The following is a 56509-nucleotide window of genomic DNA, read 5'->3' on the forward strand; positions in this document are numbered from 1 at the left end:
CCGGCATCCGTTCGTCTGGGGCCGGCGGCGCCGGCACCAGCCACGACGCCAGCCCGGGATCGCTCTGCCGCCAAAAGCAGCCTGACTTGCCGGATGAACCACTAAGGGTGTCTGGAGGAAGGTTATCGAAGCGATTAACGCTGGGGCCGTCAAGTAGATGGCTTCTCAGCACTTGCCGCGACCCGCTTCATCGCATCCTCAAACCGCTTTTCAGCCTCGGTGGGGTTTAGTTCGCCAGCGTCGATTAGCTCTTGAACGGCATTTCGGAACCGCTCCGACTGCTCCTCCGGGCTTTCCTGCTTTTGCTTTTTTGGCATCAGACACGAGCCGTTTGATAGGTGAGACGCTTGCCACGCACACCGAGCAGGGCAATGTCAGCCCGTTCGGAGTCGCCAATGCCAAGCGCAACACGGTTGCTGTAGCGGAAATCAAACTCGGCCAGATAACGGTGGAGGTGCTGCTTCTCGCAATGCTGATAGATGCCCTTCATCCCGCGCTTGAAGATGGAGAAGAAGCCTTCGACGGTATTAGTATGGGCGTCGTCGCGGACGTATTCGCCACGGCTGTGGAACACGGTTTGATGTTCCGCGAACTCGCGCCCGATGGGCCAATACCAGCGGCCTTCGTCGGTCATGAAACGGGCCTCCTTGGCGACGTTCTCCTGCACGATGGGCTTGAGGGTCGCGGTATCGACGTGGTCCACGACGAAGGAACGGGCTTGTCCGCTCTCGCGGTCCACGAGGCTCAGAACCTTCAACTTGTGCTGGAACGCGCGGCGGACTTCCTTGCCGGGCTCGCGGCCGATGAAGGTCTCGTCAGCCTCAACGGCCCCGCCGCCCGACCCGAAGTCGAACCGGGCGTCACTCCGCATGGCTTCACGGATGCGGTGCGACATGAACCAAGCGGTCTTGAGGGTCACGCCAAGAATGCGATGCAGCTGATTGGAGCTGATGCCCTTCTTAGACCCGCACATCAGGTAGAAGGCTTGGAGCCACTGATGCAGCGGGACGTGGCTGGACTCGAAAACGGTCCCGATCTTGACGGTGAACTGCTTGCGGCAAGCGTAGCACTTGTGGACGCCGATCCGGGTGGCCTTGCCGCCCATCTTGCCGACGCGCTTGGTCTCGCCGCAATGCGGGCAGACCGCGCCGTTCGGCCAGAGCCGGGCTTCCACAAAGGCGTAGGCGGCTTCTTCGTTGTGGAAGTGGGGGCGGACAGATGCGAGGCCATGGCAAGTTCTCCTTGCCATTCAATCTAGTGCATCAGGTTGGGTTTGGCAAGTATAACATCGCCTAACCTTTACCTGCCAATGATAAGGGACAGTGTCGAACAACGGAGAACGGGAATGCGAATCCTGCTCGTAGAAGACGATCCGGCCACCTCACGCAGCATCGAGCTGATGCTGACCCATGCCAACCTCAACGTCTTTGCGACGGACCTGGGGGAGGAAGGGATCGATCTCGCGAAGCTTTACGACTACGACTTGATCCTTCTCGATCTCAACCTGCCCGACATGCCGGGGCATGAGGTCCTGCGCCAGTTGCGCCAAGCCAAGATCACGACCCCGATCCTGATCCTCTCGGGCGAGGACGCGACCGAGAGCAAGCTCAAGAGCTTCGGCTTCGGCGCCGACGACTACCTCACCAAGCCTTTCCACCGGGAGGAGCTGGTCGCCCGCATCCACGCGATCATCCGCCGTTCCAAGGGTCATTCCCAGTCGGTGATCCGCACGGGCCGCATCACGGTGAACCTCGACACCAAGACCGTCGACGTCGCCGGCAAGCCGGTCCACCTGACGGGCAAGGAATACCAGATCCTGGAGCTCCTCTCGCTGCGCAAGGGAACGACGCTGACCAAGGAGATGTTCCTGAACCACCTCTACGGCGGCATGGACGAACCCGAGCTCAAGATCATCGACGTGTTCATCTGCAAGCTCCGCAAGAAGCTCGCCAACGCCAACAGCGGCGACAGCCACATCGAGACCGTCTGGGGCCGCGGCTATGTCTACCGCGATCCGGAGCCCGTGATGCTGGATGAGGAGCGGATCGCCGTGGGCGCCTGATCACGGTTCGACCAGCACCCGCGCCCCTGGCTCTGGCCGTGTGAGGCGCCGCAGCGGCATGGTCCTCGTGCCGTTCAGGGTCAGCAAGGCCCCGCAGGTTTGACCTGCCCACGTCTGGACCGCGCCGGGGCCGATCCCTATCACTCGGGGTGTCAGGCCGGGGGAGCATGGAATGGATGGGCGCAGGACGGACATCGCGGGCATGGTCTCGGATTCGGCCGACCTCGCCGTCGAGGTGCTGACCGAGGGCGACGCGCAGGCGGAGCTCGCACGGCTGGCTACGATCCTCGAGGCTGCGAACGAGGCCTACCACACCCAGGACGCGCCATTCCTCTCGGACGCGGAATACGACGCGCTCAAGATCCGCAACGCCGCGATCGAGGCCCGCTTCCCGGGGTTGAAGCGCTCCGACAGCCCCACCGAGAAGGTCGGCTCGGCGCCTGCCGAGGGCTTCGGCAAGGTGGTCCATCGCGTCCCGATGCTGAGCCTTGCCAACGAGTTCTCGGCCGAGGGCATCCATGAGTTCGATGCCCGCATCCGCCGCTACCTGAACCTCGACGCCGAGGCACCTCTGGCCTATGTCGCGGAGCCCAAGATCGACGGCCTCTCGCTTTCCCTTCGCTATGAAGGGGGACGCCTTGTCCAGGCTGCCACGCGCGGGGACGGCGAGGTGGGCGAGAACGTGACCGCGAACGCGCTGACCGTGGACGACATCCCCAGCCGGCTTCGCGGCCAAGCTCCGCAGGTGCTCGAGGTGCGGGGTGAGGTCTACATGACCCATGCCGACTTCGCCGCACTCAACGCCCGCACGGCCCTGAACGGCGGCCGGGTCTTCGCCAACCCCCGCAATGCCGCGGCCGGGTCGCTCCGCCAGCTCGATCCGAAGATCACCGCGAGCCGCCCGCTGCGCTTCTTCGCCTATGCCTGGGGGGAGATGACGGAGCCTCTCTCCGACACGCAGTGGGGCTCGCTTCAGCGCCTGAAGGCATTCGGCTTCCAGGTGAACTCGCTCGCTCGCCTCTGCGACGGACCTCTTGCGCTTCTCGCGACCTACGACGAGATCGAGTCCCAGCGAGCGACGCTCGGCTATGACATCGACGGCGTCGTCTATAAGGTGAACGACCTCGGCCTTCAGCGCCGCCTGGGCTTCAGGTCGACGACCCCGCGCTGGGCCGTCGCCCACAAGTTCTCGGCCGAGCGTGCCTGGACGCGGCTTCTCGCCATCGAGGTGAACGTCGGACGCACGGGTGCCCTTGCTCCGCTGGCCAAGCTCCAGCCCGTCACGGTCGGCGGCGTGGTCGTTTCCAACGCGACCCTCCACAACGAGGACTACATTGCCGGCCGCTCCGCCGCGACGGGGGAGGCGATACGGGGCGGCCGTGATCTTCGTGTCGGCGACTGGGTCGAGGTGCGGCGCGCAGGCGACGTGATCCCGCAGATCGTGGACGTGGACCTATCCAAGCGCCCCGAGGGGGCGGAGCGCTACCAGTTCCCGACGACCTGTCCCCAATGCGGCTCGGCCGCGATCCGAGAGGCCGGGGATGCCGTACGGCGCTGCACGGGTGGGATGGCCTGTCCGGCGCAGGCCATCGAGAAGCTTAAGCACTTCGTGTCCCGTAACGCCTTCGACATTGAGGGGTTGGGCGCCAAGCAGATCGAACTCTTCTTCAACGATCCGCTCCTTCCAATCCGCGAGCCTGCCGACATCTTCACCATGGAGGAGCGGGACCGCCGCAACCCCGAGCGGCTCCAGGACCGCCTTGGCTATGGCCCCGTCAGCGCGAACAAGCTGTTCCGTGCCATCGACCACAGGCGGACGGTCCAACTTGCCCGTCTCATCCTCGCCTTGGGCATCCGGCACCTGGGCGAGTCGGGCTCGGCGCTTCTGGCCTCCCACTATGGTTCCTGGCCTGCGTTCGAGGGCGCGATGACGGCCGCCAGCGTAGGCGAAGGCCCCGAATGGGAGGAGCTGAACGCGATCGACGGTGTGGGCAAGGTTCTTGCCACCTCTGTCGTCACCGCCTTCCACCAAGAGGCCGAGCGAGCAGCCATCGACCGCCTGATCCCTCACCTGACCATCGAGAACCCGCAACCCAGGGCGGTCGAGAGCCCCGTCACCGGCAAGACCGTCGTCTTCACCGGCACCCTGGAGCGCATGACCCGCGCCGAGGCCAAGGCGCGGGCCGAGGCGCTGGGCGCCAAGGTGGCCGGCTCCGTCTCGGCCAGGACCGACCTCCTCGTCGCTGGACCGGGAGCCGGTTCCAAGGCCCGGGAAGCGGAGCGCCTGGGCGTCAGGGTCATCGACGAAGGGGAGTGGCTGTCCCTGATCGAGGCCACATGAACGGGCGATCCTCGGGCCGGCCCGAGGCCCTGTGGCCACTGTTCGGCACGCTGACCGGCCTCAAGGGCGTGGGTCCGAAGACCGCGCAGGTGCTGGAACAATCCGGGGTCGAGCGTCCGCGCGACCTTCTCTTCACGTTGCCGCAGGCTGGGGTGGATCGTCGCCTGCGGCAGAGCATCCGCGAGGTGACGCTGCCCGCAACCCTGACCGTCTCGGTGAAGGTGGAAAGGCACCGGCCGCCGCCGGCCAAGGGCAAGCCGCACATCGTCACCGTCTCGGACGCGCAGACCACGTTCCAGATCGTCTTCTTCCATGCCCCCGCCGACTGGCCCGCCCGTGCGCTGCCGCTGGGCAGCCGCCGGATCGTCTCCGGCAAGGTCGAGCTCTATGACGGGATCGGCCGCATGGCGCATCCCGACTACATCCTGCCCGAGGAGGAAGCGGGCCAGATCCCGGCCTTCGAGCCGGTCTATCCGCTGGTCGGCGGGGTGACCCAGAAAACCATGGGCAAGGCCGTGCGAGGGGCGCTGGCCCTCGCACCCGCGCTGCCGGAGTGGATTGATCCGGGGCTGGCCGCGAAGGAAGCCTTTCCACCTTGGCGCGAGGCGCTGGCCCAAGCCCATGCGCCCAAGGAGTCGGCCGACCTGCTGGCCGATGCCCCCTCGCGGAAGCGGCTTGCCTACGACGAGTTCCTGGCCCACCAACTGACGCTCGCTTTGGCCCGGGCGACCGCCAGGCGATCGCGGGGGAGGGAAACCCAGGGGGACGGACGGCTCCAACAGCGGGCACTGGAGGCGCTGCCCTACAGGCCGACGAACGCCCAGCTCCGCGCCGTGTCCGAGATCGCGGGCGACATGGCCGCGCCGCGCCGGATGAACCGGCTGCTGCAGGGTGACGTGGGCTCGGGCAAGACGCTGGTCGCGCTCTTGGCCCTGCTGATCGCGGTGGAGGCGGGTGGGCAGGGCGCGTTGATGGCCCCGACGGGCATCCTCGCGCAGCAGCATTTCGAGGGGTTGCGGCCGCTCGCGGAACAGGCCGGCGTGGTGATCGAGCTCTTCACCGGCCGCGACAAGGGGACGGAGCGGGCGGCCAAGCTCGCGGCACTGGCCGAGGGCCGCATCCACATCGTCGTCGGCACCCATGCGCTGTTCCAGCGGGACGTGGAGTTTCGGGACCTCCGTCTTGCCGTGGTGGACGAGCAGCACCGTTTCGGCGTGGCGCAGCGGATGGAGCTCGGCGCCAAGGGGGCGATGGCGGACGTCCTCGTGATGACCGCGACGCCGATCCCCCGGAGCCTCGCGCTGGCGCAGTATGGCGACATGGACGTCTCGATCCTCGACGAGAAGCCGCCGGGGCGGAAGCCGGTGACCACCGTCCTCGCCTCGACGGAGAGGCTGGACGAGGTCGTCGCCCGGCTTCGCAACGCGATCGCCGAGGGGCGGCAGGCCTACTGGGTCTGCCCCCTCGTCGAGGAGTCCGAGGCCAGCGACCTCACGGCGGCCGAGGAGCGGTTCCGCCAGCTTCGCGCGGTGTTCGGGGACAAGGTGGGCCTGGTACATGGCCGTCTCCTGCCCGCCGAGAAGGATGCGGCGATGCAGGCCTTCGTGGAGGGCTGGACCTCGCTGCTCGTGGCGACCACGGTGATCGAGGTCGGGGTCAACGTCCCGAACGCGTCGATCATGGTCATCGAGCGGGCCGAGACCTTCGGTCTCGCGCAGCTCCACCAGCTTCGGGGTCGCGTGGGGCGCGGGTCGGCGCAGTCGACCTGCGTCCTCCTCTATGAGCCGCCCTTGGGCGAGACTGCGCGACGGCGCCTGACACTCCTGCGCGAGAGCGAGGACGGATTTCGGATCGCCGAGGAGGACCTTGCGATTCGCGGGGCCGGCGACGTGATCGGGACCGCGCAGTCGGGCCTGCCCCGCTTCCGAATCGCCGACCTGGAGCGGCAGGCGGGCCTGATGCAGGTGGCCCAGAGCGATGCGCGCAAGCTCCTGGCCGATGACCCCCGGCTGGAACCCCCACGGGGGCAGGCGGCCCGGCTGCTTCTCTGGCTCATGGAGCAGGACAAGGCAATTCGGCTGATCGGCGTGGGCTGACGGCTGCAGGTCGTTCGGGTCGTGCATCTTTCCTCCTCCTTTCCAGTGCTGTGGGGTGATCTCCGGCCAAGCAGTACGTGGTGCTGCCACGCCAGCGAGCGTGGCAGGACGGACCCTGGCCGACTGATGTTCTCATAAAGTTCTTTACAGGCGGTTAACGGGATGAGAACATTCTGGCAACGAATCTGGTTGGCAGGAGGACAGGATGGACGACCATGACGATCTCACCCCGACCCTCGATTGGGAAATCCTGTCGGATGCCGTGGGCGCGCTAGCCCTCGGCGTGCTGTTCCTGGCCGCACTCGCGCTGCCGCATCTTTTCTGAGTCCGCCGCGTCCCCACGCCGGCGCCGCATCCTGTGTCTGGCCGATCTGCCCTTCGGCCTTGCGGCGACCGGGTCCCGCGTGGGGGTGCTTCACTGGCCGCCGCGAGTCCCTAGCGACTCCCGGCGGCTTTTTCTGGCCGCCTTGCGCCTGCTCCAGCGCCTCGAGCGTCGCCTCGAAGGCCAGCATGATCGAGCCATGCCGGTTCGGATGGTCGCGCGCGGGGATCAGGACGCCCAATTCCTGGAACGGCGCACCCGGCGCATCGCCTCCCTCCCGCAGCATCCGCCAGAGCGCGTCGCGCCCGGCCCGCACCTCCTCGGGTGTCAGGCCCACGACGGCCGAGCCCACCACCGACGCCGCCGCCTGGCCGAGCGCGCAGGCGCGCACCTCCTGGGCGAAGTCGGCGATGCGCCCGTCCTGAAGCATCAGCTCGACGCCGACGGTCGAGCCGCAGAGCGGCGCCCGCTTCTTCGCGGCGCCATGCGGCGCGGGAAGCCGCCCAAGACGCGGGATGTCCGAAGCCAGCGCCAGGATGCGCGTGGAATAGAGTTGCAGGAGATCCTGGTCCGACATCGTTTGCCCTCGGGGTTGGTGACGCCTAGATAGGCGCGACCCGCTGCCTTGCCAAAGGAATTCGCCGTGAGCTTCGACCCTGCGACACTGACGTTCAACGAGGCAGGCCTGATACCCGCCATCGCGCAGGACCACGCCACGGGCGAGGTGCTGATGCTGGCCTGGATGAACGCCGAGTCCGTGGCGCGGACGCTCGCCACGGGGCGCGTCACCTACTGGTCGCGCTCGCGCCAGGCCTTCTGGGCCAAGGGCGAGACGAGCGGGCACGTGCAGGAGCTCGTGGGCCTGCACGTGGACTGCGACCGTGACACGCTGCTTCTGAAGGTGAGGCAGACCGGACCGGCCTGTCACACGGGCGCGCGGAGCTGCTTCTTCACCAAGGTCGAGGAGGGCGAGGAGGTCGTGACGGCGTAGGCTGCCTCGGTTCTCGTGCCGCCTGTCGCTGCTACCGAATGGTGCGGGCGATCTGGCTCGGACGCTGAGCCTGCGTTGCCGGACACCGCCATCGGCCGGCGTTCCAGGTGTCGCTCGCGCCTACAGCCCGACCATTCGCCGTATGTCCTGTGGCATGGCCCCTTCCTCCCGAAAGCGCCGGATCGCCTTGGCGTCCTCGCGCTTCGCGAGCCGCCGACCGGTCTCGTCGCGGACAAGGCGGTGGTGGTGGTAGGTCGGCGTGGGAAGTCCGAGGAGGCTCTGGAGGAGGACATGGATCGGAGTGGCCTCGGCCAGGTCCTCTCCCCGCGTGACCACCGTGATCCCCTGGGCGGCGTCGTCGACCACGACGGAAAGGTGGTAGGAGGTCCCGAAGTCCCTGCGGGCGAGCACGACATCGCCGACCTCTCGAACCATCCTCTCCGGATCCACCCCTTGCGACCCGGCGCCGTCCCGGTCTCCTCGAAGGTCAGGTGCGGCACCTCCGCCAAGGCGCGTGCCATGTCGAGCCGGAGCGCCTCGCCGTCCGGCAGTGGTCCGGTCCGCGGTCTGTGTCGGCAGGTCCCCGGATAGACGATGCCGTCCGGCCCGACGAGCGGTGCGCCCCCTTCCTGCGGCGCCGTCGCTGCCTCGAGGATGTCCCGGCGCTGGCAGGTGCACGGGTAAAGGAGCCCGCGCGACCAGAGCTGCCCAAGCGTCTCGCGGTAGACCGGCAGACGCTCGGATTGCCGCATCACCGGCGCGGGCCAACTCAACCCCAGCCAGTGGAGGTCGTCGTGGATCTGCCGTTCCCACTGCAGCTTGGATCGCTGCCGGTCGATGTCCTCGACGCGAAGAAGGAACTCGCCCCCGGCCGAGCGGGCGAGGTCATGGGCGACCAGCGCGGCATAGGCATGGCCCAGGTGCAGCGGCCCCGTGGGCGAGGGGGCGAAGCGGGTGCGGACGATCACTCCGCCGCTTGCGCGCTGGCCTGACCGGAGAGCCACGCCGTCCAGTCGCCCTTGGCGCGGTCCGTGTAGCCCTTGTAACGGTCGGTCCGGCCACGACGGCCGCCGCGTGCCTCGGGCAGGGGCGGGAAGAGCCCGAAGTTGACGTTCATCGGCTGGAAGGTCTTGGCGTCGGCCCCGACGGTGATGTGAGACAGCAGCGCCCCGACGGCGGTCGTCGTCGGCACGGGCGGCAGCGCCTCGCCCCGAATCTCCGCCGCGGCGAGCCGCCCGGCCAGCATCCCCATGGCTGCCGACTCGACGTAGCCTTCCACGCCCGTGATCTGCCCGGCAAAGCGAAGGTTCGGCCGCAGCTTGAGCCGCATCCGGTCATCCAGAAGCGTCGGCGAGTTGATGAAGGTGTTCCGGTGGATGCCGCCCAGGCGGGCGAAGCTCGCGCTCTCCAGGCCCGGGATCGTGCGGAAGACGGCCGTCTGCGCGCCGTACTTCATCTTCGTCTGGAAGCCCACGATGTTGTAGAGCGTCCCCAGCGCGTTGTCGCGGCGGAGCTGGACGACCGCATAGGGCTTCACGTCCCGGGCGTGGGCGTTCGTCAGCCCCACCGGCTTCATCGGCCCGAAGCGGAGCGTCTCGCGCCCGCGCTCGGCCATGACCTCGATGGGCAGGCAGCCGTCGAAGTAGCCGGCCGTCTCGCCCTCATGGAACTCGGTCTTGTCGGCGGCGAGGAGGGCGTCGATGAAGGCCTCGTACTGCTCCCGGGTCATGGGGCAGTTGATGTAGGCCGTTCGCTCCTCCTCCGTCTCGCCCTTGTCGTAGCGCGACTGGCGCCACGCGACGTCCATGTCGATCGTCTCCGCGTGGACGATGGGGGCGATGGCGTCGAAGAAGGCGAGCGACTCGGCCCCCGTGGCGACGCGGATCGACTCGGCCAGCGACCCGGAGGTGAGCGGGCCGGTGGCGACGATCCAGGTGCCGTCCTCTGGGAGCGACGCGATCTCGCCTTCGACCACCGAGATGAGCGGGTTCGCGCGGATCGCGGCGGTCACGTCGCGCGAGAACGCCTCGCGGTCCACGGCCAGGGCGCCGCCGGCTGGCAGCCGGTGCCGCCCCGCCATCTCCAAGACGAGCGAACCGGCCGCGCGCATCTCCCAATGCAGGAGCCCCACCGCGTTCCTCTCGTCGTCGTCCGAACGGAAGGAGTTGGAGCAGACCATCTCGGCCAGGTCGCCCGTCTTGTGGGCGAAAGTGCCGACCTTGGGCCGCATCTCATGGATGATGGCGGGAACGCCGAGGCGCGCGGCAGCCCAGGCCGCCTCGCACCCCCGCCATGCCGCCGCCGATGATGTGGATCGCCTGTGTCATGCCCTCGGGTCTAGGACGCCGGGGGCCGGATGGAAAGGGCAGGGCGCTCAGATCGGCGCGACCTGCCCTCTCGCGGGGTCAGAACCCCGACAGGATCTCGAACAGCCCGCGCGAGCCGAAGGTGGTGCCCTGGTCCGGCCCGATGGCGAGCTTGGCCCCGAGCGTCACGAAGGTCTCGGCGCTGTCGTCCACGCCGTCGTCGAGCCCAAGCCTCCCGACCTGGCCAAAGAGCGACGGACCGCCATCGCCGAAGCGATAGGATCCACCGATCGAAAGCCGCGCCGCGTCGGTGTCGGCGAACAGGAGGTCGGCCGAGCCGATGATCGAGATGTTGCGCGTGACGTCATAGGTGCCCTCGATGCCGGCGACCTGGCCGTCTTCGCCCTCGCCGTCCAGGAAGCCGAAATAGGCCTCGCCCCCAGCCATCCCGAAGCTGCGCCCGGCTTCGATGCCGTAGAGGTTGGCCGAGCCATCGATGCCCTCGTCGTCCACCTCGTCATGCGAGTAGAAGAGGCCCACCGTCGCGAACTCGAGGGCATCGTAGACGACGTGGATCGTCGCCGTGCGGGCACCCAGGTCGATGGTGCGCGAGTCGTGGAAGGCGAGATCGGCCTGGATGCCGAAGGCGTCGAAGACACCGAACTCCAGGCTGCCGCGATAGGTCGTCTCGCCCAGGTCCGAATCGTCGGTGTAGCCCAGGATCTCGGCCGAGACCTCCGCGCCCTTGAATTCCTGCGCCGCTGCCGCGCCCGCCGTGACGGATGCCGCCAGAACGGCGGTCCAAGCCCATGCCTTGGTCATGCTCGTGCCCTCATGCTGCGTGTCGCGGTCTTCCGCCGCGTCGCCTCCGGGCACCCTGCCGCATCACGCGGCTGCGATCAATCCCGGACGGCAGGCACGATCGTCCGCATGAGCGCAACCCGGCCGGCGACAGGACGCCGGCCGGGCCAAGGGTCAGATCGAGGCCTCGCCCTCGGACTGCTCGGCCACCTTGGCGACCGACACGACCTCCTCGCCGTCCGTGTCGAAGACGCGGACCCCGCCCGCATTGCGCGAGCGGTAGGAGATGCCCTCGACCGGCACGCGGATGGACTGGCCGCCATCGGTGACCAGCATCACTTGGTCGGACAGCTCGACCGGGAAGGCGGCGACGATGCGGCCCGTATCGCGTCCGCGCCTTTCGCTCAGGTCCATGGCGCGCACGCCCTGGCCGCCGCGCCCGCGCACCGGATAGTCGTGGGCCGAGGTGATCTTGCCCATCCCCTTGGAGGTGATCGTGAGGATCAGGTCCTCGGCGGCGGACATCTCGGCGTAACGCTCCTGGCTGATCGCGCCTGCGACCACGGCCTCGTCCTCGTCGGGGCCGCTGTCCTCCTCCGTGTCGCCCATCACGGCGCGGCGCATCTTGATGTAGGCGGCGCGCTCCTCCGGCGTGGCCTCGAAGTGGCGGATGACGGCCATGGAGACGACGTGGTCGGTCTCGTCCTGCAGCCGGATCCCCGCACGCCGGTCGAATCGCGCCCCTTGAAGACGCGCACATCGATGGTCGGGAAGCGGATCGCCCGACCGTGGTCGGTGACGAGGACCACGTCGTCCGCCTCCGAGCAGATCGCCGCGTTCACGAGCCGCACCCCTTCGGGCAGCTTCATGGCGATCTTGCCGTTGCGCTTCACGTCCACGAAGTCCGAAAGCGCGTTCCGCCGCACATCGCCCGTCGAGGTCGCGAAGGCCACCTGCAACTCGTCCCAGTGCTCCTCGGGCCGGTCCACCGGCACGATGGCGGCGATGGTCACGCCCTGCTCGATCGGCAGGAGGTTGACCAGCGCCTTGCCCTTGGCCGTCCGCCCCGCCAGCGGCAGCCGCCAGCACTTGAGCTTGTAGGCCATCCCGTCCGTCGTGAAGAACAGGAGCGGCGTGTGCGTGTTCGCCACGAAGAGCGTCGTGACGACGTCCTCCTCCTTGGTCTGCATGGACGAGAGGCCCTTGCCGCCCCGCCGCTGCGACCGGAACTCCGACAGGGCGGTGCGCTTGATGTAGCCGCCCTGGGTCACGGTCACGACCATGTCCTCGCGCTCGATCAGGTCCTCGTCCTCGAGGTCGGCGGCCCATTCCGTGATCTCGGTCCGGCGCGGCACCGCGAAGAGCGACCGCACCTCGCGCAGCTCATCCGCGATGATCCCCATGATCCGCTCACGGCTCCCGAGGATCGCGAGGTATTCCTTGATCTTCCCGGCGAGGTCCTGGAGCTCGTCCGTGACCTCCTGCACGCCGAGCTGCGTCAGCCGCTGGAGCCGCAGGTCGAGGATCGCACGGGCCTGCGCGTCGGAAAGGTTGTAGGTGCCGTCCTCGTTCATCGGGTGAAGCGGGTCGTCGATCAGCCGGATGAAGGGCGCGATCTCGTGTGCCGGCCAGCGCCGCTCCATCAGACGCTCGCGCGCCTCGGCCGCGTCGCGGGAACTGCGGATCGTCTGCACGACCTCGTCCACGTTGGACACCGCCACCGCGAGGCCGCAGAGGATATGCGCCCGCTCGCGTGCCTTGCGCAGCTCGTAGGCCGTGCGCCGCGCGACGACCTCCTCGCGGAAGTCGACGAAGGCCGTGAGGAACCCGCGCAGGGTCAGCGTCTCGGGCCGCCCGCCGTTCAGCGCCAGCATGTTGCAGCCGAACGAGGTCTGCATCGGCGTGAAGCGCCAGAGCTGGTTCAGCACCACGTCCGCCGTGGCGTCCCGCTTGAGCTCGATCACCACGCGGACGCCGTTGCGGTCGGATTCGTCCTGGACGTGGGCGATTCCCTCGATCCGCTTGTCGCGCGCGGCCTCGGCGATGCGGTCGATCATCGTGGCCTTGTTCACCTGGTAGGGAATCTCGTCCACGATGATGGCCTGGCGGCTCCCCCGCAGCTCCTCCATGTGCGTCTTGGAGCGGAGCACGACCGAGCCGCGCCCTTCCAGATAGGCCTTCCGCGCGCCCGAGCGGCCGAGCATCACCCCGCCCGTGGGGAAGTCGGGGCCGGGAACGTACTGGATCAGGTCCTCGGAGGTCAGGTCCGGGTCCTCGATCAGCGCCAGAGTCGCGTCCACGACCTCGCCGAGGTTGTGCGGCGGGATGTTGGTCGCCATGCCCACGGCGATGCCGCCCGCGCCGTTGACCAGCATATTTGGGAAGCGCGCCGGCAGCACCGTCGGCTCCCGGTCCTTGCCGTCGTAGTTGTCCTGGAACTCGACCGTGTCCTTGTCGATGTCCGCGAGCAGGAACGCCGCCGGCTTGTCCATGCGCACCTCGGTGTAGCGCATGGCAGCGGCCGGATCGCCGTCCATGGAGCCGAAGTTGCCCTGCCCGTCGAGCAGCGTCAGCGACATGGAGAAGTCCTGCGCCATCCGCACCAGCGCCTCGTAGATCGAGGAGTCGCCGTGGGGGTGATATTTCCCCATCACGTCCCCCACCGGGCGCGCGGACTTGCGGTAGGGCTTGTCGTGCGTGTTCCCGGTCTCGTCCATCGCGTAGAGGATGCGCCGCTGCACCGGCTTGAGCCCGTCGCGCAGGTCGGGAATCGCGCGCGAGACGATCACGCTCATTGCATAGTCGAGGTAGGAGGACTTCATCTCCTCCTCGATGGAGACGGTCGGCCCATGCGGCTGCCGGGCGTCCTGATCCATCTCCGGTGTGTCGGGCGTGTCCGTCATCTTTGCCTGTCCGCTCAATATCTTGTTGCCTTGGTTATATAGCCCACCGGGGCTGGGGGCCAAGGGCTGCGACCAGCGGTAGCAGCACCGATCTGCGGGTGCTAACAAATTGAGTTGATTGACAGAATGTGGAACCGTGCTCGACTTGTTCCCGTAGGGTTCATGACCTCGCGAAGGAGCGCGAACGCATGGCACGACCGACCGCCTCGGAGACCGAGTTGATGCTCAGGGGCTACGGCCTGACGACGGCCGAGTTCTATTACCGGATGCCGGATTACAGGCACGTCCTGAACAGCTTCATCTGGCAGGACTACGACCTCGCCCCCGACCACCCGCGCCTGTTCGAGTTCATCGAGTTCTGGCAGCGCGAGATCGAGGGGCCCTTGCACTCGGTGCGATTCGTGCACCGCAAGGTGATCTCGCCCGGCCACTGGACGAACGTGGTGGGCGAGTTCCGCTACCACTAGCCGGGCATCAGAGCCCGTTCGCCCGCGCCACGAAGTCGGGGAGGTGGGGCACGTAGTCCTCCGGCCCGTCGCCGCCCTGCGCCATCGCCGTCGCGAAGGAGTTCTTCGCCGCGCTCGCCATGTGGGTGCTCACCACGGCGGCGTTCGCCATCGACTCGAGGTAGCGCAGGTCCTTGTAGGCGTTCGATATCGTGAAGCGATGCGCCTCGCGGTTCCCCTCCAGCGCGTAGCCCATGAAGGTCTGGTAGAAGCCGCAGTCCATTCGCCCACCCCGGATGACGGCATCGAAGCTCTCGACCGGGATGCCCACCTTGCGCGACAGCGCCAGCGCCTCGGAGTAGAGCGCTGCGTAGCCGAGGCTCAGGAAGTTGTTGAGGAGCTTCATCCTGTGCCCGTCGCCCGGCCCGCCGACATGGACGACCCGGCCCGCGAAGCATTCGAGGATGGGCGTGATCCGCTCCAGCACCGAGGTCTCGGCGCCCACCATTAGGTCGAGGTTCCGCTCCCAGGCGTCCTTGGGCGTGCGGCCGAGCGGTGCGTCCACCAGGGTCACGCCGAGGTCCCGCAGCTCCTCGCCCAGCCGGTCGGTCACGGCAGGGTCCGAGGTGGAGCAGTCCACGATCACCATGTCCCGACGCAGCGCCGGTTTCATCGCCGCGACGACCTCGGCCACCTGCGGGGAGGCGGTCAGGCACATCAGGATCACGTCCGACGCATCGGCCAGCGCGGCGGGCGAGGGGGCCTCGGTCGCGCCCTTGGCGACGAGGTCTTCGACCGCCTCGCGCCGCCGGTGCCCCAGCACGGTCAGCGGATAGCCCTTCGTCAGGATGCCATGCGCCATCGGATGGCCCATCAGCCCCAGACCCACGAACCCGACCCGCTCCTCCATGTCGCCCTCCCTTGCAGCACGGGCACCATGTAGCGGCGCAGGAAAAGGGTCCAGCGGGCGGCGGCGTTAACCCGACCTTAACTTCGGCATGGCATACCTTCCCTCAGGCCCGCGGCCACGGGCCTAGTCGCCCATCGCCGCCAAGGGAGGGGAGAGGTGCGCCCCCTCGGCGGGCGTGGAACCCACACGCTGCCACGCCCGCCCGCAGGTTACGCGCACCGAGGGCAGGCGCCACCCCCGCTACTTCGCCCGCATCAGCATCCCGAACAGGTCGCGCGGATCGTCCGGGTCGGCGATCATGTCGAGCAGGTCGTAGAGCCCCGTCTCCTTCGCCTTCGCCCTGACATAGGTGAGCGCCGAGAAGTCCTCGATGGCGAAGCCCACCGAATCGAACAGCGTGATCTGCGCCTCGCCCGTCCGGCCCGGCTTGCGCCCCGCGACCACCTCCCAGAGCTCCGTCACCGGATGATCCGGGTCGAGCTGCTGGATCTCGCCCTCGATGCGCGTCTGCGGCGGGAACTCGACGAAGATGTCCGACCTGAGCAGGATCTCCTTCGCCAGCTCCGTCTTGCCGGGGCTGTCGCCGCCCACCGCGTTCAGATGCACCCCCGCGCCCACCATGTTGTCGGTCAGGATCGTGGCGAGCTTCTTGTCCGCTGTCGCCGTGGTGATGATCTGCGCGCCCTGGATCGCCTCCTCGGCCGTCGCGCAGTGCACCACGCGCAGCCCGGTTCCCCGGAGGTTGCGGGCGCACTTCTCGGTCGCCTTCGGGTCGATGTCCCAGAGCCGCACCTCCTCGATCCCGAGGATCGCCTTGAAGGCCACCGCCTGGAACTCGGACTGCGCGCCGTTGCCGATCACGGCCATGACCTTCGAGCCCTTGGGGGCCAGGTGCCTTGCCGCCATCGCCGACATGGCGGCGGTCCGCAGCGCCGTCAGCATCGTCATCTCGGACAGCATCACCGGATAACCCGTGTGCATGTCGGCAAGCAGCCCGAAGGCCGTCACGGTCTGAAGCCCCGCCCGCATGTTCCTGGGGTGGCCGTTCACGTACTTGAACCCGTAGGTGTCGCCATCGGCCGTCGGCATGAGCTCGATGACCCCCTCGGCCGAATGGGCCGGGATGCGCGCCGTCTTGTCGAAGCTCTCCCAGCGACGGAAGTTGCCCTCGATGACCTCGGCCAACTCTTTGAGCATGGTCTCGAGGCCCACGCGATGCACGAGGCGCATCATGTTGTCGACGCTGACGAAGGGGATCAGCGCCCGCTCCGACGGGGCGGCGTTCGTGGCGGCAATGGGTTTCTCGATGACGGCGTTCATGCAAGGCTCCTTGTAGGTCTGTCGAAAATGCGGCGTCCCAGGAGGGACGCGGTAAGGTCCACCATCAGCCCGGCGGTCTTCCCCCGCTCGTCGAGGAACGGGTTCAGCTCCACGAGGTCGAGCGAGGTGACAAGGCCGGAGTCGTAGAGCATCTCCATCACGAGATGCGCCTCGCGGAAGGTGGTGCCCCCGGGCGAGGTCGTGCCGACGGCGGGCGCGATGGAGGGGTCGAGGAAGTCAACGTCGAAGGACACGTGCAGCAGGCCCCCTGCGGCGTCCACGCGGGCCAGGAACTCGGCGAGCGGGGCCCGGATGCCGTTCTCGTCGATGGCCCGCATGTCGACGAGGTGGATGTCGGTCTCCTCCAGTGCCTCGCGCTCGGCCGGGTCCACGGACCGCAGGCCGATCATGCAGATGTTCTTGGACGGGATCGGGTTTGCCATCGGCGGGAACATCGTGAATCCCTCCCGCCCCGCGAGGTAGGCCACCGAGGTCCCGTGGAGGTTCCCGCTCTCCGTGCTGGCCAGCGTGTGGTAGTCGCTGTGAGCGTCGAGCCACAGCAGGAACAGGGGCTTGCCCTCCCGCGCCGCATGGGCCGCGACGCCGGAGACGGTCCCCATCGACAGCGCGTGGTCGCCACCCAGGAAGATCGGCATTCCCTGGCCCGCCGCCTGCTCGCCCGCGCGGGCGAGCGACGAGGTCCAACCCACCGTCTCGCCCAATGCCCAGAGCCGCGCGTCCGGCGCGATCTCGACGGCGTCGGGCACGACGTTCCCGAGGTCGGTCACCCGGTGCCCGAGCCCGGTCAGCGCCTCCGCCAGCCCGGCGACGCGGTAGGCGTCCGGGCCCATCAGGCAGCCGCGTCGCCGCTTGCCGCTGTCCACGGGGGCCCCGATCAGGATGATGTCGCGCGATTCCATGTGACTAACCTCGTGACGAAGGGTGGCAGACAGAAGGGGTGTTCCTGTGCGATAGGTATGTTGTTTACCCGAAACGGGCAGTGGACTTGGACGATCTGGACCAGAAACTCATCGGTGCGCTTCGACGGGACGGACGGGCGAGTCTGTCGGACCTTGCGCATGACCTGGGGGTCACGCGGACGACCGTCAGGTCGCGGCTCGGGCGGCTGATCGCCTCGGGGGAGGTCGCCGGCTTCACGGTGCTCACCCGAGCCGACGTGGCGACGGCGCCCGTGCGGGGTCTGATGATGCTTCAGGTGGAGGGACAAGGGACCGACCGCGTCATGGCCCGCCTCGCCGGAATCCCGGAGGTCACGGCCTACCACACGACCAACGGCACCTGGGACCTTATCGTGGAGGTCGGAACCCAGACGCTCGAACGGTTCGACGAGGTGCTCTTCGCGATCCGCCGCATCCCCGGGGTGACCCGGAGCGAGACGAACCTCCTGCTCTCGACCCGTCGCCCCGTCAGGCGGCCCGTGTGACGGACTGCCGCCCCGAGGAGGCGCGCACCGCCCGGACCCAGAGGATCACGAGAATCAGTGAAAAGATCGCGTTCCACGTAGCCATCGACAGACCCAGGAACTGCCAGGAGACCTGGTCGCACATCACGATCTGCGGCCCGTCGACCGACAGGAGGTCGGCTCCCGACATGCCGCCCAGGCCGCTTCCCGTGCAGGCCGAGGGGCCGGGCCACCAGTGTCGCTCAACCCCGGAGTGGTAGATGCCGATCCCCGCCGTCGTGGCCGCCGCGATCGCCCCGAGGGTCGGGAATACGGGCCCGCGCACGAGAAGCGCCAGGACCCCGATCGCCACGGCTGCGAAGTGCGGGTAGCGCTGCCACCAGCAGAGCTCGCACGGTGAGTATCCGAGCGCCTGGAACACGTATGCCCCCGCGAGAAGGGCCAGCGAGCCGCCGGCTGCGGCAAGGACATAGTTGGTGCGCGTCACGGCGGCCTCCAGGCTGTTGGCGCCATGTGATCCCGGCCCCCCGGGGAACGCAAGGCGGGACTCGGGACCTTTTGGCCGCTCGTGGCGTTGTGACCGCCGAAGGCATTCGCAGGAGAGTGGCCATGAGGTGGCAGGGGCGGCGCGGGAGCGGCAACATCGAGGACCGGCGCCGAATGGGATCGTCGGGCATGGCGATCGGCGGGGCCGGCGGGCTCGGCATCCTTGCCATCGTCGTGATCGGCGCGCTGTTCGGCGTCGACCTGACGCCCATGCTCGGCGGCGGCGGACAGGTCCAGACCGGCTCGGGCGAGTTGACCCAGGCGGACGAGCAGGCCGGCCAGTTCGTCTCGGTCATCCTCGCCGACACCGAGGACGTGTGGTCCAACATCTTCCAGACCAAGCTCGGCCAGACCTACGAGCCCACGACCCTGGTCCTCTTCTCGGGCGTGACGCAATCGGGCTGCGGCGGTGCCAATGCCCAGACCGGGCCGTTCTACTGCCCGGTCGACAAGAAGGTGTATCTCGACACGGACTTCTTCCAGCTCATGGACCGGCAGCTCGGCGCCGGGGGCGACTTCGCCGATGCCTATGTCGTCGCGCACGAGGTCGGCCACCACGTCCAGGACCTCCTCGGTATCCTGGACGAGGCTCAGCGTGGTGCGCAGCAGGGGGCCGACAGCGCGTCGGTCCGCACGGAGCTGCAGGCGGACTGCTTTGCCGGCGTCTGGGCCTCCTACGAGCAGCAGATGTTCGGCGCCCTCGACCAGGGCGATGTCGAGGAAGCCGTCAACGCCGCCCAGCAGATCGGCGACGACACTCTGCAACAGGAGACGCAGGGCGTGGTCGTGCCCGACAGCTTCACCCACGGCACGAGCGCCCAGCGCGTCCGCTGGTTCATGACCGGCTACCAGAGCGGCGATATCGGCGCCTGCGACACGTTCCGCGCGCGTCAGCTCTGATCCCTTTGACGGCCGCGCCTCCGCCCGCTAGACGGGCGGGGCTGGCCGGTGTGGCGGAATGGTAGACGCAGCGGATTCAAAATCCGCCGAGGCAACCCCTCGTGAAGGTTCGAGTCCTTTCACCGGCACCACTATCCCTCGAAGCGAAGGCGGCTCGGGCCGGTCGCCTTCGGATGCGCTGGCGCCCCGGACCCGATCATTCGCCAGCAGGCTTGGGTCTCGGCACCTCCGCAATTCGTCGAAGTGACCAGCTAGGGACAGTCACCGGCCTCACGCCGCCACTGGCATCTCGATCGAGCAGACAACGCCGGCGGGCGGATAGGCTATCGCCACGGAGCCGTCGAGTTGCTGCGCCAGACCCCTCTCGATCAAACGGGAGCCAAAGCCCTTCTCCTTCGGCGGTATCACCGGGGGCCCATCTTCCTCCTTCCAATCGATCCGCAGGGCTCCGCCGTCTCGCCTCCAAGAGAGGCGGACCCGGCCCCGGTCATTGGACAGCGCCCCGTATTTGGCCGCGTTCGTAGCCAACTCGTGGAACGCCATGCCGAGCGCCAGCGCCGCGTAAGGGTCGAGCCGGATCTCCGGACCCTCGACGATCAGCCGTCCCGCCGCTTCGCCGGTCGCGCGGTAGGGCTCGAGCGCCAGGTCCGCGAGCTCCTTCAGGCAGGTCCGCCCCCAGGCCTCGCGCGTCAGGAGGTCGTGCGAACGGGAGAGCGCCAGGAGCCGGGCATCGATGCCCTCGCGGACCCTCGACGGGATCTCGGACCCGCGAAGGCCCTGCCGGACGATCGACTGCACCGTGGCAAGCGTATTCTTCACCCGGTGGTTCAACTCGTTCATGAGAAGGCGCAGGCGGGCCTGGGCTTCCTTCTCGGCACGGATGTCGCGCACCTCGACGATGGTGCCGACCGCCTTGGCCGCCTGGTCGCGGATTGGGGAGGCCGTGAAGGCCACGGGGTAGAAATGGCCGTCCTTGTGGACGAAAACTTCCTCCCCGCTGGTCTGGTTGTCCTCGGGATAGGCTCGGTCGATGGGACAGTCCTGCAAGGGGAAAGGTCGCCCGTCCGGGTAACGGTGGTGGATCACGTCGTGCAGCGGACGGTCCTGCGTCTCGTCCAGCCGATACCCCGTGAGCTGCTCGGCCGCCGCGTTCATGTAGACGCAGCGCTGACGGTCATCCATCATGAAGACGGCCATCCGGGTATTGTCCAGAACCGCCGACAGGCGGAGCTCGCTGGCGATGCGGGCCTCCTCGAGGCTGCGCCGGTCATGCGTCTCGGTGTGGATGCCGACCCACTCGCAGACGCGTCCCCTCTCATCGAGCACCGGGGCGGCCTTGGAGATGAATGGACGGTAGCCGTCCGCATCGGCCCGCCAGAGACGCCCCTCGGCGCTGTAGTGCCGCCGGGTCGCCACGGCCTCGGCCCAGGACCGCCTCAGCCTCTCGCGATCATCCGGATGGATCGCGTTCGCCCAGCCGCCACCCCGGCACTCGTCCCAGCTCTGGCCGGTGTAGGCTTGCCAGTAGGGTTGCGGCTCCAGGAAGTCGCCCTTCGCGTCGGTGGTCCATGTGCAGATCGCGAGCCAGCCGACGAGCCGGGCGACGTCCGCCCGGCTATCCGATCCCGGATCGAGGGCGCGGGTGTCGAGGCCGGTGGCGTTCAGACGGCGACGCAGGCGCGCGACCTCCGCCTCCAGCTCGGCGATCCGGGCCTGGGACGTGTCGGTGAGGGGCCGCTGGACAGGGGCGGTGGTCAATGGGCTCTTCCTTGCGGTGGGGCGCGGAGCACGATCATCGTACGACACTCAACCTACAAGCGAAAAAGCCCTCTCCGTATTCACGGCGATGCGAGGCCAGACGAGGTGGCCGAGAGGCCTCAATCCCGCATCCGGCCTCCATCGTCCCAGAGCGGCGCGAGGTGGATGCGGGCGGGGCGGCGCTCTCCCAGGATCTCGACCTCGAGCGGCAGGCCGTCCACGATGCGGTCGGGGGGCAGGAAGCCCTGCGCGACCGACTGGTTGGTGAAGTGCGAGAAGCCGCCGGAGGTGCACCAGCCCACGACCTTGCCATCGAGCCAGATGGGCTCCCAGGCGACCACGTCGGCGTCACCCGCCTCCACCACCAGGCTTGCCAGGCGCCTTCCCGGGCCGGAGGCCTTCTCGGCCATGGCGGCGGCCTTGCCGATGAAGTCCGCGGGCTTGTTGTAGCGGACGAAGCGGTCGAGGCCGGTCTCGGCGGGCGTGTAGTCGGGAGAGAACTCGCGGCCCCAGCTTCCGAACCACTTGTCGAGGCGGAGCGACATCATCGCGCGCATCCCGAAGGGACGGAGGCCGAGGTCCTGCCCGGCGGCCCAGAGGATGTTCCAGAGGTGCCGCTGGCTCATGTGGTCGCAGAAGATCTCATAGCCGAGGTCGGCGGTGTAGCTCACGCGTTGCACGAGGCAGTCGGCGATGCCGACCGTCATGCGGCGGCAGTCCATGAAGCGGAGCGAGTCGACGTCGGAGCGGGTCACGCGCTTGAGGAGCTCCGACGCGTTCGGCCCGGCAATCTGGAAGCCGGTGCGGGTGTCGGAGACGTTCTCGACGCGGACGCCGGCCGTCAGGTGGCTCTCGAACCAGCGCATGTGCCAACCCTGGGCGCCGTAGCTCGCTGTGGCCATGAACTCGGTCTCGGAGAGGCAGGAGACGGTGAAGTCGCCGATGATCCTGCCGCTTTCGGCCAGCATGGGGTTCAGCGCGATCCGGCCGGGCTGGGGGATCGTGCCGGCCATGACGCGGTCGAGCCAGGCGCGGGCGTTGGGGCCGGTGATGCGGTACTTGCCGAAGTTGGAGAGCTCGTTGATGCCGACGCCGTTGCGGACCGCGAGGACCTCCTGCCGCGTCGCCTCCCAGGCGTTGGACCGCTTGAAGGTCGGCGTCTCGTAGGCGGGCTCGCCGGGGAGGGCGAAGTAGTTGACGACCTCGAGCCCGTATTGCTGGCCCCAGACGGCGTTCATGCCGCTGAAGACGTCATACATGGGCGAGGTCTTGAAGGGCCGGGCGGCGGGACGTTCCTCGTTGGGGTAGGCGACCGAGAAGCGCATCCGGTAGTTCTCGATGACCTTGGGGACCGTGTAGCCGGGCGTCGTCCAGTTGCCGAAGCGGGCCACGTCGAAGCCGCGCGGGTCGCGCTCGACCTCGCCCTCGATCATCCATTGGGCGAGACTGAGGCCCATGCCGCCGCCCTGGCTGAAGCCCGCCATCACGGCGCAGGCGGACCAGAAGTTGCGCAGGCCGGGCACGGGGCCGATCAGCGGGTTGCCGTCGGGGGCGAAGGTAAAGGGGCCGTGGATCACGCGCTTGACGCCGGCGCGTTCGAGGACCGGGAAGCGGCGGTAGGCGAAGGCGACGGAGTCCTCGATCTTGGAGAAGTCCTCGTTGAGGAGCTCGTGGCCGAAGTCCCAGGGGGTCGTGTCCACGGACCAGGGCTCGCAGGGCTTCTCGTAGAAGCCGATGCAGAGGCCGCGACCCTCCTGCCTCAGGTAGCTCTCGCCGCCGGGGTCCATGACGTGCGGGAATTCCTTGCCCTTGTCGAGGAAGGCCATGATCTCGGGCAGGTCGTCGGTGACGAGATACTGGTGCGCCATCGGGAGGAGGGGGCCGTAGGTGCCGGCCATGGCGAAGACCTCGCGCGCCCAGAGGCCGGCGGCGTTGACGACGTGCTCGGCATGGATCGTCCCTTGCTCGGTCACCACGTCCCAGGTGCCGTCGGCGCGGGGGTTCAGGCCGAGGACGCGGTTGTGGAGGACGATCTCGGCCCCGCCCATCCGGGCGGCGCGGGCGTAGGCGTGGGTGGTGCCCGAGGGGTCCAGGTGGCCGTCGAGCGGGTCGTAGAGCGCGCCGACGATGCCGTCCACGTTGACGAGGCCGTCCGTCATCTCGGCGACCTCCTCGGGGCCGAGGATGCGGGTGTCGAGGCCCATGTAGCGGTGCTTGGCGCGCTCGGCCTTGAGCATCTCGAAGCGGGCCTGGTTGTCCGCGAGGGTGATGCCGCCGACGTGGTGGAGCCCGCAGGACATCCCCGTCAGGGCCTCCAACTCCTTGTAGAGGCGGATCGTGTAGCCCTGGAGCGCCGCCATGTTGGTGTCGCCGTTCAGCGTGTGGAAGCCGCCCGCCGCGTGCCAGGTGGAGCCGGAGGTGAGCTCGGACCTCTCGATCAGCATGACGTCGGTCCAGCCGAGCTTGGTCAGGTGATAGAGCACGGAGCAGCCGACGACGCCTCCGCCGATCACGGCCACGCGGGTGGTGGTTCTCATCGCTTCGCTCCCCTCTGTTGTGACGCCCTTTGTGGGCAGGCTCCTCGGACCGCGAAAGCCTGCCAGCGACAGGACGAGTCGCTGGCGTGTCTTCGCCCCTCAAAGGTCGCGGAAAAGGATGAACGATTGGTAAACCGGGCGTTCGGTGGGGGGGTGGGGGACGCAACACCCCCGGGGTAAGTGCCCGCCGATGCTGCCATATTCCGTGAGGGAGGGTGTTGCGTCGCCCCCATGTCGGGTGGGCGTCTGCCCACCATCGGGCGGCCCGGCGCGGACGCGGATGTTGCGCTGAAGCGCATCCTGCGGGCCGGTCGGGGGTCGCTTGGGCCGCGCGGCGGGCTGAAGCCCGCCCTGCGGCCCCCGCGATCGAATCAGGGGATGATCCGGGTGTACTTCGTGCCCTCGACCGTGGCGCCGAGTCGGAGGCCGGACTGGCCGAAGACCACGGCGATGACCGGGGAGAGCGAGGTCGTGGTGTCGGCGCGCAGGACGTCGCCCTGGGCGTTGGCGGCGTATTCGATGTCGGCGCCGGCGACCCAGCCGGGGGACTGGCGGAACTGCGCCAGCGCGTCCTGGGTCATGAAGAAGAGGACATGGCTGTATTGCTGGGCGCCGATCTGGAGCCCCGCCGAGGCGGAGGTGGCCGAGTAGTAGTCCACCGTCGAGTTGCCGACCCGCAGCGCGCCGGTCCCGAAGGAGCCGCCGAGGCCGAGGCCCGCCTCGGTCACCACGGGCATCACGAGGATGCCGGCGGCCCGCTGGCCGAGGTCCACGGTGCCGGGGTAGGTCTGGTAGAGGAAGTTCAGCGCACTGTCGACGCGGGCGTCGATCACCGCCGCGTTGCCCGAACCCACGGGGTTCGCGCAGCCCGCGAGCGCGGTGCCCGCGAGCGCCAAAGCCACGAACGCACGTCTGGAGAGTCCGTCCATATCACTGCCCGATAGGTTCCTGGCCTTGTCAACCGGCCGTTGCTCGCTTCGTAGAGGAATCGGATTCATTTGTCACCAACCGATTCGCGAATCAGTCGTTCATCGCCCGCGCCGCTTCGGGCGCGAAGTAGGTGAGGACCCCGTCGCACCCCGCCCTCTTGAAGGCCATGAGGCTTTCCAGCATGACGCGCGGCCCGTCGAGCCAGCCGTTCGCGGCGGCGGCCTTGAGCATCGCGAACTCGCCCGAGACCTGGTAGGCGAAGGTGGGAATGCCGAACTCGTCCTTCACGCGGCGGCAGATGTCGAGATAGGGCATCCCGGGCTTCACCATGACCATGTCCGCCCCTTCCGCGAGGTCGCGGGCCACCAGTCGGAGCGCCTCGTCGGAGTTGCCGGGATCCATCTGGTAGGTCTTCTTCTCGCCCTTGAGGGCGGCCGTGGCCCCGACCGCGTCGCGGAAGGGACCGTAGAAGGCGCTCGCATACTTGGCGGCGTAGCTGAGGATCGTGACCTTCTGGAAGCCCTCGGATTCCAGCATCCGGCGGATCGCGCCGATGCGGCCGTCCATCATGTCGGAGGGGCCGAGGATGTCGGCGCCGGCGCGGGCCTGGGCCAGGGCCATCCTTGCCAGCGCCTCGACCGTGCGGTCGTTGACGATCTCCCCATGCTCGACGAAGCCGTCGTGGCCGTCGATGTTGTAGGGGTCGAGCGCGATGTCGGTCATCACCGCGACCTCGGGCACCGAGTCCTTGATGGCGCGGATCGCGCGGTTCGTGAGGTTGTCGGGATTCCAGGCCTCGGAGCAGTCGGCGGTGCGGTGCTCCATGGCCGTGTAGGGGAAGAGGCAGAGGGCCGGGATGCCGAGCGAGGCGGCCTCGCGCGCGGCCTCAACGGCCCGGTCCACGGTGAGGCGGTTCACGCCGGGCATGGAGGGCACGGGGACGGACTCGCTCCTGCCCTGCATCAGGAAGATCGGCCAGATGAGGTCGGAGGGCGTGAGCGTCGTCTCGCGCACGAGGGCGCGGAGGGCGGGAGTCGCGCGCAGGCGGCGGGGACGGGCGAGGGGGAAGGGGGCAGGGGTCATGGATCGGGCTCCCGTGCGAGGGCGGTCTCGGCCCCGGGCCTCGCACGGAATGTTCACCGCCACAAGGCTAGGCAGGGGCGCGGCGCTCGGATACGCTCGCCGGACCCGAGCCCGGCGGACCGCAGTGGACTTCACGCAGACCCTTTTCGACGTCATCGACTTCCGGTCCTTCTCGAACCTGTGGTTCTGGATCGTGCTGGCCGTCGCCTGGTCCACCGCGAGCCACTGGGTGCTGGGGGTCCCCTTCGACATGGTGCTCCGCGCCAAGCGGCACGGCGGGCAGGCGCTGACCGACCTCGAGGACCTGGTGCGGATCAACGTGAACCGGCTCCTCTACGTGGCGCGGATGTCGGGGCTGTGGCTCGCGGGGTTCTCGGCCTTCCTGCTGACCGCGCTCATGACGATGGCCGTGTGGTACGGGGTGGAGCTTGCGCAGGCGATGGCGCTCATCATGGTGCCGATGGCGCTCGTGGGCCTCCTGAGCCTCTCGACCGCGCGGCGGATCGAGGAGCGCGCGCCGCAGGGGGAGGAGCTGTGCAAGGTGCTCCATCGGCAACGGATCTGGACGCAGGGGATCGGCACCGTGTCGATCTTCGTCACCGGCATGTACGGGATGTACCATAACCTGCTGGTGCTCTACGGGCTGTGAGCGGCGGGGGGCGGCGGGCGCCGTTGACACCGCCCGCCCGCGCGGTAGGTGACGCCGCATGGCGACCTCTCCCAACCACATCACCGTCGGCGGCGCGCCCGAGGGGTTCGACGCGCGGCTCGTCCTGAAGGAGCTGGAAGCAGCGGGCGTTCCCGTGCTGCACGTCGCGCGGGACGACCGGCGACTTGCGGCGATGCGGGAGGCGCTGCGGTTCTTCGACCCCTCGGTGCCGGTCTTCGAGTTTCCGGCCTGGGACGTGCTGCCCTTCGACCGGGTCTCGCCCAACCCTGAGATCGCGGCGCAGCGGATGGCGACGCTCGCCGCGCTGACCCATGGGATGCCGGAGCGGTTCGTGCTGCTGACCACGCTGAACGCGGCGACCCAGAGGGTGCCGGCGCGGGAGACGCTGCGGGGGGCCGCGTTCTCCGCCGGAGTTGGCGACCGGGTGGACGAGCAGCAGCTTCGGGGCTTCCTGACGCGGATGGGGTTCACGCAGTCGCCCACCGTGACGGAGCCCGGCGACTACGCGGTGCGCGGCGGGCTCATCGACGTCTGGCCGCCGGGGCATCCGTCGCCGGTGCGGCTCGACTTCTTCGGGGACACGCTGGACGGGGCGCGCCGGTTCGACGCCGTGACGCAGCGGACGACGGAGAAGCTGAGCGTCGTGGAGTTCGCTCCGGTGTCGGAGGTGATCCTCGACGAGGCGTCGATCACGCGGTTCCGGCAGAACTACCGCATCGAGTTCGGCGCGGCGGGGACGGATGATCCGCTCTATGAAGCGGTGAGCGCGGGGCGCAAGCACGCGGGAATGGAGCACTGGCTCGCGTTCTTCCACGAGCGGCTGGAGACGCTGTTCGACTACCTGCCCAAGGCGAGCGTGACGCTGGATGACCAGGTCGGCCCCTCGCGACTGGCGCGCTGGGCAGCGATCGAGGACGCCTACGAGGCGCGCCGGTCGGCGATGCGGGAGAGGGGGCGCGTCGACACCGTCTACAAGCCGGCGCCGCCGGGGCTCCTCTATCTGGACGAGGCGGCCTGGGACGCGGCGCTGAAGGGCCTGCGGGTTCTGCAGTTCAACCCGCTGAAGCAGCCGACCGGCTATGGCGTCATCGACGCGGGCGGGCGGATCGGACGGGACTTCGCGCCCGAGCGGCAGCAGGAGAAGATCTCGCTCTTTGGGGCGCTGGCCGCCCATGTGAAGGCGCGGCTGGCCGAGGGGCCGGTGCTGGTCGCCAGCTACTCCGAGGGCTCGCGCGAGCGGATGGAGCACCTGCTGGAGGAGGAGGGGACGGGCGAGACGATCCCGGTCCCGGACTTCTCGCGGGTGGGGCGGAACGGCATCCACCTCGCAGTCTGGCCGCTGGAGCACGGATTCGAGGCGCCGGGCCTCACGGTGATCTCCGAGCAGGACGTGCTGGGCGACCGGCTGATCCGGCCCACGCGCAAGAAGCGGCGGGCGGAGAACTTCCTGACCGAGGTCAACGCGCTCACGCCCGGGGACCTCGTGGTGCATGTCGACCATGGGGTCGGGCGGTATCACGGGCTGGAGGTGCTGCAGGCGCTGGGCGCGGCGCATGAGTGCATCGCGCTGGAATACGCCGAGAACACGCGCCTCTACCTGCCGGTCGAGAACATCGAGCTGCTGTCCCGCTTCGGGCACGAGGAGGGGTTGCTCGACAAGCTGGGCGCCGGGGCCTGGCAGGCGCGGAAGGCGAAGCTCAAGGAGCGGATCAAGATCGCGGCCGAGCGGCTGATCCGAACGGCGGCGGAGCGGGCGCTGAGGAAGGCGCCGGAGCTGGAGCCGCCGGAGGACATCTGGGACCAGTTCCTCGCGCGCTTCCCTTATGTCGAGACCGACGACCAGCTTCAGGCCATCGAGGATGTTCTAGGGGACATGGACTCCGGCAACCCGATGGATCGGCTGATCTGCGGCGACGTGGGGTTCGGCAAGACCGAGGTGGCGATCCGCGCCGCCTTCGTCGCGGCCATGTCGGGGGTGCAGGTCGCGGTCGTGGCGCCGACGACGCTGCTCGCGCGGCAGCACTACAAGACCTTCGCGGAGCGGTTCCGAGGGTTCCCGCTGGAGGTCCGGCCGCTGTCGCGCTTCGTCTCGGCCAAGGAGGCGGCGCAGACGCGCGAGGGGCTCGCCAAGGGCACCGTCGACATCGTCGTGGGCACCCATGCGGTGCTCGCCAAGCAGGTGAGGTTCGCGAACCTCGGGCTGCTGGTCATCGACGAGGAGCAGCACTTCGGAGTGAGCCACAAGGAGCGCCTCAAGGAGCTGCGATCGGATATCCATGTCCTGACGCTGACCGCGACCCCGATCCCGCGCACTTTGCAGATGTCGCTCTCGGGCGTGAGGGACCTGTCGGTCATCACCACGCCACCGATCGACCGGCTGGCGATCCGCACCTACGTCTCGGAGTTCGACACCGTGACGATCCGCGAGGCGCTGCTGCGGGAGCGGTATCGCGGCGGGCAGTCTTTCGTCGTGGTGCCACGCATCGCGGACCTGCCCGAGATGGAGGATTGGCTGAAGCGCGAGGTGCCGGAGGCCAGCTATGTCGTGGCGCACGGCCAGATGGCGGCCACCGAGCTCGACGACAAGATGAACGCCTTCTACGACGGCAAGTTCGACGTGCTGCTCGCGACCTCGATCGTGGAGTCGGGCCTCGACATTCCGACGGCGAACACGATGGTCGTCTGGCGGGCGGACGCCTTCGGGCTGGCGCAGCTTTATCAGATTCGGGGGCGCGTTGGGCGGTCCAAGACGCGGGCCTATGCCTACCTGACGACGCGGCCACGCCAGAAGCTCACGCCGCAGGCGGAGCGGCGGCTGCGGGTGCTGGGGAGCATCGACTCGCTGGGGGCGGGCTTCCAGTTGGCGAGCCAGGACCTCGACATCCGGGGCGCGGGGAACCTCATCGGCGAGGAGCAGTCGGGGCAGATCCGCGAGGTCGGGTTCGAGCTCTACCAGCAGATGCTGGAGGAGGAGATCGACCGGCTGCGGTCGGGGCAGGGCGAGCTGGTGGAAACCGCCGGGCAATGGGCGCCGCAGCTCAACCTCGGTGTCCCGGTGCTGATCCCCGAGGCCTATGTCCCGGATCTCGACGTGCGGCTCGGGCTGTATCGGCGGCTCTCGGCGCTGTCCACCAAGGTGGAGCTGGAGGGCTTCGCGGCCGAGCTGATCGACCGCTTCGGAACCTTGCCCCGCGAGGTGAATACCTTGCTCCTCGTGGTGCGGATCAAGGCCATGGCGCGCAAGGCCGGCGTGGCGCGGCTGGACGCAGGGCCGAAGGGGGCGACGCTGGTGTTCCACAACGACCGCTTCGCCTCGCCGGCGGGGCTGGTCGAGTACATCCAGGCGCAGGCGGGGCAAGCGCGGATAAAGGACAACAAGCTCGTGGTGCTCCGCGACTGGCCCTCGGAGGCCGACCGGATCAAGGGCGCCTTCGCCATCGTGCGCGACCTCGCCGAGAAGGTGGCCGAGGCCAGCCCAAGGAAGGGGAAGGAGGCCGTGGACGCCGAAGCCGGGCCCAAGGCCTCGAAACCTGCGGCTCTGCCTGGCATGAAGGCGGAGACGGCTTCTTCCGCCAAGCCTTCGCCAGTGGCCCGTCGTCGAGGCTGAGCCCCGGGCCCGAATTGCCCGCGAAGCCCGGGCCGTGATAGGGCCCCGGCACGGATGGACGATAGAGCGGGAGGCCCCGGTGCCGAAGGGAATCGAGGCGCGCCTGACCCTTGCGGTCCTCGCCTATGCGGCGCTGCAGGTCGTGCTCCGGCTGCTGATCGGGCCGGCGCTGGAGCTGGACGAGGCCGAGGCCTTCTACCAGTCGAGGCACCTGGCCTTGGGCTACGGGCCGCAGCCGCCGCTCTACTTCTGGCTTCAATGGGGGCTGTTCCGGGTCCTCGGCGAAGGGCTGCTGGCGCTGGCGCTGCTCAAGGAGGCCATCCTTGCGGGCACGGTGCTGGGGCTCTTCGCGATGCTCCGGCGCGAGGCGGGGGCTTGGCCTGCGGCGGTCGCCGCGCTGTCGCTCTCGCTGCTGCCGCAGGTCGTGTGGGAGGGGCAGCGGGCGCTCACGCATACCATGCTGGCGCTGTTCATGGCGGTCGTGGCGACGGGGCTCTTCGGGCGAGCGTTGGCTTCCGGGCGCTGGCGGGACCACTTGGTCCTGGGGTTGACCCTGGGGCTCGGGGCGCTGTCGAAGTTCAACTTCGTGCTCTGGCCCCTGGCCTTGCTCGCGGCGGCGTCGCTGCTGCCCGAGTGGCGCGGACGGCTCCGTCCGCTGCGGCTGGGCGGGGCGGCGGCGGTGGCGGCCGTGGTCGTCGCGCCGGTGGCGTTCTGGATCGCGCGGAATCCGGAGCTGGCGACCGCGAGCGTCGCCAAGCTCGATTTCGCACGGATGGATGGGGTCCGCGCGCGGGTCGAGGCGACTCGGGATCTCCTGATGGCGAGCCTGACCCTCGTGGCCTTGGCGGTTCTCGTGCTGGGTGGCTTCGCCCTGGCGCGGAGGGGTCCGGGCGCGCGGCTCGCCCCGCTGGCCCGGCTGATCGGAGCGGCGGCGGGGCTGTCGCTGGCCCTGCTGTGGCTCGGGCTCCTGGCCTCGGGTGCCACCGAGATCGCCGTGCGCTGGCTGCTGCCGGTCGCATGGGGCCTGGTGCCGGTGGCGGTCCTGGGGATTTGGCCGAGGCTGGGCGATGGGGCTCGGCGCGGACTCGGCTGGACCGTCGCGGCCATCTGGCTTGTGGTGGTCCCGCTCCTGCCTTACGCGAGCCTTGTCGATCCGGGATACCGGGGGGCGGACTTCGGCCCCCTCGTCGAGCGGCTCCAGGAGCTCACCGCAGACGAAGGACGGCTCTTGGTGGAAGATCAGTGGGTTGCGGGAAACCTCGCGTTCCTGGCGCCGGACCTGGCGCCGCGCCTGATCCGGCCAGGAGATCGAGCCGAACCCGGAGCGGTGGTGATCCGCGAGCAGGGCGCCGATGGAGGGGTTGATCCCGCACCTGTCGGGAGGGACGCAGGGATCGTCGCGATTGGCCACGGAGGCCGTGAGGTCCGGGTCGAGATCACGGTGGAGGGTCCATAAGGGTGGATCGGTCGGCTTCTTGAGGAAGCGGGTGAAGTATTCCTGGCAACATACGGTCGCTTATTGGAATTGCTCTAAAATCCCTGGTTGTGGAACGAGGCCTGTGGCAGGACCGCGCTGCCGTTGCGCAGTCTCCTCCCGGTCGTGTATCAGCCGGACATGGCCGGCAACGATCCCAAGACGCTTCTCCGCATCGCCCGCTCCGGCGGAGGGACGGACCATCTTCCGCCGCTCGACCTGGGCGCGCGGGTTCGGGAGCTTCGGCGCGAGAGGGACTGGACGCTCGAACAGGCCGCCGCGCAGGCGGGGCTCGCCCGATCCACGCTGTCCAAGATCGAGAACGGGCAGATGTCGCCCACCTACGATGCGCTCAAGAAGCTCGCGGTGGGGCTCGGCATCTCGGTGCCGCAGCTCTTCACTCCCCGGCCGACGGCGCAGGTCAACGGCCGCATGGCGGTGACGAAGTCGGGCGAGGGCGAGGAGCAGCTCACCACGACCTACGAGCACGAGCTGCTGGCCGAGTCGCTCAGCCGCAAGCGGATGCTGCCCTACCGGACGCGGGTGCGCGCGCGGAGGCCCGAGGAGTTCGGCGGATGGGTCAGGCACGAAGGGGAGGAGTTCCTCTATGTGCTGACCGGGGCGATCCGGCTCTACACCGAGTTCTACGAGCCGGTGGAGATGAGGCGCGGCGACAGCGCCTATTACGACGCGGCGATGGGGCACAACGTCGTCTCCGTCAGCCAGGACGACGCGACGATCCTCTGGGTGACCTCGCTGGCCTAGGCTGACCCCCTGGAGGGCCGATCAGCGGACGGGGTTCCGCACCGCGGGCTCGGCGTCGTGCCGGAGGGCCTACGCGTCGGGCCTCGGCGGCTGGTGCGTCCCTCCGAGCAGGCGCCCCGAGGAACGGAAAGGGCGCCCGTTCGGGCGCCCTCGGCTCTTCGGCAGGAGACTCACTGCGCTGGGGCCGCGCTCTCGTCCCACCACCAGACGTCGGGCTCCCAGCCGGGCCAGTCGCCCATGACGGGGAGCGTGTCGGGATAGGTGAGCCGCACGTCATGAGCGATCAGGGCCGCGTTCCATTGGTAGAAGGGGATCACGTAGCGCCCCGCCGTCAGCACCCGGTCGAGCGCCTGCGCGGCGGCCACGAAGTCCTCGTTCGACTCGGAGGTCAGGAGCTCCTTGACGAGGCCGTCGATGGCCGGGCTCTTGACGCCCATGAGGTTGCGCCCGCCGGGCTCGTCGGCGGTGGCCGAGCCCCAGTAGAGGGTCTGCTCGTTGCCCGGGGAGAGGGACAGCGCCCGCCGGTAGTAGGTCATGTCGAAGTCGTAGGCGTCCGTCCTCTCCTTGTACTGGGCGGAGTCGACCGAGTTCACCGTGACCTGCATCCCGAGCCGCTGGAGAGCCTGGACGTACATGTCCACGATCGAGGCCACCTCGGAGGAGCCGTTCTCCAGCAGGACCTCGAACTGGAAGGGCTCGCCCGCCGCGTTCCGCAGGACGCCGTCGCTGCCCACCGTCCAGCCAGCTTCCTCCAGCTCACCCAGCGCGGCCGAGACGTTCCTGCGGTTGCGCTCCGAGCCGTCGCTGACGGGCAGCGCATAGCCCTCCAGCGCGCCGGGCGGCAGGTCGGCCTCGTATTCGGCCAGGAACTCCTGCACGCGGCCCTCGGCCGGCCCCTCGGTCATGCCGAGCGGGCTGTTCGAGAAGTAGGACGTGATGCGCGGCTGGGCGCCGCCGGTCATGGCCTCGTTGATGAACTCGAAGTTGAAGGCAAGGGTCATCGCGTCCCGCACGCGGATGTCGGAGAAGAGCGCGTCCCGCGTGTTCATCACGAGGCCGGTCATGCCGGTGGGACGCTGGTTCGGGATCTCGTCGAGGACGATCTGTCCCTCTTGCACGAGGGGGAAGTCGTATTCGGTCGCCCACTTGGCGGGGTTCGTCTCGCGCATGATGTTCACGTCGCCGGTCTTGAAGGCCTCGAAGGCGGCGGTCTCGTCCCCGAAGAACTCGAAGCGCACCTCGTCGAGGTTCATGGTTCCCTTGCGGAAGGGGATCTCCGCCCCCCAGTAGTCCGGGTCCCGCCGCAAGGTCACCGAACGGCCGGCGTCGAAGTGGTCCACCACGTAGGGGCCGGAGGTGATCGGGATCATGTCCAGACCGTCGGCGTTCTCGAAGTCCACGCCCTCCCACTGCTTCTTCTGGAGGATGGGCCGGAGACCGGCGAGCATGGCGAGCTCGCGGTCGGCGGTGTTGAAGGTGATGCGGACGCCGCGCTCCCCAACCGGCTCGATGGACTGCACCTTCTGCCAGAAGGTCCGGTAGCGGGGATGACCATGCTCGCCGATCGTCTGGAAGGACCAGATCACGTCCTCGACGGTCACGGGGCTTCCGTCGGAGAACGTCGCGCTCGGGTTCAGCGTGAACTCGACCCAGCTTCGGTCGGGGGCGGTCTCCACGGACTCGGCCAGGAGCGGATAGAGGGTGAAGGGCTCGTCCAGCGACCGGCCCAGGAGGGACTCGGTGGTCAGGAAGGTGAGCTGCCAGGGCACCGTGCCCTTGAGGATGTAAGGGTTGAGGCTGTCGAAGCTCCCCACCTCGGCCGAGACCACCGTGCCGCCCTTCGGCGCGTCGGGGTTCGCGTAGGGCAGGTGGTCGAAGCCGGGGGGCAGCGCGGGGTCGCCGTACATGGCGATGCCGTGCATGGGCTCCCCACAGGCGGCGCCGGCCAGCAGGAGCGCGGACGCGCCCCCCAGCCTCAGGCGCGTGAGAAGTCGGTGCATCATGGTGTCTGCTCTCCCTGGTGCCTCGTTCAGGTGTCGGGCGAGGTTACGCGGCGGGTCCGGCGAAATCAAACTTACGGCTAGCGCAGCGCCTCAAGAACGCCTATAAAGAGGTCACTGCTCGATAGGTTTCTTGCCTGTATGAAACCTGCCTCAACAACTCGACGCCCGCCAATGGCGGGCGTTTTTTGTGGTCCGATCAGGTCCATTCGCCCGACTTCACCTGATTTCTTAGGTTTCCCGCGCGTCCCCGTCCTTTGGGGACCCGGGACGGAACCGGACTGTTCCTCACAAGAAGTTTGTTGGGGTGAAGCGAATCGCCGTTTCGACAAACGAATCCCCCAGAGGTGGGTGCGGGTTTATCCACAGACCCAAGAGCTTGGGGCGACCGGCTCAGATGCCGCCTCACGCCCGCAGCGGCCAAAACCTGCCGATCCAGGGTCACGCATCGGCTGGAGGTCGCGCATTGCGGGGACGCGGCCTCTCCTTATGATGCTGCGTCACAGCATGAAGGAGCGCCTCCAAATGGATCCCAACCGCCCCCTGTCCGGCCGGACCGCCGTCGTGACCGGATCGACCTCGGGCATCGGGCTCGGCATTGCGCGGGCACTGGCCGGAGCCGGAGCCGGTGTGGTCCTCAACTCCTTCACGGACAACGGGTCCGATCACGACCTCGCGCAGGGGATCGGGGCGGAGTTCGGCGTCCGTGCGACCTATGTCCGCGCCGACATGAGCAAGGGCGAGGAATGCCGCGCGCTGGTGGCCCAGGCAGGGGGTTGCGACATCCTCGTGAACAACGCCGGGGTCCAGCACGTCGCGCCGATCGACTCCTTCCCCGTCGAGAGATGGGACACGATCCTCGCCATCAACCTGAGCTCCGCCTTCCATACCACCGCCGCCGCGCTGCCGGGGATGCGGGCCAAGGGCTGGGGACGGGTGGTCAACATCGCCTCGGCCCATGGGCTCACCGCATCGCCCTACAAGGCGGCCTATATCGCGGCCAAGCACGGCCTCGTCGGGCTGACCAAGACCGCCGCGCTCGAGACGGCCGGGCAGGGCATCACCGCCAACGCGATCTGTCCGGGCTACGTGCTGACGCCGCTCGTGGAGGCGCAGATCCCCGACCAGATGAAGGCGCATGGCATGGACCGCGAGACGGTCATCCGCGAGGTCATGCTGGAGCGCCAGCCGTCGCGCCAGTTCGCCACCGTGGAGCAGATCGGCGGGACGACGGTGTTCCTCTGCTCCGAGGCGGCGGCGCAGGTCACCGGGACGACGATCAGCGTGGACGGGGGCTGGACGGCGCTCTGAGCTCAGCCGCGCAGGAGGCCGAGGGCGAGGGTCCACATCACGAGGGCGATGAGGAGGTCGAGGCGGCGCCAGGCTTCGGCGCTCCGCATGACGGGGGCGAGGAGGCGGGCACCGAAGCCCAGGGCGAAGAAGAAGGCGAAGGAGGCGGCGGTGGCGCCCACCCCGAAGGCCGCCTTCTCCGCGCCCGCGAACTGCGTGGAGACGGCCCCCACGAGACCCAGCGTGTCGAGATAGACGTGGGGGTTGAGCCAGGTGAAGGCCGCGCCCATGGCGAGAGTGGGCCGCAGCGCGGCGGATTCTCCGGCGAGGGCGAGCGCGTAGTCGCCCCTCCAAGCGGCCTGGAGGCGCATCGCTCCGTAGACCACGAGGAACGCCGCCCCCGCGAGCGACATCGCGCGGGGGAACCAGGGCAGGGCCTGGGCCAGTGCGCCGAAGCCGGCCACCCCGGCGGCGATCAGCGCCGCGTCCGACAGCGAGCAGAGCAGGCAGAGCGGCAGGACATGGCTGCGCAGGAGCCCCTGGCGCAGCACGAAGGCGTTCTGCGCCCCGATGGCAAGGATCAGGGAGAACCCGGTCGCGAATCCGGTCAGCGCGGCGGCGATCATTCGGCGGCGCGCGCGGGCTCGGGCGGGGGCTCGACGAGGTCTTCGGGGCGCGAGACCACCTCGCCCGGATAGACGAGCCCCGCCGATATGACGATCTTGGCCGCGTCCTCGAGGGGCATGTCGAGCTCGATGATCTCGGACCGGCGCACATAGAGGAGGTAGCCGGTGGTGGCGTTCGGCGTGATGGGACGAAAGAGGCCGACGATCTCCTCCCCGTCCCCTTGGAGCCGCTGTCGCACCTCGCCGCGCAGCGGGGCCGAGACGAAGGCCAGCGACCACATCCCCTTGCGCGGGAACTCCACGAGGCAGGCCCTTTCGAAGCGCGCGTCGGACTGGGTGAAGAGCGTCTCGGAGATCTGCTTCACGGCGTTGTAGATCGACCGGATCACCGGCACGCGGCCCACGAGGTCCTCGCCCGAGCGGAGGAGCGAGCGGCCGACCAGGCCCTTGGCGACCCAGCCGATGATGATCGTGAAGAACAGGAAGAAGCCGACGCCGACGCCCCGGATGTTGATCTCGATCCAGTCAGGGCTGCCGCGCTCGTGGCCCATCAGGCGGTTCACGATGGATTCGGGGTGCCAGAAGGGCGGCACGAAGGGCATGACGACGCTGTCCACCCAGCCCGCGAAGGTCCAGATGAGCCAGATCGTCAGGCCGATGGGCGCGATCACGACCACGCCCGCGAAGAAGTTGTTCCGGAGCGCCCCGAGGATGCGGGTGACGAGCCAGTGGCGCTGCTTCGGGACGGGCACGGGGCGGCGCATGGCGGAGGCCTTCGGCTGGAGTCGCTAGGGTTCTAGGCCACCCTTGGGGATCGCTGCAACAGCAAGACCCTGACGAGCCCGCGAGCCGCCCGCTCAGGCGCGCTGCGAGCCGAGTTCCGCAGCGATCCTCGCGGCGAGGCGGGCATTGTTGAGAACCAGCGCGATGTTGGCCTCGAGGCTGCGTCCCTCGGTCAGCTCGAAGATGCGGGAGAGGAGGAAGGGCGTGACTGCCTTGGCGGCGATGCCCTGCGAGTCGGCCTCGTCCAGAGCCTGCGCGATGAGGGGCGCCAGCGTCTCGGCGGGAATCTCGTCCGCCTCGGGGATGGGGTTCGCCACGAGCTGCCCGCCGGGGAGGCCCAGTGCCGCTCGCATCCGCTGCGCGGCCGCGATCTGGGACGGGCGGTCCATCCTCAGCGGCGCCCTGAGGCCGGAGGAGCGTGACCAGAAGGCCGGCAGCTCGTCCTGGCCGAAGGCGATGACGGGAACGCCGAGGGTCTCCAGCACCTCCAGGGTCTTGGGCAGGTCGAGGATGGCCTTGGCCCCGGCGGCGACCACGGATACGGCGGTCTGCGAGAGCTCCTGGAGGTCGGCGGAGACGTCGAAACTGCGCTCGGCCCCCCGATGGACGCCGCCGATGCCGCCGGTGGCGAAGACCTCGATCCCGGCGAGCCGCGCCCCGATCATGGTCGCGGCGACGGTGGTCGAGCCGGTGCCCTTGCGCGCGAGGCAGGCGGCGAAGTCGGCGCGGGAGAGCTTGGCGACCCCCTGGGCCTGGCCAAGCGCCGTCAGCTCCCCGTCGGACAGGCCGACCCGCAGGACTCCGTCGAGGACCGCGATGGTCGCCGGGACGGCGCCGTGAGCGCGGACCTCGGCCTCGACCAGCCGTGCGGTTTCGACGTTGCGAGGCCAGGGCATCCCGTGGGTGATGATGGTGGATTCGAGCGCGACGAGGGGGCGGCCCTCGTGACGCGCGGTCTCAACTTCGGCCGAGAACTCCATGGGAATCATGAGGGCGTGTCTCCCGAGACGTAAAGGGCTGCGGCCTTGAGGGCGCGGGCGAGGGCCAACTCGCGGCCCGCGCCCTCGCGTTCGGCCACCACATGCGCGGCGAGGAAGGTGTCGCCCGCGCCGGTCACGCGCGTGACGAGCACCTCGGGCGGGACTTGGGTGAGGACCCCCGAGGCATCGGCGACCGAGGCCGAGCGGCCTCCGTCCGTCACGAGCACCCGATGGGCGCCCTGCGAGAGGAGGGCACGGGCGGCTTGGTCGGAGTCGCCGAACTCGCGGTGGCCGAGGATGCGCGCCTCCTCCAGGTTCACGTAGACCGTCACCCCCGGGTGCCCCATGAGCGGGAGCAGACGCTCGGCCTTGCCCGGGCTTGCGGGGGCGACCCTCAGGTCGGCCTTCGAGAACAGGGGCGACGTGGCGATGCGGCCGAGGAGATCGGTCGTGAGATTGCCGTCGAGCGCCACCGGGCCGGACCAGGGCGCGTCGGGTGAGCCGAGTCGTCCATCCTCAAGCGGGCGAAGGATTTTCTCGCCGGCGGCTTCCAGCGAATGAGCGTCGGCGATGGCGGCGATCAGGCCGTTCGCGCCTTCGACCGCCATGTAACGATCGGTTGGCAAGTCCTCGGAACGGTAGGCGAAATAGGTCACGAGCCCGAGATGCTCGCACTCGGCCACGAGTTGCTCGCCCTCCGGGTCGCGTCCGATGGCGGTCAGGATCCCGGGCCTCAGGCCGAAGCGGCGAAGCGTCATGGCGATGTTGAGGGCGACACCGCCTGGGATGCGGGAGATCCGTCCCGGCACGTCGCCCCCCAGCCGCATATGCGACGGCGTGCGGCCGATGATGTCCCAGAGGCAGGAGCCGATGCAGAGGATGTCGGGGGCAGGGGCCATGGACCCGCAGTTGCGCCGAGCCGTCCGTCATGGTCAACCCGGTCCCGAGAGAACGCCGCCTGCGCGCCATTCGACGCAGGAGCCTTGCAAACCGCCCCAATTGCCGCTACGTGCCCCCCACTTCGCAGGCGGAGGCGGGCGTCCGGGGGAGAAATCCCCGTGCGTCCACCGGTTGGGGGGCGACCCCTGATCCTCCGTCGAGGCCAAACCGGAAAGGAAAAAGGCATGGCTCTCCCCGAGTTCTCCATGCGCCAGCTTCTCGAAGCGGGCGTTCACTTCGGCCACCAGACCGCGCGGTGGAATCCCCGCATGGCCCCGTTCATCTACGGGTCGCGGAACGGCATCCACATCGTCGACCTGACGCAGACCGCCCCGATGCTCGAGGAGGCGCTGCGCGTCATCCGCGACACCGTCGCCCGCGGCGGCCGCATCCTCTTCGTCGGCACCAAGCGCCAGGCCTCCAAGGCCATCGCCGACGCCGCCGAGAAGTCGGCGCAGTTCTACATGAACCACCGCTGGCTGGGCGGCACGCTCACCAACTGGCAGACCGTCTCGCAGTCGATCAACCGCCTCAAGGCGATCGACGAGGCCGCCGACCGCGGCTTCGAGGGCCTGACCAAGAAGGAGCGGCTCGGCATGGAGCGCGAGCAGGCCAAGCTCCAGGCCTCGCTCGGCGGCATCCGTGAAATGGGTGGCGTCCCCGACCTCCTGTTCGTCATCGACGTGAACAAGGAGGACCTCGCGATCCAGGAAGCCCACAAGCTCGGCATCCCGGTCGTCGCGGTCGTGGACACCAACTGCTCGCCCAAGGGCGTGGACTACGTGATCCCGGGCAACGACGACGCCGCCCGCGCGATCCAGCTCTACTGCGACCTCGTGGCCCGCGCCGCGCTGGAAGGCATGAGCACGCAGCTCGGCAATGCCGGCGTGGACATCGGCGCCATGGAGCATCTCGCGGAAGAGACGCTCGAGGACACCGGCGCGACCGCCTGATCCCGCACCGGGACCGTCGCGAAACCTACATCGGGCGGGTGCATCACCCGCCCGAATCCGTTAAAGGAGGATGAGATGACTGCTGTCACCGCGAGCATGGTGAAGGAACTGCGCGAGACCACCGGCGCCGGCATGATGGACGCCAAGAAGGCGCTGACCGAGACCGACGGCAACATGGACGCGGCCATCGACTGGCTGCGGACCAAGGGCCTTGCCAAGGCCGCCAAGAAGTCGGGCCGCACCGCGGCCGAGGGCCTCGTGGGCGTCGCCGTCGAGGGTGGCAGGGGCGTGGTCGTGGAGATCAACTCCGAGACCGACTTCGTCGCCAAGAACGCCGAGTTCCAGGGGCTTGTCCGTGACGTCGCCCGCGCGGCGCTGAAGGCTGACGACCTCGAGTCGCTCAAGCAGGCCGACGTGGGCGGCAAGACGGCCGAGGCCGCCGTGACCGACGCCATCGCGAAGGTCGGCGAGAACATGACCCTGCGCCGCATGGCCTCGCTGTCTGGCGACACCGTGGTGTCCTACGTCCACAACGCGGCCGGCGAAGGTCTGGGCAAGATCGGCGTGCTGGTCGCGCTGTCCGGCACCGACAACGGCATCGGCCGCCAGATCGCCATGCACGTCGCCGCCGCCAGCCCGGCCGCGCTGGACGAAGCCTCGCTCGACCAGGACGTGCTCGCCAAGGAGCGCGCGGTCCAGACCGCCAAGGCTCTGGAGGAGAACGCGGCCTCCGCGAAGCCGAAGCCCGAGGCGGTGATCCAGAACAACATCATCCCGGGCCGGATGAAGAAGTTCGTGGCCGAGAGCACGCTGCTGGGCCAGGCCTTCGTGGTGAACCCGGACCTGACGGTCGAGCAGGCCGCCAAGGAGGCCGGCGTGACGGTGACCGGCTTCGTGCGCCTCGGCGTGGGCGAGGGCGTCGAGAAGGTGCAGGAGGACTTCGCGGCCGAGGTCGCGAAGATGAACGCCGGCGCCTGATCGGAAAGGATGCGGCGCCGTGCCGGGACAGGGCACGACGCCGCCTCTCTTGGGGCCCGCCCGGGGGGACGAGGCGGGCCTTGCAGCGAATCGGCGGGGACAGCCGATCCCGTTCGGGATCAATTCCCTCCGGACCGACCGTCCCTGAAACGCCAGGGCTCCGCCCGATCCGGCCTTTGGGCCCAAGGCCCGTCGTCCGTCTCAATGGCGGCGTTTTGACGCAGGACGTCGAGTCGCGCGAGTAGGGGATTCCCCACCCCTCAGGCGTCCACCGTGAACATCTGGTTGTAGAAGGCGGCCTTGAGCACGGCCTGCGCGGTCGTCTCGACGTCCAGCGCCTCGCGCGCGAGGCGAAGGTGCTTCTCCACCGTGGCAGGGGTCAGGCCCATCAGCAGCGCGATGTCCTGCGCCGTCTTGCCGTCGCCCACCCATTGCAGCACCTCGCGCTGCCGCTGCGTGAGCGTGCGCGAGCCGCTGTAGGGCAGGGTGAGCAGCTTCAGGTGGAAGACGTTGTTCATCACCGTGATGGTGGGACCGTCCTTGGCCCAGAGCTCGTCCACCTCCGGCTGCGTCAGGCCCGGACGCGCGCACAGCCCGATGCCGCCCTTGGCGCGCTTGGAGACCGAGTGGAAGCTGATCGTGTAGCCGGTGGTGACGCCGAGTTTGCGGTTGAACTCCATCGCCTTGAGCTCGGCCGGGGAGAAGCCGCCCTTGGCCACCATCTGGTGCATCCAGGACCAGGAGCAGGCGCCATCGTTCTCGAGGGCCCAGCGGACCATGGGGCCGTTCAGGTAGAGCCCCTCCTCGATGTAGGGGCGCATGTAGGCGGCGGGCAGGTTGGTCAGCACGACCCAGTCCTGCGGGTCGCCAAGCGACCGCCCGCTGCGGTATCGCGTGTAGCCGTAGAGCAGCCGGTCGAAGCCGAACGACGCCATGGCGTCGAGGTGGAGTCGCCACAGGCCTTCCACGGAGGTCGCGCTGTTCACGCGATCCAGGTGAATAACCAAGTCATGCATGTTCGATAAACCAATATCACCCTGACGACGGGTCACGCATCATTTTTCGGTGCCGGCGGGAATGTCCAGACCCGACGCGCTGCGGGCCGGCTTCACCACACGAGCGATGGCCTCGGCCAACTCGACGGTGGTGAAGGGCTTGGCGAGGCAGGGCAGGGCCTCGCCTTCCAGGCCGGCCAGGGCGGCGTAGCCCGACATGAGCAAGGCGGGCAGATCGGGTGCCAACCGGCGGCTGGCGGTCACCAGGGCGGCCCCCGTCATGCCCGGCATGGCGTGGTCGGTGACGAGGAGGTCGGGCGCGCCGGCCCGAGCCAGGAGATCGAGCGCCTCGGCACCCGAACCCGCCTCCTCGACGTCGTGCCCGAGGTCCCGGAGCATCCGCGCGACCGAATCCCGCACCAGGGGCTCGTCATCGATCACCAACACGCGCAGAGGTGGCACCTCGGGGAGGGTGGCGGCAACTCGAAGGGAAGAAGGTAGTTCCAGCGGCTCTCGCGCCTGGGGCAGCAGGATCGTGACCCGGGTGCCCTGGCCGGGCGTGCTCTCGATCAGGAGCTCGCCGCCGCTCTGCTGCGCTAGGCCCTTGGCCATGGACAGGCCAAGCCCGGTGCCTTGCCCGGGGTCCTTGGTGGTGAAGAAGGGCTCGGTCGCGCGCCGAAGGGTCGCGTCGTCCATGCCCAGGCCGTCGTCGACGATGGCCAGCGCCACGTAGGGTCCGGGCGGCAGCCGCGCGGGATGGCCGTCCCCGAGGACCGCGGACGCCAACACGAAGGTCAGGCGGCCCTTGCCCTCCATCGCGTCGCGCGCGTTGATGCAGAGGTTCAGGATCGCGAGCTCGAGCTGACCCGGGTCGACATGGGCGGGCGGAAGATCCGAGGCAGCCTCGATTCGGATCTCGATCATCGGGCCCACGGAGCGGGCGACGAGCTCGCTCATGTCCTGCACAAGGGCACCCAGATCGACGGCCCGGGCGTTCAGGTGCTGGCGACGTGCGAAGGCGAGGAGCCGAGCGACGAGCAGCCGCGCCCGCTCGGCCGCCTCGGCGGCGGCGGCCAGGAGCCTGGCGTTGCGGGGCTCGAGCTTGGCCTTGCGCGACAGGATGTCGAGGCAGCCCACGATCGGCGTGAGCAGGTTGTTGAAGTCGTGAGCGACGCCCCCGGTGAGCTGGCCCAGCGTCTCGACCTTCTGAAGCTGGACGAGCTCGGCCGTCCGGGCCTCGACTCGGGCCTCGAGCTCGGCGTTCAGCCGCGCGAGCTCCGTGGCGGCCGCGCGGGCGCGCTCACGCTCGGCCAGCAACTCGCGCTCGTAGGCGCGCCGGTCGGTGGCATCGACCACCAGGAGGCGATGGCCGAGCAGCCCTCCATCGGCATCATCCACGCGCCGCCAGTCGACCAGCGCGGGCAGCCGGGTGCCATCGGCGCGGCGCAGATCGAGGGCGACCTGGCGGAGCAAACCCTCCCTGCGCAGGATCGGGGCGCAATGGGTCTCGTAGAAGATGCGCGCCCCGGGGGTCAGGAGGGCCTGGATCCTCTGGCCCGTCAGGGCGCCCGGCGCCAGCCCCAACCAGCCGGCCAGCGTCCCGTTGACCCGCGTGATCGTCCCGTCGGGGCGCGCCGTCAGGTAGCCGACCGGTGCCTGATCGTAGAGCTCCTCGAAGGTTTCGTCGGGCGGGTCAAGGCGCGTCGGGTCGCTCATTTCGCCAGGAAGCTGCGGATCGCCGCCGTCGTCTCCTCGGGCGCGCTCATGTGGGGGCAATGACCGGACGCCTGCATGAGCACGAGCTCGCTCCGAGGCAGGTGGCGGTGCATGTAATGGCCGACCTCGACCGGCGCGATCATGTCGGCCTGGGTCTGGAGCACCAGGCTCCGCGTCCGGCACCTGGGGACGTCGGCGCGATGGTCGGCGAGGAAGACGACGCGGGCGAACTCGCGCGCGATGTCGGGGTCGGTGCGGCAGAAGCTGCCGGCGAGGGTCTCGCCCAACTCCGGGCGTTCGGCGTTGCCCATGATGGCAGGCGCCATCGAGCGCGACCAGCCCAGGAAGTTGCTGTCCAGAACCTCGATCAGCCCCTCGATATCCTCGCGCGAGAACCCGCCCTTGTAGTCGCCGTCGTCGATGAAGGACGGCGAGGGTGACACCATGACGAGCGAATCGACCAGGTCCGGGGCCTTGATGGCCGCCAACATGCCGATGGTGGCGGCGGCCGAGTGACCCACGAAGACCACGTCCTTCAGGCCCAGGGCCCTCAGCACCTCGATGGTGTCGTCCACGTAGCCGTCGAAGGTGGAGTATTTGCCGGAGTCGTAGGCCGAAAGGTCCGAGCCACCGGCGCCCACATGGTCGAAGAGCACGACGCGGTGGTCGCGCTCGAACTCCGGCGCCATGGCGCTCCAGGCGTTGTAGTCGCATCCGAAGCCATGGGCGAAGACCATGGGGCGCGAGCCTAGGCCCGACACCTTCACGTTGTTGCGCCGCAAGACATCCATGGCGGCATCCTCGTCAAATCACAGCAGAGTTTCGTTTCTATCCTGACGACAGGCATAGCCGAGGCGGACCTGCCGATCCATGCCAAACGCAGCAGGTCGCCCAGGATGTCCGACGACGGCCTTAATTGACATAATATATATTATACGACTTTCGGGAGTGGTCGTCCCGTTCACTCCGCCGGCAGCACCACGGTGAACCGGCTCCCCTTCCCGAGATCGCTCTCTACCATGAGACGCCCATGGTGGCGGTTCACGATGTGCTTGACGATGGCGAGGCCCAGTCCGGTGCCGCCCACCTCGCGCGAGCGGTGCGTGTCCACGCGATAGAAGCGCTCCGTCAGCCGGGGGATGTGATGCGTCGCGATGCCGGGCCCACGGTCCGTGACGCTGAGGCGCAGGCCGTTGCGGCGCAGGCTCGGCTCCTCGGCCGGTCCGGTCAGCGCGATCTCCACCGGTCCGCCATGGCCTCCATACTTGATCGCATTCTCCACGAGGTTGGTGAGCACCTGGCGAAGCTGCCCCTCGTCGCCCGGGACGGTCATGCGAGCCTCCGGGAGGTCGAGCCGCAGTTCCGCCCCGGCCTGCCCCGCCAAGGGCTCCAGAGACGCCGCGACCGAGGCCGTAAGCGCGCGCAGGTCCACTTGCCCGGTGGGACGCCGCCGCTCCTCGGCCTCGACCTGGCTGAGGGACAGCAGGTCGTCCACGAGGCGCGCCATGCGCTGCGCCTCGCGCGTGGCGATGCCCAGGAAGCGCTCGCGCGCGGCCGGGTCGTCCCGCGCCGGTCCCCGCAGCGTCTCCAGGAACCCGAGCAAGGCCGTCAACGGCGTCCGAAGCTCGTGGCTCACGTTGGCCACGAAGTCGCGCCGGATCTGCCCCGCCTCCTCCACCGCCGTCACGTCCTCGAAGGTGACGAGGACGTGCCGCCCCGAGGCGAACGCCACGCTCCGCGCGCTGGCCCGCCAGGTCGAATCGCGGCCGCCATCCCGGCCCAGGTAGTGCCCCTCCCGGGGCTGGCCGTCGCGGAGCGTGCCCTCGACGACATCGAGCGTCGCCGGTTGCCGCAGCACTGTGATGTAATGCCGTCCCGTTCCGTCATGCCCGAACAGTTGCGCGGCGGCGGCGTTGGTTGCCTCGATCCGCTCGTCTTGACCGATCAGCACGGCCGGGATCGGCAGCGCCGCGATCAGGGCCAGAGAATCGGACAACATGGGTAACAGTCGAAGCTTATTTTCCGGCGCGGCTGACGCAACGTCTTGTGCCGGTCGAGGGCTGGACTATCATGGTTTGCAACTGATAGGCGAGCCTTCTCAGCCCAGGGTTGCAAAGCTCGCAGGTCGTCCCAGTGCAGTCCGTTCCCGTCCAACGTCTCGAGGGCCTTCGCTCCGGTGGCGCCATGATTCTCGTGATCGGCCCTCTCAAGCTCACCGGCGGAGGAGGTCCCGCGATCCTGCGCCAGCAGGGCTATCGCTTCGCCGAGTTCGATGACCTGGAGGCCGGGCTCCTGCTCGAGGCCATGCCCGACATGGTGGTCTCTCCACTCATCGGACAGGACTTCGACGCCATGGACGTCGCCCGACGCCTCGCGCAGTTGGGTTATCGCGGCCCCTACAGGGCCCTGACCGCGCCGCTGCCCAGGCCCGGGCTCGTGAAGGCCGAAGTGATGGCCGACGCGCCCGGGCTCGACTTCGACCTGGTGGTCGTCAGCCACGAGCCGGATCGGCCGGGCTGAGGCCAGCGGCGAAGCGGGCCGCGTTCGCCGCATAGTGCTCGGCCGAGAGGCGCAGCCGCTCCACCGCCGCGTCGTCCAGGCCGCGGACCGCCTTGGCCGGAGCACCGACGATCAGGCTGCGCTCCTCGAAACGCTTGCCCTCGGTGACGAGCGCCGCCGCGCCGACGAGGCTCTCGCGCCCGATGACGGCGCCGTTGAGGATCGTGGCCGACATCCCGACGAGGCTCTGGTCGCCGATCGTGCAGCCATGAACCATGGCCTTGTGGCCGATCGTGCAGCGCGCCCCGATGCTCAGGGGAAAGCCCCAGTCGGTGTGCAGGACGGAGAGTTCCTGGACGTTGGTCCCCTCGCCCAGCTCGATCCATTCGTTGTCGCCGCGCAGCACGGCCCCGAACCAGACCGACGCGCGGGCGCCGATCCGCACCTTGCCGATGATCTGGGCATCCGGCGCGATCCAGGCCGTGGGATGGATCTCCGGCCCCTGCCCCTCCAGCGCCCAGATCACCCCACGCCCTCCTGGAACTCGCGCGCGAGCCCCCGCACGAAGTCGGTGAGCCAGGGCTGACGGTCGCGCCGCAGCCGCTCGACCTCGACGATGTGCCGCACCTTGGCCTCGGTCTCGTCGAGGTCCCGGTTGACGAGCACGTAGTCGTATTCCGCCCAGTGGCTCGTCTCGTCCATCGCGCGCCCCATGCGGCCGGCGATCACCTCCTCGCTGTCCTGCGCCCGGGCCTTGAGCCGCCGCTCCAGCTCGGCCATCGAGGGCGGGAGGATGAAGATCGACACCACCTCGCGCCCGAGCGGCGAGTTGCGGATCTGCTGCCCACCCTGCCAATCGATGTCGAAGAGCGTGTCCCGCCCCTGCGCCATCGATCTCTCGATGGGGACGCGGGGGCTGCCGTAGAGGTTGCCGAAGACCTCGGCGTGCTCGAGGAGGTCCCCGAGCTCCACCATGGCCATGAACTCGTCGCGGGTGACGAAGTGATACTCGCGCCCGTCCACCTCGCCCGGACGGGGCGGCCGGGTCGTCGCCGAGACGGAGAACGAGACCTGCGGGTCCGCCGCGAGCAGCCGTCGCGCCAGCGTCGTCTTGCCCGCGCCCGAGGGCGAGGACAGGATGATCAGGAGACCGCGCCGCGTGGGTGCTTCCTGGGCGGGCATCCCCTACTCCACGTTCTGGACCTGCTCGCGCATCTGGTCGATGGCCGCCTTGAGGTCAAGCCCGAGGCGCGACAGCGGCGCCGAGCCGGACTTGGACAGGAGCGTGTTGGCCTCGCGGTTGAACTCCTGCGCCAGGAAGTCGAGGCGCCGCCCGGCCGGCTTGTCGTCGGCCAGCAGATCCCGCGCCTGCGCGACATGGGCGCGGAGCCGGTCAATCTCCTCGGTCACGTCCGCCTTGACGGCGATCAGCGCGAGCTCCTGGGCCAGCCGCGCCTCCTCCACCTCCGGCACGTCGAGGAGCACCCGCCGCAGCGCTCCGGTCAGCGCCTCGCGCGCCTCCTCGCGCCGGGCCTCGGCCAGCCGCGCCGCCTCGTCCGCCATGGCGGCGATCCCGTCGATCTGGTCCCGCAGGACGGACCCGAGCGCCCGACCCTCGGCCTCCCGCGCTGCCACGAAGTCGTCGAGGAGCCCAGCCAAATCGCCCAGGAGCGCGGGCAGGAGCCCCTCCTCCGCTTCGCCGGGGGGAGCCGCGACGACCACCCCCTTCTGCGCCAGCACGTCGGCGGCATTGGGCTGGTTCAGCGTCACGCCCAACGCGAAGGCGCGCTGCTGGACGTGCTCCAGGGCGTGCAGCACGCGGTCGAGCTGCGCCTCGTCGATGCCGAATCCCCCTTCGCCCGCCGGCCGCGAGAGCCGCAGGGTCAGCGACACGTTCCCGCGCGACAGCCGCGCCGAGAGCGCCGCGCGCACGCCGGGCTCCAGCCCCTCGATCCCCTCGGGCAGGCGCAGCCGCAGCTCCAGCCCCCGGCCGTTGACCCCGCGCAGGTCCCAGTCCCACTGGAGGTCCCCGAAGGAGCCCCGGCGGCTCGCGAAGGCGGTCATGGAGCGGATCATCGGGCGTCCCTGTCGTCGCGTGTCCGGTCATCCTTTCCGGCGCGGCGCGCGAAGGCAAGCGGTTAACCTCTTGGTAACTTTCCAGCGGACTTTTCCGGCCAATTCATTAGATTAAATCTCAAGTAAGCAGGTTGAACCGTGGGGAGGGCGACATGGCAGAGGACAGGGACGACAGCGATCCCGGCACCGAGCCCCTCAAGGCCCTCTTCGCACGCCACGGCCGCCAGGAGCGCCCAGCCCTCGCCGAGATCGAGGCTCACTGGCGCGAGCTCAAGGCCCGGTCGTTCCACCTGCCCCATCGCGCCGATCTCGACCCCAGCCGCATCGCCGGCGCCCTGCCCCATGCCTTCGTCCTCGAGCGCGCGGCGCCCGGGGTGGCGCGGCTGCGGATCGTCGGCCGGGCGCTGTCCACCCTGCTGGGGACCGAGGCGCGCGGGCTGCCGCTTTCAGTCTTCTTCGCGCCCGGCTCGCGCGAGTCCCTGCGCCGTTGGCTCGAACGGTGCTTCGACGCGCCGGCCATCGTGGAGCTCGCGGCCGAGGCACGTCAGGGGGTGTTTCGCACTCCGCTGTCCGGCCGCCTCCTGCTTCTGCCGATGCTGGACCGCGACGGGCAGGTCACGCGCGCCCTGGGTGGCTTCGTGGTCCAAGGCACCAAGCGGGCGAGCATCGTGAAGTTCGACCTCGCCGAATCGCCGTCGCGCTTCCAGGTCCTTCCACTCGCCGCGCCGCTGGGCTTCCCCGTGGCCAAAGCCGCCGTGGCCCCGGAGTTCGCCGAAAGCCACCGGCCCTATCTGCGCCTCGTCGTGGACAACAGCCGAAGCTGAGGGGCTGCAAAACGAAACGCCCGGCCGTGGGGCCGGGCGTTCTCCTCACGTTCGGTGCGGCGTCTCAGACCGCTTCGGCCCGGGCAAGGCCTGTGCGGCGCGAGGACAGCTCCTCGGCCACGAGGAAGGCCAGCTCCAGCGCCTGGCTCGCGTTGAGGCGCGGGTCGCAGGCGGTGTGGTAGCGGTCCGAGAGGTCCTCGTCAGTCACGGCGCGGACGCCGCCGGTGCACTCGGTCACGTCCTTGCCGGTCATCTCGAAGTGGACGCCGCCGGGAATCGTGCCTTCCGCGTTGTGGACCGCGAAGAACTCGCGCACCTCGCGCAGGACCGATTCGAAGGGCCGGGTCTTGTAGCCCGAGGACGACTTGATCGTGTTCCCGTGCATCGGGTCGCAGGACCAGACGACCTGCGCGCCCTCCTCCTGCACCGCGCGGATCAGGCGCGGCAGGTGCTCGCCCACGCTGCCGGCTCCGAAGCGCGCGATCAGCGTCAGCCGACCGGGCTCGTTCCTGGGGTTGAGCTTCGCCATCAGCGCCTTGAGGTGCCCGGTCGTCATCGACGGTCCGCACTTGAGCCCGATCGGGTTCTGCACGCCCCGCGCGTAGTCCACGTGGGCCCCGTCCGGCTGCCGGGTCCGGTCGCCGATCCAGATCATGTGCCCGCTTCCCGCGAGCCACTGGCCGGTGGTCGAATCGACCCGCGTCAGCGCCTCCTCGTATTCGAGGAGCAGCGCCTCGTGCGAGGTGAAGAACTCGACGGTCTGCAGCGCATGGGACGCCTCGTCGCGGATGCCCACGGCCTCCATGAAGTCGAGCGTGTCCGAGATCCGGTTCGCCATCTCGCGGTACTTCTCGGCCTCCGGCGAGGCGGTGAAGCCCAGCGTCCAGGCGTGGACCTTGTGGATGTCCGCATAGCCGCCGGTCGAGAAGGCGCGCAGCAGGTTCAGCGAGGCGGCGGCCTGCAGGTAGGCTTGCAGCATCCGCTCGGGATCGGGGACCCGCGCGGCCTCGGTGAAGTCGAAGCCGTTGATGATGTCGCCCTTGTAGGACGGCAGCTCGACCCCGTTCGCCGTCTCCATGGCGGAGGAGCGCGGCTTGGCGAACTGCCCGGCCATGCGCCCGACCTTCACGACCGGAACCTTGGCGCCGTAGGTCAGCACCATGGCCATCTGCAGGATGACCTTGAACGTGTCGCGGATGTTGTCCGCCGAGAACTCGGCGAAGCTCTCCGCGCAGTCGCCGCCCTGGAGGAGGAAGGCCTCTCCCTTCGCCACCTTGGCCAGGTGCGACTTCAGCCGCCGGGCCTCGCCCGCGAAGACCAGGGGCGGATAGGAGGCCAGCCGCCCCTCGACCGAGTGCAGCTTCTCCTGATCGGGATAGTCGGGCATCTGAACCCGCGGCTTCTTCCGCCAGTCCGTCTTCTGCCACTCGCCCATCTCGGCCTCCTTGGGTCGCGCGGAGGGGTCCCTCCCTCCGTGGGGGCGCTTACAGCTTCCGGCCCTGCCATGTCCATGCGTAATCTTGCCCCGCCGGCCTTCGCGGATGCGGCATGAGCGACACGCGATGCCGTTTCCGCGCCATCTTGCAGCGACACCCGGAGTCTGAAATGGTCGCAATCGGGCGGCGGGATGCCGTCCTGCAGGTTGCCCTCATGAACGCCCAGCCCCAGTCCATCGACCTCGTCCCCGCCAAGGGAAAGACCCGTCGCTTCGTGTTCGTCCTCCTCAAGGACTTCACGATGCTCTCCTTCGCCTGCGCCGTGGAGCCGCTGCGGATCGCCAACCGCATGGCCGGACGGACCCTCTACACCTGGACGCTTGCGGGCGAAGGGGGCGACAGCATCACCTGCTCGAACGGGGCCGTGTTCAAGGTGGACATGGACCTGGGCGAACTCTCCCGCGACGACACCGTGCTCGTCTGCGGGGGCATCGACGTCCAGGCCGCGACGACGCGCACGCTCCTCAACTGGCTGCGACGCGAGGCGCGGCGCGGCGTCGTCATCGGCGGCCTCTGCACGGCGGCCCATTCGCTCGCCAAGGCGGGGCTGCTCGACGGGCGCAGGGCCACGATCCACTGGGAGAACCAGGACTCCTTCGGCGAGGAGTTCGAGGACGTGACCCTGACGAAGTCGGTCTTCGTCATCGACGGCAACCGCATCACGACGGCGGGCGGCACCGCCTCCATCGACCTGATGCTCAAGCTCGTCGCCGACGACCATGGCGAGGAACTGGCCAACGCCGTCGCCGACCAGCTCATCTACTCCTCGATCCGCACCGACCAAGACACGCAGCGCCTCTCGATCCCGACGCGGATCGGGGTGCGCCACCCCAAGCTGTCGCGCGTCATCCAGATCATGGAGCAGTCCATCGAGGAGCCGATCTCGCCCGCGACGCTGGCCGAGGACGTGGGCCTCTCCACCCGGCAGCTCGAGAGGCTGTTCCGTCGCTACCTCGACCGCTCGCCCAAGCGCTACTACATGGAGTTGCGGCTCCAGAAGGCGCGCAACCTGCTGATGCAGACCGACATGAGCGTCATCAACGTCGCGCTGGCCTGCGGCTTCGCCTCGCCCTCGCATTTCTCCAAGTGCTACCGTGCCCATTACGGCACGACTCCCTATCGGGAGAGGGGCACGCAGGGCGCTCGGCTCTCCATCTAACCCCACGTCCCTGCCCGGGAATGCGGCTTCACAAGGGCTTTCCGCACGGCTAGCCTGCCGCGCAGGATTGGGAATCCTCACAGGGAGACGACAATGAAGAACCTGCTTCTGGCCGCTTCGGCCGTGGCTCTGACCGCCGGGGCCGCAACCGCCCAGGACGCGGGCGCCGCGCCCAAGATCGGCATCATCCTCGGCTTCACCGGCCCGCTCGAGTCGATCACGCCCACCATGGCGCAGTCCGCCGAGATCGCCATCGCCGAGGTCAACGAGGCTGGCGGCGTGAATGGCCAACAGGCGACGTCCGAGCGTGCCGACTCCACCTGCATCGACGCCGCCGCCGCGACGGCCGCCGCCGAAGGTCTGGTCTCGAGCGGCATCAACGCCATCATGGGCGCCGACTGCTCGGGCGTGACCAACGCCGTCCTGACCAACGTCGCCGTGCCGAACGGCATCGGGATGATCTCTCCCTCCGCCACCTCGCCCGGCCTCTCGACCGCCGAGGACAACGGCCTGTTCTTCCGCACCGCCCCCTCGGACGCGCGCCAGGGCCAGATCATGGCCGACATCCTGACCGAGCGCGGCGTCACCAACGTGGCCCTGACCTACACCAACAACGACTACGGCAAGGGCCTTGCCGATTCCTTCCAGGCCGCCTTCCAGGAGAAGGGCGGCACCGTCGCCATCGTCGCCCCGCACGAGGACGGCAAGGCCGACTACTCGGCCGAGGTCGCGGCCCTCGCCGCCTCGGGCGCCGACATGCTCGTGGTTGCCGGCTACACCGACCAGGGCGGCCGGGGCATCATCCAGAACGCGCTCGACACCGGCGCCTTCGACACCTTCTACCTGCCCGACGGCATGGTGGGCCAGGACATCGTGACCGCGCTGGGCTCGGGCCTCGACAGCTCCTACGGCGACCTGCCCGGCACCGACAGCCCCGGCGCCGCCAAGTGGATCGAGATCGCCCAGGCCGCCGGCTTCGACGGCACCTCGTCCTTCGCGCCGGAATCCTACGACGCCGCCGCGCTGATCCTCCTCTCGATGGCGGCCGCGAAGTCCACCAACTCGGCCGACTGGACGACCAAGGTGCTCGACCTCGCCAACGCCCCCGGCGAGCAGATCTTCCCCGGCGAGCTCGGCAAGGCGCTCGACCTGATCGCGCAGGGCCAGGACATCGACTACGAGGGCGCCTCGGCGGTCGAGCTGATCGGTGCCGGCGAGTCGGCGGGCAACTACCGCGAGCTCGAGTTCAAGGACGGCCAGATCGAGACCGTCAAGTATCGCTGACGTCAATTTCGATTGACGAGATCGGACGGCCCGGGCTAGAGCCCCGGGCCGTCGCGCATGGAGAGCCCGCAGGGGCCTAGCGCCTGAGGGGGACGCAACCGCATGATCGAGGTCCACGACCTCCACAAGCATTTCGGCGGCTTCCGGGCCGTGGATGGCGCGAGCCTCGCCATCCGCAAGGGGAGCATCACGGGCCTGATCGGCCCCAACGGCGCGGGCAAGACCACGCTCTTCAACGTCATCGCCGGTCGGCTGTCGCCCACCTCAGGCCGCGTCACCATGGCGGGCGAGGACATCACCGGCCTTCCCCCGCACGAGCTCTTCCACAAGGGCCTTCTGCGCACCTTCCAGATCGCGCACGAGTTCTCTTCGATGACCGTGCGCGAGAACCTGATGATGGTGCCCCCCAACCAGGCGGGCGAGAGCATCTGGAGCGCATGGTTCGCCCGCGGGCGCATCCGGCAGGAGGAGCGCGCGCTGGCCCGCAAGGCCGACGAGGTGCTCGACTTCCTGACGATCAGCCACTTCGCGGACGAGAAGGCCGGCAACCTCTCCGGCGGGCAGAAGAAGCTGCTCGAACTCGGCCGCACCATGATGGTGGACGCCCGGATCGTCTTCCTCGACGAGGTCGGCGCCGGCGTGAACCGGACGCTGCTCAACACCATCGCCGACGCCATCGTGCGCCTGAACAAGGAGCGCGGCTACACCTTCTGCGTCATCGAGCACGACATGGACTTCATCGGCCGCCTCTGCGACCCGGTGATCGTGATGGCGCAGGGCAAGGTGCTGGCCGAAGGCTCGGCGCGCGAGATCATGCAGAACGAGGCCGTGATCGAGGCCTATCTCGGCACCGGACTCAAGAACAAGGCGACGGCATGAGCGACCTCGACGCCCTCCGCGACGACCGCGGCAACAACGACCGCTCCGCCACCAAGGAGAACGTGGCCTCCACGCTCCACGTCGCCGACAACAGCGGCACGCGGCCCGCCCCCGGTGTGGTGAACGCCTTCCTCGTGGGCGAGGCCATGACCGGCGGCTACGGCAAGGGCGCCAATATCCTGAACGGCTGCACCATCGCCGCCGAGAAGGGCCAGATCGCGGTCATCGTGGGCCCCAACGGCGCCGGCAAGTCGACCGCGATGAAGGCGGTCTTCGGGATGCTCGACCTCCGCGCGGGGAGCGTGCGCCTGAACGGCGAGGACATCACCCGCCTGACGCCGCAGGCCCGCGTCGCCAAGGGCATGGCCTTCGTGCCCCAGACCCGGAACATCTTCCCCTCCATGACCGTGGAGGAGAACCTGGAGATGGGCGCCTTCCTCCGCCGCGACGACATTTCCCGAACGATCGAGCAGGTTTACGGCCTGTTCCCGATCCTCCGCGACAAGAGGCGGCAGGCCGCCGGCGAGCTCTCGGGCGGCCAGCGCCAGCAGGTCGCGGTCGGCCGCGCGCTGATGACGCAGCCTTCGGTCCTGATGCTCGACGAGCCCACGGCCGGCGTCTCGCCCATCGTCATGGACGAGCTCTTCGACCGCATCATCGAGGTCGCGCGCCAGGGCATCACCATCCTCATGGTCGAGCAGAACGCCCGCCAGGCGCTGGAGATCGCCGACAAGGGCTACGTCCTTGTCCAGGGCGCGAACGCCTTCACCGGGACCGGCAAGGAACTCCTCGCCGACCCGCAGGTGCGCAAGAGCTTCCTCGGTGGTTGAGATGCGCGCCGTAACCCATTGCCATCCCAGCACGGAAAGGCTCCGGTGATGGACCTCCTCAACGGCCTAGTGGCCTTCCTGAACTTCGTGTTCATCCCGGCCGTCGCCTACGGCTCGCAGCTCGCGCTGGGTGCGCTGGGGGTGACGCTGATCTACGGCATCCTGCGCTTCTCGAACTTCGCGCATGGCGACACGATGGCCTTCGGGACGGCCATGACGATCCTGGTGACCTGGGCGCTCCAGTCGGCCGGGATCAGCTTCGGCCCGCTCCCCACCGCGCTCATCGCGCTGCCCTTGGGCATCGCCGCGACGGCGCTCCTCGTGCTGGGCACCGACCGCGCGGTCTATCGCTTCTACCGGGATGCCAAGGCCGCGCCGGTGATCCTCGTCGTCGCCTCCATGGGCGTGATGTTCGTGATGAACGGCCTCGTCCGCTTCATCATCGGAGTCGAGGAGATCCAGTTCACCGACGGCGAACGTTTCATCATCAACGCCCGCGCCTTCAAGGAGTGGTCGGGGCTGGAGGAAGGCCTCGCGCTCCGCACGACGCAACTGCTGACCGTGGTCGTGGCCGCCATCGCGGTGGCGCTGCTCTTCTGGTTCCTGAACCGGACCCGCACCGGCAAGTCGATGCGCGCCTTCTCGGACAACGAGGACCTCGCGCTCCTCTCGGGCATCAACCCCGATCGCGTGGTCGCCGTAACCTGGATCATCGTGGCGGCGCTCGCCACCACGGCGGGCGTGCTCTACGGCCTCGACAAGAGCTTCAAGGCCTTCACCTACTACCAGCTCCTGCTGCCGATCTTCGCGGCGGCGGTGGTGGGGGGCCTCGGCAACCCGCTCGGCGCCATCGCGGGCGGCTTCGTGATCGCCTTCTCCGAGGTCATGGTGACCTACGCCTGGAAGCAGGTCGTGGCCTACGCCGCGCCGGGCGACTGGATGCCGTCGGGCCTGCTCCAGCTCATGTCCACCGAATACAAGTTCGCGGTCTCCTTCGCGATCCTCATCATCGTGCTCCTTTTCAAGCCCACGGGCCTCTTCAAGGGACAGTCGGTATGACCACGCTCCCCGACACCGCGCTCGCCCGGCCGCGCCCGGCCTCGACGGCGCTGCGCCCGGTCCTGCTCTATCTTGCGATGGCCGTCCTGCTGGTCGGCACGGGCGTCCTCATGGGCTGGAACTACGCGCTGACCGTCATCAACATGGGGCTGATCTCGGCCATCATGGCTCTCGGCGTGAACCTGCAGTGGGGCTTCGCCGGGCTCTTCAACATCGGGATCATGGGCTTCCTGGCGCTGGGCGGTCTGGGCGCCGTGCTGGTCTCCATGCCCCCGGTGGCCGATGCCTGGGCGGCCGGCGGCCTGCGCACCCTGGCTGGCCTTGCCCTCGGCGTCCTCACGGTGGTCGCCGTGGTCGCCGTCAGGGGCCGCATGGCCTCCGGCCGCGCCAAGACCCTGGCCATGATCGCGGTCGGCGTCGTGGGCTACCTCGTCACGCGCGCGGTGCTCGATCCCGGCGTCGCGGCCATCGAGGCCGTCAACTCCGCCTCGACGGGCTACCTGGGCGGGATGGGCCTGCCGGTGCTGCTGTCCTGGCCGGTGGGCGGCCTCCTCGCCGCAGGCGCGGCCTGGATCATCGGCAAGACGGCCCTGGGGCTGCGCTCGGACTACCTCGCCATCGCGACGCTCGGCATCGCCGAGATCATCCTCGCGGTGCTGAAGAACGAGGACTGGCTCGCCCGCGGCGTCAAGAACGTCATCGGCGTCCCCTCGCCCGTGCCGCAGGAGATCGTCCTTCAGCGCGACCCTGCCTTCGTCGCCCGCGCGGCCGAGTTCGGACTCGACCCCGTCTCCGCCTCGACCCTCTGGGTCAAGCTGCTCTACCTGGGCCTCTTCGCCGTCGTCCTGCTGGTCCTCCTGACCCTTGCCCAGCTCGCGCTCAAGTCGCCCTGGGGCCGCATGATGCGCGCGATCCGCGACAACGAGGACGCGGCCGAGGCGATGGGCAAGGA

Annotated in this window: 46 protein-coding genes, 1 tRNA gene and 3 pseudogenes (1 of these 50 cut by a window edge); 23 read left to right on the forward strand and 27 right to left on the reverse strand. The window is 69.0% G+C overall.

From position 1 onward, the window contains the following. Window positions 1–316: 316 nt before the first annotated feature. The gene (locus RUMESO_RS06550; protein WP_037279072.1) at window positions 317–1249 is read right to left on the reverse strand and encodes an IS1595 family transposase; all 933 of its coding nucleotides are present in this window, start codon (window positions 1247–1249) and stop codon (window positions 317–319) included. Window positions 1250–1345: 96 nt separating this feature from the next. Here RUMESO_RS06550 and ctrA point away from each other — a divergent pair, with 96 nt between their 5' ends. The 3 genes from ctrA to recG all read left to right on the forward strand — a co-directional run bounded on the left by ctrA (window position 1346) and on the right by recG (window position 6499). Further along, the gene (gene ctrA / locus RUMESO_RS06555; protein ID WP_037279073.1) at window positions 1346–2062 is read left to right on the forward strand and encodes a response regulator transcription factor CtrA; all 717 of its coding nucleotides are present in this window, start codon (window positions 1346–1348) and stop codon (window positions 2060–2062) included. Window positions 2063–2264: 202 nt separating this feature from the next. Further along, window positions 2265–4403 carry an NAD-dependent DNA ligase LigA gene (ligA, locus tag RUMESO_RS06560; protein WP_037279322.1) on the forward strand — a complete coding sequence of 713 codons (2139 nt, stop codon included), beginning with the start codon at window positions 2265–2267 and terminating at the stop codon, window positions 4401–4403. Beyond that, on the forward strand, window positions 4400–6499 hold the full coding sequence (gene recG / locus RUMESO_RS06565; RefSeq protein WP_037279074.1) for an ATP-dependent DNA helicase RecG: 2100 nt from the start codon (window positions 4400–4402) through the stop codon (window positions 6497–6499). Before ligA ends, recG begins: the two co-directional genes overlap by 4 nt. Before the next feature lie 224 nt (window positions 6500–6723). Here recG and RUMESO_RS28075 read toward each other — a convergent pair whose 3' ends face one another. After that, the gene (locus RUMESO_RS28075; RefSeq protein ID WP_342670732.1) at window positions 6724–7398 is read right to left on the reverse strand and encodes an iron-sulfur cluster assembly scaffold protein; all 675 of its coding nucleotides are present in this window, start codon (window positions 7396–7398) and stop codon (window positions 6724–6726) included. A gap of 66 nt (window positions 7399–7464) precedes the next feature. On the opposite strand from RUMESO_RS28075, the gene hisI reads away from it, so the two are divergent. Then, window positions 7465–7812 (forward strand): phosphoribosyl-AMP cyclohydrolase, encoded by a 348-nt coding sequence (hisI, locus tag RUMESO_RS06575; protein WP_037279075.1) that lies wholly within the window; start codon window positions 7465–7467, stop codon window positions 7810–7812. 120 nt (window positions 7813–7932) lie between these two features. Here hisI and gluQRS read toward each other — a convergent pair. The 4 genes and pseudogenes from gluQRS to gyrA form a co-directional block, all read right to left on the reverse strand. Continuing rightward, window positions 7933–8780: pseudogene (gene gluQRS / locus RUMESO_RS06580) on the reverse strand (tRNA glutamyl-Q(34) synthetase GluQRS). Further along, a pseudogene (gene trmFO, locus RUMESO_RS06585) lies at window positions 8777–10139 on the reverse strand (methylenetetrahydrofolate--tRNA-(uracil(54)-C(5))-methyltransferase (FADH(2)-oxidizing) TrmFO). Before trmFO ends, gluQRS begins: the two co-directional pseudogenes overlap by 4 nt. Before the next feature lie 78 nt (window positions 10140–10217). Continuing rightward, entirely contained in the window at window positions 10218–10940 is a 723-nt protein-coding gene (locus RUMESO_RS06590) for a hypothetical protein (RefSeq protein WP_156362716.1), read from the reverse strand. Between the two features lie 153 nt (window positions 10941–11093). Then, a pseudogene (gene gyrA, locus RUMESO_RS06595) lies at window positions 11094–13822 on the reverse strand (DNA gyrase subunit A). A 188-nt stretch (window positions 13823–14010) separates the two neighbouring features. Here gyrA and RUMESO_RS06600 point away from each other — a divergent pair. After that, the gene (locus RUMESO_RS06600; RefSeq protein WP_037279079.1) at window positions 14011–14289 is read left to right on the forward strand and encodes an usg protein; all 279 of its coding nucleotides are present in this window, start codon (window positions 14011–14013) and stop codon (window positions 14287–14289) included. 7 nt (window positions 14290–14296) lie between these two features. Here the strand turns inward: RUMESO_RS06600 and RUMESO_RS06605 are convergent, their stop codons facing one another. The 3 genes from RUMESO_RS06605 to rocF all read right to left on the reverse strand — a co-directional run bounded on the left by RUMESO_RS06605 (window position 14297) and on the right by rocF (window position 17418). Next, on the reverse strand, window positions 14297–15178 hold the full coding sequence (locus RUMESO_RS06605) for an NAD(P)-dependent oxidoreductase (RefSeq protein ID WP_037279081.1): 882 nt from the start codon (window positions 15176–15178) through the stop codon (window positions 14297–14299). A 240-nt stretch (window positions 15179–15418) separates the two neighbouring features. Continuing rightward, window positions 15419–16498 (reverse strand): ornithine cyclodeaminase, encoded by a 1080-nt coding sequence (locus RUMESO_RS06610; protein ID WP_156362718.1) that lies wholly within the window; start codon window positions 16496–16498, stop codon window positions 15419–15421. Next, the gene (gene rocF / locus RUMESO_RS06615) at window positions 16495–17418 is read right to left on the reverse strand and encodes an arginase (RefSeq protein ID WP_037279082.1); all 924 of its coding nucleotides are present in this window, start codon (window positions 17416–17418) and stop codon (window positions 16495–16497) included. The genes RUMESO_RS06610 and rocF overlap by 4 nt, the downstream gene beginning before the upstream one ends. 86 nt (window positions 17419–17504) lie before the next feature. Between rocF and RUMESO_RS06620 the strand changes: the two genes are divergently transcribed. After that, window positions 17505–17942, forward strand: coding sequence for an Lrp/AsnC family transcriptional regulator (locus tag RUMESO_RS06620; RefSeq protein ID WP_037279327.1), 438 nt, complete (start codon window positions 17505–17507; stop codon window positions 17940–17942). On the opposite strand, the gene RUMESO_RS06625 is transcribed toward RUMESO_RS06620, so the two are convergent. After that, complete coding sequence (locus tag RUMESO_RS06625; protein WP_037279084.1) at window positions 17926–18408, reverse strand: disulfide bond formation protein B; 483 nt, start codon at window positions 18406–18408, stop codon at window positions 17926–17928. The two genes, RUMESO_RS06620 and RUMESO_RS06625, sit on opposite strands and share 17 nt — an antisense overlap. A 122-nt stretch (window positions 18409–18530) precedes the next feature. Here RUMESO_RS06625 and ypfJ point away from each other — a divergent pair, with 122 nt between their 5' ends. Next, a complete protein-coding gene (gene ypfJ, locus RUMESO_RS06630; RefSeq protein ID WP_037279085.1) occupies window positions 18531–19367 on the forward strand; it encodes a KPN_02809 family neutral zinc metallopeptidase in 837 nt (278 codons plus the stop codon). Window positions 19368–19411: 44 nt separating this feature from the next. Next, a tRNA-Leu gene (locus RUMESO_RS06635) sits at window positions 19412–19498 on the forward strand. A 139-nt stretch (window positions 19499–19637) separates the two neighbouring features. On the opposite strand, the gene RUMESO_RS23995 is transcribed toward RUMESO_RS06635, so the two are convergent. The 4 genes from RUMESO_RS23995 to hemB all read right to left on the reverse strand — a co-directional run bounded on the left by RUMESO_RS23995 (window position 19638) and on the right by hemB (window position 25675). After that, complete coding sequence (locus RUMESO_RS23995; protein ID WP_169791141.1) at window positions 19638–21125, reverse strand: sensor histidine kinase; 1488 nt, start codon at window positions 21123–21125, stop codon at window positions 19638–19640. 119 nt (window positions 21126–21244) lie between these two features. Beyond that, the gene (locus RUMESO_RS06645) at window positions 21245–23662 is read right to left on the reverse strand and encodes a GcvT family protein (RefSeq protein WP_037279087.1); all 2418 of its coding nucleotides are present in this window, start codon (window positions 23660–23662) and stop codon (window positions 21245–21247) included. A 371-nt stretch (window positions 23663–24033) separates the two neighbouring features. Then, entirely contained in the window at window positions 24034–24591 is a 558-nt protein-coding gene (locus RUMESO_RS06650) for a lipid-binding SYLF domain-containing protein (RefSeq protein ID WP_037279089.1), read from the reverse strand. 91 nt (window positions 24592–24682) lie between these two features. Next, a complete protein-coding gene (gene hemB, locus RUMESO_RS06655; RefSeq protein WP_037279090.1) occupies window positions 24683–25675 on the reverse strand; it encodes a porphobilinogen synthase in 993 nt (330 codons plus the stop codon). Between the two features lie 124 nt (window positions 25676–25799). Here hemB and RUMESO_RS06660 point away from each other — a divergent pair, with 124 nt between their 5' ends. The 4 genes from RUMESO_RS06660 (at window position 25800) to RUMESO_RS06675 (ending at window position 32191) form a co-directional block, all read left to right on the forward strand. Next, window positions 25800–26324: a hypothetical protein gene (locus RUMESO_RS06660; protein ID WP_037279092.1), complete on the forward strand. Its 525-nt coding sequence runs from the start codon at window positions 25800–25802 to the stop codon at window positions 26322–26324. Between the two features lie 58 nt (window positions 26325–26382). Further along, a complete protein-coding gene (mfd, locus tag RUMESO_RS06665) occupies window positions 26383–29952 on the forward strand; it encodes a transcription-repair coupling factor (protein ID WP_082483398.1) in 3570 nt (1189 codons plus the stop codon). A gap of 79 nt (window positions 29953–30031) precedes the next feature. Continuing rightward, window positions 30032–31408 carry a glycosyltransferase family 39 protein gene (locus RUMESO_RS06670; protein ID WP_051521089.1) on the forward strand — a complete coding sequence of 459 codons (1377 nt, stop codon included), beginning with the start codon at window positions 30032–30034 and terminating at the stop codon, window positions 31406–31408. Window positions 31409–31567: 159 nt separating this feature from the next. Further along, the gene (locus RUMESO_RS06675) at window positions 31568–32191 is read left to right on the forward strand and encodes a helix-turn-helix domain-containing protein (RefSeq protein WP_037279335.1); all 624 of its coding nucleotides are present in this window, start codon (window positions 31568–31570) and stop codon (window positions 32189–32191) included. A gap of 170 nt (window positions 32192–32361) precedes the next feature. Here RUMESO_RS06675 and RUMESO_RS06680 read toward each other — a convergent pair whose 3' ends face one another. Then, window positions 32362–34194, reverse strand: coding sequence for an extracellular solute-binding protein (locus RUMESO_RS06680; RefSeq protein WP_037279094.1), 1833 nt, complete (start codon window positions 34192–34194; stop codon window positions 32362–32364). 522 nt (window positions 34195–34716) lie between these two features. On the opposite strand from RUMESO_RS06680, the gene RUMESO_RS06685 reads away from it, so the two are divergent. Beyond that, window positions 34717–35502 (forward strand): 3-hydroxybutyrate dehydrogenase, encoded by a 786-nt coding sequence (locus RUMESO_RS06685; protein ID WP_037279096.1) that lies wholly within the window; start codon window positions 34717–34719, stop codon window positions 35500–35502. Window positions 35503–35504: 2 nt separating this feature from the next. On the opposite strand, the gene RUMESO_RS06690 is transcribed toward RUMESO_RS06685, so the two are convergent. From RUMESO_RS06690 to RUMESO_RS06705, 4 genes are all read right to left on the reverse strand, one after another. Further along, on the reverse strand, window positions 35505–36107 hold the full coding sequence (locus RUMESO_RS06690) for a LysE/ArgO family amino acid transporter (protein WP_211262809.1): 603 nt from the start codon (window positions 36105–36107) through the stop codon (window positions 35505–35507). Beyond that, the gene (locus RUMESO_RS06695) at window positions 36104–36871 is read right to left on the reverse strand and encodes a DUF502 domain-containing protein (protein ID WP_051521090.1); all 768 of its coding nucleotides are present in this window, start codon (window positions 36869–36871) and stop codon (window positions 36104–36106) included. Before RUMESO_RS06695 ends, RUMESO_RS06690 begins: the two co-directional genes overlap by 4 nt. Window positions 36872–36964: 93 nt before the next feature. Further along, entirely contained in the window at window positions 36965–37879 is a 915-nt protein-coding gene (locus RUMESO_RS06700; protein ID WP_037279099.1) for a pseudouridine-5'-phosphate glycosidase, read from the reverse strand. Continuing rightward, entirely contained in the window at window positions 37876–38769 is an 894-nt protein-coding gene (locus RUMESO_RS06705; protein ID WP_037279101.1) for a PfkB family carbohydrate kinase, read from the reverse strand. The genes RUMESO_RS06700 and RUMESO_RS06705 overlap by 4 nt, the downstream gene beginning before the upstream one ends. 225 nt (window positions 38770–38994) lie before the next feature. On the opposite strand from RUMESO_RS06705, the gene rpsB reads away from it, so the two are divergent. Next, window positions 38995–39762: a 30S ribosomal protein S2 gene (gene rpsB, locus RUMESO_RS06710; RefSeq protein ID WP_037279104.1), complete on the forward strand. Its 768-nt coding sequence runs from the start codon at window positions 38995–38997 to the stop codon at window positions 39760–39762. Between the two features lie 75 nt (window positions 39763–39837). After that, a complete protein-coding gene (gene tsf, locus RUMESO_RS06715; RefSeq protein ID WP_037279107.1) occupies window positions 39838–40740 on the forward strand; it encodes a translation elongation factor Ts in 903 nt (300 codons plus the stop codon). Between the two features lie 260 nt (window positions 40741–41000). Here the strand turns inward: tsf and RUMESO_RS06720 are convergent, their stop codons facing one another. The 4 genes from RUMESO_RS06720 to RUMESO_RS06735 form a co-directional block, all read right to left on the reverse strand. Then, window positions 41001–41756, reverse strand: coding sequence for a LuxR family transcriptional regulator (locus tag RUMESO_RS06720; RefSeq protein ID WP_037279110.1), 756 nt, complete (start codon window positions 41754–41756; stop codon window positions 41001–41003). A 39-nt stretch (window positions 41757–41795) separates the two neighbouring features. After that, window positions 41796–43451 carry a PAS domain-containing hybrid sensor histidine kinase/response regulator gene (locus tag RUMESO_RS06725; RefSeq protein WP_051521091.1) on the reverse strand — a complete coding sequence of 552 codons (1656 nt, stop codon included), beginning with the start codon at window positions 43449–43451 and terminating at the stop codon, window positions 41796–41798. Next, entirely contained in the window at window positions 43448–44242 is a 795-nt protein-coding gene (locus RUMESO_RS06730; RefSeq protein ID WP_037279112.1) for an alpha/beta fold hydrolase, read from the reverse strand. The genes RUMESO_RS06725 and RUMESO_RS06730 overlap by 4 nt, the downstream gene beginning before the upstream one ends. A gap of 170 nt (window positions 44243–44412) precedes the next feature. Beyond that, window positions 44413–45450, reverse strand: a complete 1038-nt coding sequence (locus RUMESO_RS06735; RefSeq protein WP_037279114.1) for an ATP-binding protein — start codon at window positions 45448–45450, stop codon at window positions 44413–44415. Window positions 45451–45635: 185 nt separating this feature from the next. Between RUMESO_RS06735 and RUMESO_RS06740 the strand changes: the two genes are divergently transcribed. Next, window positions 45636–45971 carry a hypothetical protein gene (locus tag RUMESO_RS06740; protein ID WP_051521092.1) on the forward strand — a complete coding sequence of 112 codons (336 nt, stop codon included), beginning with the start codon at window positions 45636–45638 and terminating at the stop codon, window positions 45969–45971. On the opposite strand, the gene RUMESO_RS06745 is transcribed toward RUMESO_RS06740, so the two are convergent. From RUMESO_RS06745 to RUMESO_RS06755, 3 genes are read right to left on the reverse strand one after another with little or no spacing between them, the layout of a single operon-like run. Beyond that, entirely contained in the window at window positions 45943–46476 is a 534-nt protein-coding gene (locus RUMESO_RS06745) for a gamma carbonic anhydrase family protein (protein ID WP_037279115.1), read from the reverse strand. The two genes, RUMESO_RS06740 and RUMESO_RS06745, sit on opposite strands and share 29 nt — an antisense overlap. Beyond that, window positions 46473–47132, reverse strand: coding sequence for a guanylate kinase (gmk, locus tag RUMESO_RS06750; protein ID WP_037279117.1), 660 nt, complete (start codon window positions 47130–47132; stop codon window positions 46473–46475). The genes RUMESO_RS06745 and gmk overlap by 4 nt, the downstream gene beginning before the upstream one ends. A 3-nt stretch (window positions 47133–47135) precedes the next feature. Further along, window positions 47136–48026: a YicC/YloC family endoribonuclease gene (locus RUMESO_RS06755; protein WP_037279118.1), complete on the reverse strand. Its 891-nt coding sequence runs from the start codon at window positions 48024–48026 to the stop codon at window positions 47136–47138. Window positions 48027–48178: 152 nt separating this feature from the next. Between RUMESO_RS06755 and RUMESO_RS06760 the strand changes: the two genes are divergently transcribed. Then, entirely contained in the window at window positions 48179–48850 is a 672-nt protein-coding gene (locus RUMESO_RS06760) for a PAS domain-containing protein (protein WP_051521093.1), read from the forward strand. 64 nt (window positions 48851–48914) lie between these two features. Here RUMESO_RS06760 and RUMESO_RS06765 read toward each other — a convergent pair whose 3' ends face one another. Beyond that, on the reverse strand, window positions 48915–50285 hold the full coding sequence (locus RUMESO_RS06765) for a class II 3-deoxy-7-phosphoheptulonate synthase (protein WP_037279119.1): 1371 nt from the start codon (window positions 50283–50285) through the stop codon (window positions 48915–48917). Window positions 50286–50500: 215 nt separating this feature from the next. Between RUMESO_RS06765 and RUMESO_RS06770 the strand changes: the two genes are divergently transcribed. The 6 genes from RUMESO_RS06770 to RUMESO_RS06795 form a co-directional block, all read left to right on the forward strand. Beyond that, window positions 50501–51505 carry a GlxA family transcriptional regulator gene (locus tag RUMESO_RS06770; protein WP_037279348.1) on the forward strand — a complete coding sequence of 335 codons (1005 nt, stop codon included), beginning with the start codon at window positions 50501–50503 and terminating at the stop codon, window positions 51503–51505. A 93-nt stretch (window positions 51506–51598) separates the two neighbouring features. Further along, window positions 51599–52789 (forward strand): ABC transporter substrate-binding protein, encoded by a 1191-nt coding sequence (locus tag RUMESO_RS06775; RefSeq protein ID WP_037279121.1) that lies wholly within the window; start codon window positions 51599–51601, stop codon window positions 52787–52789. 102 nt (window positions 52790–52891) lie between these two features. Beyond that, window positions 52892–53668: an ABC transporter ATP-binding protein gene (locus RUMESO_RS06780; RefSeq protein ID WP_037279122.1), complete on the forward strand. Its 777-nt coding sequence runs from the start codon at window positions 52892–52894 to the stop codon at window positions 53666–53668. Then, entirely contained in the window at window positions 53665–54498 is an 834-nt protein-coding gene (locus RUMESO_RS06785; RefSeq protein ID WP_082483400.1) for an ABC transporter ATP-binding protein, read from the forward strand. The genes RUMESO_RS06780 and RUMESO_RS06785 overlap by 4 nt, the downstream gene beginning before the upstream one ends. 48 nt (window positions 54499–54546) lie before the next feature. Then, window positions 54547–55557 (forward strand): branched-chain amino acid ABC transporter permease, encoded by a 1011-nt coding sequence (locus RUMESO_RS06790; protein WP_037279125.1) that lies wholly within the window; start codon window positions 54547–54549, stop codon window positions 55555–55557. A 77-nt stretch (window positions 55558–55634) separates the two neighbouring features. Continuing rightward, window positions 55635–56509, forward strand: partial view of a branched-chain amino acid ABC transporter permease gene (locus RUMESO_RS06795; protein WP_245639185.1) — the 5' portion only. The gene runs 391 nt beyond the window's last position; 875 of the gene's 1266 nt are visible here — the first part of the coding sequence; its start codon is at window positions 55635–55637; the stop codon falls past the right edge of the window.

The organism is Rubellimicrobium mesophilum DSM 19309 (assembly GCF_000600335.2).
Lineage (GTDB): Bacteria > Pseudomonadota > Alphaproteobacteria > Rhodobacterales > Rhodobacteraceae > Rubellimicrobium > Rubellimicrobium mesophilum.

Excerpts from the sequence above, each read along its gene's own strand:
- RUMESO_RS06550 (WP_037279072.1), bottom strand. The coding sequence starts at position 1,249 with ATGGCAAGGAGAACTTGCCATGGCCTCGCATCTGTCCGCCCCCACTTC.
- ctrA (WP_037279073.1), top strand. The coding sequence starts at position 1,346 with ATGCGAATCCTGCTCGTAGAAGACGATCCGGCCACCTCACGCAGCATC.
- ligA (WP_037279322.1), top strand. The coding sequence starts at position 2,265 with ATGGTCTCGGATTCGGCCGACCTCGCCGTCGAGGTGCTGACCGAGGGC.
- recG (WP_037279074.1), top strand. The coding sequence starts at position 4,400 with ATGAACGGGCGATCCTCGGGCCGGCCCGAGGCCCTGTGGCCACTGTTC.
- RUMESO_RS28075 (WP_342670732.1), bottom strand. The coding sequence starts at position 7,398 with ATGTCGGACCAGGATCTCCTGCAACTCTATTCCACGCGCATCCTGGCG.
- RUMESO_RS06590 (WP_156362716.1), bottom strand. The coding sequence starts at position 10,940 with ATGACCAAGGCATGGGCTTGGACCGCCGTTCTGGCGGCATCCGTCACG.
- RUMESO_RS06600 (WP_037279079.1), top strand. The coding sequence starts at position 14,011 with ATGGCACGACCGACCGCCTCGGAGACCGAGTTGATGCTCAGGGGCTAC.
- RUMESO_RS06605 (WP_037279081.1), bottom strand. The coding sequence starts at position 15,178 with ATGGAGGAGCGGGTCGGGTTCGTGGGTCTGGGGCTGATGGGCCATCCG.
- RUMESO_RS06610 (WP_156362718.1), bottom strand. The coding sequence starts at position 16,498 with ATGAACGCCGTCATCGAGAAACCCATTGCCGCCACGAACGCCGCCCCG.
- rocF (WP_037279082.1), bottom strand. The coding sequence starts at position 17,418 with ATGGAATCGCGCGACATCATCCTGATCGGGGCCCCCGTGGACAGCGGC.
- ypfJ (WP_037279085.1), top strand. The coding sequence starts at position 18,531 with ATGAGGTGGCAGGGGCGGCGCGGGAGCGGCAACATCGAGGACCGGCGC.
- RUMESO_RS06645 (WP_037279087.1), bottom strand. The coding sequence starts at position 23,662 with ATGAGAACCACCACCCGCGTGGCCGTGATCGGCGGAGGCGTCGTCGGC.
- RUMESO_RS06650 (WP_037279089.1), bottom strand. The coding sequence starts at position 24,591 with ATGGACGGACTCTCCAGACGTGCGTTCGTGGCTTTGGCGCTCGCGGGC.
- hemB (WP_037279090.1), bottom strand. The coding sequence starts at position 25,675 with ATGACCCCTGCCCCCTTCCCCCTCGCCCGTCCCCGCCGCCTGCGCGCG.
- mfd (WP_082483398.1), top strand. The coding sequence starts at position 26,383 with ATGGCGACCTCTCCCAACCACATCACCGTCGGCGGCGCGCCCGAGGGG.
- RUMESO_RS06675 (WP_037279335.1), top strand. The coding sequence starts at position 31,568 with ATGGCCGGCAACGATCCCAAGACGCTTCTCCGCATCGCCCGCTCCGGC.
- RUMESO_RS06680 (WP_037279094.1), bottom strand. The coding sequence starts at position 34,194 with ATGATGCACCGACTTCTCACGCGCCTGAGGCTGGGGGGCGCGTCCGCG.
- RUMESO_RS06685 (WP_037279096.1), top strand. The coding sequence starts at position 34,717 with ATGGATCCCAACCGCCCCCTGTCCGGCCGGACCGCCGTCGTGACCGGA.
- RUMESO_RS06690 (WP_211262809.1), bottom strand. The coding sequence starts at position 36,107 with ATGATCGCCGCCGCGCTGACCGGATTCGCGACCGGGTTCTCCCTGATC.
- RUMESO_RS06695 (WP_051521090.1), bottom strand. The coding sequence starts at position 36,871 with ATGCGCCGCCCCGTGCCCGTCCCGAAGCAGCGCCACTGGCTCGTCACC.
- RUMESO_RS06700 (WP_037279099.1), bottom strand. The coding sequence starts at position 37,879 with ATGATTCCCATGGAGTTCTCGGCCGAAGTTGAGACCGCGCGTCACGAG.
- RUMESO_RS06705 (WP_037279101.1), bottom strand. The coding sequence starts at position 38,769 with ATGGCCCCTGCCCCCGACATCCTCTGCATCGGCTCCTGCCTCTGGGAC.
- rpsB (WP_037279104.1), top strand. The coding sequence starts at position 38,995 with ATGGCTCTCCCCGAGTTCTCCATGCGCCAGCTTCTCGAAGCGGGCGTT.
- tsf (WP_037279107.1), top strand. The coding sequence starts at position 39,838 with ATGACTGCTGTCACCGCGAGCATGGTGAAGGAACTGCGCGAGACCACC.
- RUMESO_RS06720 (WP_037279110.1), bottom strand. The coding sequence starts at position 41,756 with ATGCATGACTTGGTTATTCACCTGGATCGCGTGAACAGCGCGACCTCC.
- RUMESO_RS06725 (WP_051521091.1), bottom strand. The coding sequence starts at position 43,451 with ATGAGCGACCCGACGCGCCTTGACCCGCCCGACGAAACCTTCGAGGAG.
- RUMESO_RS06730 (WP_037279112.1), bottom strand. The coding sequence starts at position 44,242 with ATGGATGTCTTGCGGCGCAACAACGTGAAGGTGTCGGGCCTAGGCTCG.
- RUMESO_RS06735 (WP_037279114.1), bottom strand. The coding sequence starts at position 45,450 with ATGTTGTCCGATTCTCTGGCCCTGATCGCGGCGCTGCCGATCCCGGCC.
- RUMESO_RS06740 (WP_051521092.1), top strand. The coding sequence starts at position 45,636 with ATGATTCTCGTGATCGGCCCTCTCAAGCTCACCGGCGGAGGAGGTCCC.
- gmk (WP_037279117.1), bottom strand. The coding sequence starts at position 47,132 with ATGCCCGCCCAGGAAGCACCCACGCGGCGCGGTCTCCTGATCATCCTG.
- RUMESO_RS06755 (WP_037279118.1), bottom strand. The coding sequence starts at position 48,026 with ATGATCCGCTCCATGACCGCCTTCGCGAGCCGCCGGGGCTCCTTCGGG.
- RUMESO_RS06760 (WP_051521093.1), top strand. The coding sequence starts at position 48,179 with ATGGCAGAGGACAGGGACGACAGCGATCCCGGCACCGAGCCCCTCAAG.
- RUMESO_RS06765 (WP_037279119.1), bottom strand. The coding sequence starts at position 50,285 with ATGGGCGAGTGGCAGAAGACGGACTGGCGGAAGAAGCCGCGGGTTCAG.
- RUMESO_RS06770 (WP_037279348.1), top strand. The coding sequence starts at position 50,501 with ATGAACGCCCAGCCCCAGTCCATCGACCTCGTCCCCGCCAAGGGAAAG.
- RUMESO_RS06775 (WP_037279121.1), top strand. The coding sequence starts at position 51,599 with ATGAAGAACCTGCTTCTGGCCGCTTCGGCCGTGGCTCTGACCGCCGGG.
- RUMESO_RS06780 (WP_037279122.1), top strand. The coding sequence starts at position 52,892 with ATGATCGAGGTCCACGACCTCCACAAGCATTTCGGCGGCTTCCGGGCC.
- RUMESO_RS06785 (WP_082483400.1), top strand. The coding sequence starts at position 53,665 with ATGAGCGACCTCGACGCCCTCCGCGACGACCGCGGCAACAACGACCGC.
- RUMESO_RS06790 (WP_037279125.1), top strand. The coding sequence starts at position 54,547 with ATGGACCTCCTCAACGGCCTAGTGGCCTTCCTGAACTTCGTGTTCATC.